Source organism: Lysinibacillus sp. C5.1 (assembly GCF_016350185.1).
GTDB lineage: Bacteria > Bacillota > Bacilli > Bacillales_A > Planococcaceae > Lysinibacillus > Lysinibacillus sphaericus.
In genome coordinates this window covers 762,228-819,898 of sequence record NZ_CP066226.1, presented here as the reverse complement: position 1 = coordinate 819,898, position 57,671 = coordinate 762,228, and the positions used below count along the sequence as shown (strand labels likewise).

At 36.5% G+C, this 57,671-nt stretch carries 54 protein-coding genes and 1 pseudogene (2 of these 55 cut by a window edge); 10 read left to right on the top strand and 45 right to left on the bottom strand.

The features are described from left to right. Together I5435_RS03735 and I5435_RS03730 are read right to left on the bottom strand one after the other, a co-directional pair. Window positions 1–122: the start of a CoA-acylating methylmalonate-semialdehyde dehydrogenase gene (locus tag I5435_RS03735; protein WP_229388675.1), read on the bottom strand. Its footprint begins 1,396 nt before the window's first position; only the first 122 of its 1,518 coding nucleotides appear in the window; its start codon is at window positions 120–122; its stop codon lies beyond the left edge, outside the window. Between the two features lie 15 nt (window positions 123–137). After that, a complete protein-coding gene (locus tag I5435_RS03730; RefSeq protein ID WP_337983276.1) occupies window positions 138–1,031 on the bottom strand; it encodes an NAD(P)-dependent oxidoreductase in 894 nt (297 codons plus the stop codon). Window positions 1,032–1,266: 235 nt separating this feature from the next. On the opposite strand from I5435_RS03730, the gene I5435_RS03725 reads away from it, so the two are divergent. Next, entirely contained in the window at window positions 1,267–1,872 is a 606-nt protein-coding gene (locus tag I5435_RS03725) for a TetR/AcrR family transcriptional regulator (RefSeq protein WP_024362250.1), read from the top strand. A gap of 804 nt (window positions 1,873–2,676) precedes the next feature. Here the strand turns inward: I5435_RS03725 and I5435_RS03720 are convergent. The 6 genes from I5435_RS03720 to I5435_RS03695 all read right to left on the bottom strand — a co-directional run bounded on the left by I5435_RS03720 (window position 2,677) and on the right by I5435_RS03695 (window position 11,437). Beyond that, window positions 2,677–4,689: an EAL domain-containing protein gene (locus I5435_RS03720; protein ID WP_024362252.1), complete on the bottom strand. Its 2,013-nt coding sequence runs from the start codon at window positions 4,687–4,689 to the stop codon at window positions 2,677–2,679. Between the two features lie 53 nt (window positions 4,690–4,742). Beyond that, window positions 4,743–6,899, bottom strand: coding sequence for an RNA degradosome polyphosphate kinase (locus I5435_RS03715; protein WP_024362253.1), 2,157 nt, complete (start codon window positions 6,897–6,899; stop codon window positions 4,743–4,745). Beyond that, on the bottom strand, window positions 6,865–8,442 hold the full coding sequence (locus I5435_RS03710) for a Ppx/GppA phosphatase family protein (RefSeq protein WP_337983275.1): 1,578 nt from the start codon (window positions 8,440–8,442) through the stop codon (window positions 6,865–6,867). The genes I5435_RS03715 and I5435_RS03710 overlap by 35 nt, the downstream gene beginning before the upstream one ends. Before the next feature lie 167 nt (window positions 8,443–8,609). Next, a complete protein-coding gene (locus I5435_RS03705) occupies window positions 8,610–9,512 on the bottom strand; it encodes a chemotaxis protein (protein WP_024362255.1) in 903 nt (300 codons plus the stop codon). A gap of 69 nt (window positions 9,513–9,581) precedes the next feature. After that, window positions 9,582–10,904, bottom strand: a complete 1,323-nt coding sequence (locus tag I5435_RS03700) for an MFS transporter (RefSeq protein WP_024362256.1) — start codon at window positions 10,902–10,904, stop codon at window positions 9,582–9,584. A 212-nt stretch (window positions 10,905–11,116) separates the two neighbouring features. Then, complete coding sequence (locus tag I5435_RS03695) at window positions 11,117–11,437, bottom strand: winged helix-turn-helix transcriptional regulator (RefSeq protein WP_024362257.1); 321 nt, start codon at window positions 11,435–11,437, stop codon at window positions 11,117–11,119. A 152-nt stretch (window positions 11,438–11,589) separates the two neighbouring features. On the opposite strand from I5435_RS03695, the gene I5435_RS03690 reads away from it, so the two are divergent. Then, the gene (locus I5435_RS03690; RefSeq protein ID WP_337983274.1) at window positions 11,590–11,982 is read left to right on the top strand and encodes a DoxX family protein; all 393 of its coding nucleotides are present in this window, start codon (window positions 11,590–11,592) and stop codon (window positions 11,980–11,982) included. A gap of 180 nt (window positions 11,983–12,162) precedes the next feature. On the opposite strand, the gene I5435_RS03685 is transcribed toward I5435_RS03690, so the two are convergent. The 3 genes from I5435_RS03685 to I5435_RS03675 form a co-directional block, all read right to left on the bottom strand. Then, on the bottom strand, window positions 12,163–13,029 hold the full coding sequence (locus I5435_RS03685; protein WP_024362259.1) for an NAD(P)-dependent oxidoreductase: 867 nt from the start codon (window positions 13,027–13,029) through the stop codon (window positions 12,163–12,165). 392 nt (window positions 13,030–13,421) lie between these two features. After that, complete coding sequence (locus I5435_RS03680) at window positions 13,422–13,613, bottom strand: aspartyl-phosphate phosphatase Spo0E family protein (protein WP_024362260.1); 192 nt, start codon at window positions 13,611–13,613, stop codon at window positions 13,422–13,424. Between the two features lie 93 nt (window positions 13,614–13,706). Continuing rightward, the gene (locus I5435_RS03675) at window positions 13,707–13,895 is read right to left on the bottom strand and encodes a hypothetical protein (protein ID WP_025218704.1); all 189 of its coding nucleotides are present in this window, start codon (window positions 13,893–13,895) and stop codon (window positions 13,707–13,709) included. Between the two features lie 125 nt (window positions 13,896–14,020). On the opposite strand from I5435_RS03675, the gene I5435_RS03670 reads away from it, so the two are divergent. The 3 genes from I5435_RS03670 to I5435_RS03660 all read left to right on the top strand — a co-directional run bounded on the left by I5435_RS03670 (window position 14,021) and on the right by I5435_RS03660 (window position 15,650). Beyond that, window positions 14,021–14,209 carry a YkvS family protein gene (locus I5435_RS03670; RefSeq protein ID WP_024362262.1) on the top strand — a complete coding sequence of 63 codons (189 nt, stop codon included), beginning with the start codon at window positions 14,021–14,023 and terminating at the stop codon, window positions 14,207–14,209. Between the two features lie 80 nt (window positions 14,210–14,289). After that, a complete protein-coding gene (locus tag I5435_RS03665) occupies window positions 14,290–14,907 on the top strand; it encodes a CPBP family intramembrane glutamic endopeptidase (RefSeq protein ID WP_337983273.1) in 618 nt (205 codons plus the stop codon). 62 nt (window positions 14,908–14,969) lie between these two features. Beyond that, window positions 14,970–15,650 (top strand): hypothetical protein, encoded by a 681-nt coding sequence (locus tag I5435_RS03660; protein WP_024362264.1) that lies wholly within the window; start codon window positions 14,970–14,972, stop codon window positions 15,648–15,650. Between the two features lie 210 nt (window positions 15,651–15,860). Here the strand turns inward: I5435_RS03660 and I5435_RS03655 are convergent, their stop codons facing one another. Both I5435_RS03655 and I5435_RS03650 read right to left on the bottom strand, forming a co-directional pair. After that, complete coding sequence (locus I5435_RS03655) at window positions 15,861–16,307, bottom strand: MarR family winged helix-turn-helix transcriptional regulator (protein ID WP_024362265.1); 447 nt, start codon at window positions 16,305–16,307, stop codon at window positions 15,861–15,863. A gap of 122 nt (window positions 16,308–16,429) precedes the next feature. Beyond that, entirely contained in the window at window positions 16,430–17,797 is a 1,368-nt protein-coding gene (locus I5435_RS03650; protein WP_231785633.1) for a PAS domain-containing sensor histidine kinase, read from the bottom strand. Window positions 17,798–18,107: 310 nt separating this feature from the next. Between I5435_RS03650 and I5435_RS03645 the strand changes: the two genes are divergently transcribed. After that, entirely contained in the window at window positions 18,108–19,847 is a 1,740-nt protein-coding gene (locus I5435_RS03645) for a B12-binding domain-containing radical SAM protein (RefSeq protein WP_025218701.1), read from the top strand. A gap of 518 nt (window positions 19,848–20,365) precedes the next feature. Here I5435_RS03645 and I5435_RS03640 read toward each other — a convergent pair. Continuing rightward, the gene (locus I5435_RS03640; RefSeq protein ID WP_158497863.1) at window positions 20,366–20,524 is read right to left on the bottom strand and encodes a hypothetical protein; all 159 of its coding nucleotides are present in this window, start codon (window positions 20,522–20,524) and stop codon (window positions 20,366–20,368) included. 260 nt (window positions 20,525–20,784) lie between these two features. Here I5435_RS03640 and I5435_RS03635 point away from each other — a divergent pair, with 260 nt between their 5' ends. Then, window positions 20,785–21,297 carry a DUF3231 family protein gene (locus tag I5435_RS03635; RefSeq protein ID WP_337983272.1) on the top strand — a complete coding sequence of 171 codons (513 nt, stop codon included), beginning with the start codon at window positions 20,785–20,787 and terminating at the stop codon, window positions 21,295–21,297. 140 nt (window positions 21,298–21,437) lie between these two features. On the opposite strand, the gene I5435_RS03630 is transcribed toward I5435_RS03635, so the two are convergent. The 17 genes and pseudogenes from I5435_RS03630 to I5435_RS03550 form a co-directional block, all read right to left on the bottom strand. After that, a complete protein-coding gene (locus tag I5435_RS03630) occupies window positions 21,438–21,605 on the bottom strand; it encodes a hypothetical protein (RefSeq protein ID WP_229388666.1) in 168 nt (55 codons plus the stop codon). Window positions 21,606–21,860: 255 nt separating this feature from the next. Then, window positions 21,861–22,439, bottom strand: coding sequence for a GNAT family N-acetyltransferase (locus tag I5435_RS03625; protein WP_231785630.1), 579 nt, complete (start codon window positions 22,437–22,439; stop codon window positions 21,861–21,863). A 266-nt stretch (window positions 22,440–22,705) separates the two neighbouring features. Further along, a pseudogene (locus tag I5435_RS03620) lies at window positions 22,706–23,572 on the bottom strand (IS3 family transposase); the annotation flags it as partial. Next, on the bottom strand, window positions 23,533–24,093 hold the full coding sequence (locus I5435_RS03615) for a helix-turn-helix domain-containing protein (RefSeq protein ID WP_337983218.1): 561 nt from the start codon (window positions 24,091–24,093) through the stop codon (window positions 23,533–23,535). The pseudogene I5435_RS03620 and the gene I5435_RS03615, both read right to left, overlap by 40 nt. A 216-nt stretch (window positions 24,094–24,309) precedes the next feature. Further along, the gene (locus I5435_RS03610; RefSeq protein ID WP_337983271.1) at window positions 24,310–24,903 is read right to left on the bottom strand and encodes a GNAT family N-acetyltransferase; all 594 of its coding nucleotides are present in this window, start codon (window positions 24,901–24,903) and stop codon (window positions 24,310–24,312) included. Between the two features lie 258 nt (window positions 24,904–25,161). Continuing rightward, on the bottom strand, window positions 25,162–25,446 hold the full coding sequence (locus tag I5435_RS03605; protein WP_337983270.1) for a CD3324 family protein: 285 nt from the start codon (window positions 25,444–25,446) through the stop codon (window positions 25,162–25,164). Window positions 25,447–25,670: 224 nt separating this feature from the next. Continuing rightward, window positions 25,671–26,720: a DUF4030 domain-containing protein gene (locus tag I5435_RS03600; RefSeq protein ID WP_337983269.1), complete on the bottom strand. Its 1,050-nt coding sequence runs from the start codon at window positions 26,718–26,720 to the stop codon at window positions 25,671–25,673. Then, the gene (locus tag I5435_RS03595; RefSeq protein ID WP_231785628.1) at window positions 26,704–27,222 is read right to left on the bottom strand and encodes an RNA polymerase sigma factor; all 519 of its coding nucleotides are present in this window, start codon (window positions 27,220–27,222) and stop codon (window positions 26,704–26,706) included. The genes I5435_RS03600 and I5435_RS03595 overlap by 17 nt, the downstream gene beginning before the upstream one ends. 392 nt (window positions 27,223–27,614) lie before the next feature. Beyond that, window positions 27,615–28,124: a hypothetical protein gene (locus tag I5435_RS03590; RefSeq protein ID WP_231785627.1), complete on the bottom strand. Its 510-nt coding sequence runs from the start codon at window positions 28,122–28,124 to the stop codon at window positions 27,615–27,617. Further along, window positions 28,121–28,387, bottom strand: coding sequence for a hypothetical protein (locus I5435_RS03585; RefSeq protein ID WP_231785626.1), 267 nt, complete (start codon window positions 28,385–28,387; stop codon window positions 28,121–28,123). Before I5435_RS03585 ends, I5435_RS03590 begins: the two co-directional genes overlap by 4 nt. 175 nt (window positions 28,388–28,562) lie before the next feature. Beyond that, window positions 28,563–28,718, bottom strand: coding sequence for a hypothetical protein (locus I5435_RS03580; protein WP_162832712.1), 156 nt, complete (start codon window positions 28,716–28,718; stop codon window positions 28,563–28,565). A 240-nt stretch (window positions 28,719–28,958) separates the two neighbouring features. Continuing rightward, on the bottom strand, window positions 28,959–30,314 hold the full coding sequence (locus I5435_RS03575) for a TrkH family potassium uptake protein (RefSeq protein ID WP_024362269.1): 1,356 nt from the start codon (window positions 30,312–30,314) through the stop codon (window positions 28,959–28,961). 256 nt (window positions 30,315–30,570) lie between these two features. Beyond that, window positions 30,571–31,335 (bottom strand): TerC family protein, encoded by a 765-nt coding sequence (locus I5435_RS03570; protein WP_337983268.1) that lies wholly within the window; start codon window positions 31,333–31,335, stop codon window positions 30,571–30,573. Between the two features lie 335 nt (window positions 31,336–31,670). After that, window positions 31,671–32,756, bottom strand: coding sequence for an SDR family oxidoreductase (locus I5435_RS03565; protein WP_337983267.1), 1,086 nt, complete (start codon window positions 32,754–32,756; stop codon window positions 31,671–31,673). 20 nt (window positions 32,757–32,776) lie between these two features. Then, window positions 32,777–35,830 carry an efflux RND transporter permease subunit gene (locus I5435_RS03560; RefSeq protein WP_024362272.1) on the bottom strand — a complete coding sequence of 1,018 codons (3,054 nt, stop codon included), beginning with the start codon at window positions 35,828–35,830 and terminating at the stop codon, window positions 32,777–32,779. Between the two features lie 358 nt (window positions 35,831–36,188). After that, window positions 36,189–37,766 carry a peptide chain release factor 3 gene (locus I5435_RS03555; protein WP_231785624.1) on the bottom strand — a complete coding sequence of 526 codons (1,578 nt, stop codon included), beginning with the start codon at window positions 37,764–37,766 and terminating at the stop codon, window positions 36,189–36,191. Window positions 37,767–37,946: 180 nt separating this feature from the next. Beyond that, a complete protein-coding gene (locus I5435_RS03550) occupies window positions 37,947–39,413 on the bottom strand; it encodes a UDP-N-acetylmuramoyl-L-alanyl-D-glutamate--2,6-diaminopimelate ligase (protein WP_337983266.1) in 1,467 nt (488 codons plus the stop codon). A 278-nt stretch (window positions 39,414–39,691) separates the two neighbouring features. Here I5435_RS03550 and I5435_RS03545 point away from each other — a divergent pair, with 278 nt between their 5' ends. Continuing rightward, window positions 39,692–41,269, top strand: a complete 1,578-nt coding sequence (locus tag I5435_RS03545; RefSeq protein WP_193768764.1) for a two-component system sensor histidine kinase NtrB — start codon at window positions 39,692–39,694, stop codon at window positions 41,267–41,269. Window positions 41,270–41,311: 42 nt separating this feature from the next. On the opposite strand, the gene I5435_RS03540 is transcribed toward I5435_RS03545, so the two are convergent. After that, window positions 41,312–42,700, bottom strand: coding sequence for an aldehyde dehydrogenase (locus I5435_RS03540; RefSeq protein ID WP_024362276.1), 1,389 nt, complete (start codon window positions 42,698–42,700; stop codon window positions 41,312–41,314). Window positions 42,701–42,922: 222 nt separating this feature from the next. On the opposite strand from I5435_RS03540, the gene I5435_RS03535 reads away from it, so the two are divergent. Next, window positions 42,923–43,087: a hypothetical protein gene (locus I5435_RS03535; protein WP_162832713.1), complete on the top strand. Its 165-nt coding sequence runs from the start codon at window positions 42,923–42,925 to the stop codon at window positions 43,085–43,087. Between the two features lie 62 nt (window positions 43,088–43,149). Here I5435_RS03535 and ssuE read toward each other — a convergent pair whose 3' ends face one another. The 6 genes from ssuE to I5435_RS03505 all read right to left on the bottom strand — a co-directional run bounded on the left by ssuE (window position 43,150) and on the right by I5435_RS03505 (window position 50,645). Beyond that, window positions 43,150–43,683 carry an NADPH-dependent FMN reductase gene (gene ssuE / locus I5435_RS03530; RefSeq protein WP_024362277.1) on the bottom strand — a complete coding sequence of 178 codons (534 nt, stop codon included), beginning with the start codon at window positions 43,681–43,683 and terminating at the stop codon, window positions 43,150–43,152. 268 nt (window positions 43,684–43,951) lie between these two features. Further along, window positions 43,952–45,289: a dihydrolipoyl dehydrogenase gene (gene lpdA, locus I5435_RS03525; protein ID WP_337983845.1), complete on the bottom strand. Its 1,338-nt coding sequence runs from the start codon at window positions 45,287–45,289 to the stop codon at window positions 43,952–43,954. Between the two features lie 165 nt (window positions 45,290–45,454). Next, a complete protein-coding gene (locus tag I5435_RS03520) occupies window positions 45,455–46,654 on the bottom strand; it encodes a polysaccharide deacetylase family protein (RefSeq protein WP_337983265.1) in 1,200 nt (399 codons plus the stop codon). 176 nt (window positions 46,655–46,830) lie between these two features. After that, the gene (locus I5435_RS03515) at window positions 46,831–48,897 is read right to left on the bottom strand and encodes a catalase (protein WP_024362280.1); all 2,067 of its coding nucleotides are present in this window, start codon (window positions 48,895–48,897) and stop codon (window positions 46,831–46,833) included. Between the two features lie 152 nt (window positions 48,898–49,049). Continuing rightward, entirely contained in the window at window positions 49,050–50,108 is a 1,059-nt protein-coding gene (locus tag I5435_RS03510; protein WP_337983264.1) for an acyl-CoA dehydrogenase family protein, read from the bottom strand. An 18-nt stretch (window positions 50,109–50,126) separates the two neighbouring features. Further along, on the bottom strand, window positions 50,127–50,645 hold the full coding sequence (locus I5435_RS03505; protein WP_024362569.1) for a DUF4242 domain-containing protein: 519 nt from the start codon (window positions 50,643–50,645) through the stop codon (window positions 50,127–50,129). Between the two features lie 125 nt (window positions 50,646–50,770). Between I5435_RS03505 and I5435_RS03500 the strand changes: the two genes are divergently transcribed. Further along, entirely contained in the window at window positions 50,771–51,211 is a 441-nt protein-coding gene (locus tag I5435_RS03500; protein ID WP_024362568.1) for a winged helix-turn-helix transcriptional regulator, read from the top strand. Between the two features lie 38 nt (window positions 51,212–51,249). Here I5435_RS03500 and I5435_RS03495 read toward each other — a convergent pair whose 3' ends face one another. From I5435_RS03495 to I5435_RS03465, 7 genes are all read right to left on the bottom strand, one after another. Further along, a complete protein-coding gene (locus tag I5435_RS03495; protein ID WP_029747220.1) occupies window positions 51,250–52,005 on the bottom strand; it encodes an ABC transporter permease in 756 nt (251 codons plus the stop codon). A gap of 13 nt (window positions 52,006–52,018) precedes the next feature. Further along, entirely contained in the window at window positions 52,019–52,972 is a 954-nt protein-coding gene (locus I5435_RS03490; protein WP_337983263.1) for an ABC transporter substrate-binding protein, read from the bottom strand. Between the two features lie 15 nt (window positions 52,973–52,987). Then, a complete protein-coding gene (locus I5435_RS03485; protein WP_024362565.1) occupies window positions 52,988–53,758 on the bottom strand; it encodes an ABC transporter ATP-binding protein in 771 nt (256 codons plus the stop codon). A 465-nt stretch (window positions 53,759–54,223) separates the two neighbouring features. Beyond that, entirely contained in the window at window positions 54,224–54,799 is a 576-nt protein-coding gene (locus I5435_RS03480; protein WP_337983262.1) for an RloB family protein, read from the bottom strand. Continuing rightward, window positions 54,796–56,073, bottom strand: coding sequence for an AAA family ATPase (locus I5435_RS03475; RefSeq protein ID WP_258842989.1), 1,278 nt, complete (start codon window positions 56,071–56,073; stop codon window positions 54,796–54,798). Before I5435_RS03475 ends, I5435_RS03480 begins: the two co-directional genes overlap by 4 nt. A 226-nt stretch (window positions 56,074–56,299) precedes the next feature. Beyond that, window positions 56,300–57,226 carry an NAD-dependent epimerase/dehydratase family protein gene (locus tag I5435_RS03470; protein WP_024362562.1) on the bottom strand — a complete coding sequence of 309 codons (927 nt, stop codon included), beginning with the start codon at window positions 57,224–57,226 and terminating at the stop codon, window positions 56,300–56,302. Window positions 57,227–57,542: 316 nt separating this feature from the next. Continuing rightward, a protein-coding gene (locus I5435_RS03465; RefSeq protein ID WP_024362561.1) for a YceI family protein crosses the window boundary here: on the bottom strand, window positions 57,543–57,671 show its end. 399 nt of this gene lie beyond the right edge of the window; 129 of the gene's 528 nt are visible here — the last part of the coding sequence; the start codon falls outside the window, past its right edge — the gene reads right to left on this strand; it ends in the stop codon at window positions 57,543–57,545.

Below are 57,671 nucleotides of genomic sequence, written 5' to 3'. Positions count from 1 at the left end.
ACTTTTGCAATAACATCACCTGTTGTAGGATTATAAACTGAACCGTAACGACCACTTTTTCCCTCAATCATTTCTCCACCAATAAAATGTGTTAATGTTTTTACTTGTTGTGCTGTTGTCATAACTGTTTTCCTCCTTTAATTTTGTTTCATCATGCACTTTTCTTTAAGACTTAAATAAGCAGCAGACATGTCGTTTTCACCAAAGCCTTCTGCTGATATATCATTGTACAGATTGACCAGTTGTTCACCAATTAGAAGGGGCACACCTGCTTCATCAGCCATATTTTTTGCCAATCGTAAATCTTTTAGTAATAGATTCGTAGAAAAGCCAGGTTCATAATTTTCATTTTTCATGTATTCTAAATAATTACGCTCATAAATCCGACTTTGACCATAACTATTACTTAATACTTCATAGAGCGTATCTGCTGCCACTCCCATACTTTCTCCAAGTACAATCGTTTCTGCAACAGCTTGCGTATAAAAGCCAATCATTAAATTGTTCAGTAATTTAATACGTGTCCCTACACTCGGAGATGTGCCAAGATGAAAAATATTTTTTCCTACTATTTCGAAAATTCCAACGCCACTTTGGTAATCCTTTTCTTCTCCACCTATCATAATTGTTAACGTGGCATTGATAGCACCAATAACACCTCCACTTACCGGAGCTCCTAAATAACGTAACCCTAATGATTGCGCCTTTTTATGTAACGAATCATTTAATTCAGGATTTACAGTGCTAAAGTCTATTAGTAAACTTCCTTGCTTAGCATGTTGCAAAATCCCATCTTCTGATGTGTAGACATGTTCAACAACTTGTGGAGTTGGCAAGCTGGTCATAATTACTTCGCTTTGCTTTACAACTGCTTGCGATGTTGCTAAACCAATACCACCTTCTGCAATGAATTGCTCCATTGCTTTCGCATTCGTGTCAAAGCCATACACTTTATAACCTGCACGAAGTAAATTAATGGACATCGGTAACCCCATATTGCCTAAGCCGATAAAACCTAACTTGTCTTTCATTTGAGCTCCCCCATTTCCCATGAATTACGTAAATAAGCTAACTGATCCACTAGCCAACTTTACGTTTTTATCGTAACATTAATAACGAGATACTCTTAATGACCGCGGTCACTGACTGTGGTCATTTAAATCATAAACAAACATAATATCACTCGTCAATCAAAAAATTTTCTATTTTCTGAATAAATATTGCAATTATTATTATAGGATATTTTAATTACGGAGGCAGATGGGCATGAATTCGTTAACTACTCGCCAAAAAAAGGCATTAGAAACTCGAGAAAAATTACTGAAAACTTCTTTAGATTTATTTAATAAACATGGATTTGAACATGTATCTGTTGAACAAATTACGAAAGCATGTAAAGTCTCCAAGGGCACTTTCTATACCCATTTCCCATCCAAATACGATGTTATTTTGGAAAAATTTGAGGAGCTTGATAGCTTTTACAGTACTGTCGAAAAAAATATTGATCAATCATTGTCAGCAAGTGAGAAAATTCTTTTGCTTTATAAGGAGCAAATGTTGTATTTAACAAACGTGGTTGGCAAAGATTTATTGAGAACAGTGTATACGGCTGCCATGACGAATCAAGTAGAACAAAATCATTATTTAATTAGTCCTCAGCGCAAAATCTTTCAAATTATTAACACTTATATTGAAGAGGGTATTCAACAAGGAGAGTTTGTTAACGATTTACAAGCGGTACAAATGCAACAAATTATACAGCGTTGCATGAGAGCCAATGTTTATGATTGGTTAATTCATAATGAGGAATTTGATTTAGTTGCACAGATGGCACATTTTACAGCAGTTGTTTTAAACGGATTAAAGAAATAAGTTAATTTGCTTAGAAAAGCAATAGCAATAGTAAAGGCATCAAGAAAAAGATTTTCTTGATGCCTTTTGTCTGTTTCACTCCGCTCCGCGGGTATTTCGCTCTGCTTCGCGGGTATTTCACTCTGCTTCGCGGATATTTCACTCCGTTTCGCGGGTATTTCGCTCTGCTCCGCGGGTATCACTCTGCTTCGCGGATATTTCGCTCTGCTTCGCGGGTATTTCACTCTGCTTCGCGGGTATTTCACTCCGTTTCGCGGGTATCTCTCTGCTCCCCGGGTATTTCACTCTGCTCCGCGGATATTTCACTTTGCTCCGCGGGTATCACTCTGCTCCGAGGGTATTTCGCTCTGCTTCGCGGGTATTTCGCTCTGCTCCCCGGGTATTTCACTTTGCTCCGCGGATATTTCGCTCTGCTTCGCGGGTATTTCACTTTGCTTCGCGGATATTTCGCTCTGCTTCGCGGGTATTTCGCTCTGCTTCGCGGGTATTTCACTCTGCTCCGCGGGTATTTCACTCTGCTCCGCGGGTATTTCACTCTGCTTCGCGGATATTTCACTCCGTTTCGCGGGTATTTCACTCTGCTCCGCGGATATTTCACTTTGCTCCGCGGGTATTTCACTTTGCTCCGCGGGTATCACTCTGCTACGCGGGTATTTCGCTCTGCTTCGCGGGTATTTCGCTCTGCTCCGCGGGTATTCCACTCCGTTTCGCGGGTATCACTCTGCTTCGCGGGTATTTCTCTCCACTCCGCTCAAGTATTTCTACCATGCAGATAAACGCTCCTCTTCGCGATAACTTGCTTTATTATCCTACAAAATATTGGGCCACAATCGTTTCAACAGGTAATGGTTTGTTATATAAGTACCCTTGTCCTTTTTGACAACGATGACGCTTTAAAAACGCTACTTGTGATGGCTCCTCTATTCCTTCTGCAATTACTTCAAGCCCTAAATTATGAGACATCGAAATGATGGCTTTAATAATTGCCTCATTTTTATCATCTTTTTCGATATCCGCAATAAACGATTGGTCAATTTTAATGATATCGATTGGATAACGTTTCAAATAGCTAAGTGAAGAATAGCCCGTACCAAAATCATCAACCGACACATAAACACCTAGCTGCTTTAACTCCGTTAAAATTGAAAATGTTTCATGCACATTCGTCATGGAGCTTTCGGTAATTTCCACTTCAATTAAATGTGGCGATACATTATATTTTTTCAACGTTGCTTTAATTTTACGAGCAAAGTTTTCTTTTCTAAATTGTTTGGGCGATATATTGATGGCAATCCTGACTGGACGATAGCCCTTGGCACGCCATTCCTTTTGATAGCGACAAACTTCATTAATAATCCAATCACCAATTTCTACAATTAAGCCTGTTGCTTCAGCAATCGGTATAAACTGTGCAGGGGATACAAAGCCAAATTTCCGATTATTCCATCGTAATAACGCCTCAAAGCTATTAATGCTATTATCGTTTAAATTCATCTGTGGTTGTAGATGAATACTTAGTTCATTAAATTCAATGGCCCGTCTTAAATGTGCCTCCATCAATGCCTCATTTGGAAAAACATTTGTCATATCTTCACGATAATAGCGGTAATGTGAACGTCCGTGCTCTTTAGCAGAGAATAAAGCTTGATCAGCCTTTCGTACGAGAGTCTCCAAATCCTTACCATCTGCTGGGCTTAAAGAAATACCAATGGAAACACTAATAAAATACTCCTGATCATCAATCATAAATGGCTGTTTTAACGAATCTAAAATGGCATTCGCCAATTGCTCTATTTTGTCTATAGTGGCATCTTTTAAAATAAAAATAAATTCATCACTATTATAGCGATAGAGCGAGCATTGCGCGTAACAAAATTCACGAAGCCTATGACAAAACATTCGCAAAAGTTCGTCACCCTTACTTTCACCAAGAGACTCATTAAATTTTTTAAAACGGTCAATATCGACTAAAAGAATGGTTGCTTGTTGATGTTCACTTTGCTTATCATTCAAATGTTGTAGCCAATGCTCTTTAATAGCTTTTCGATTCCAAATACCAGTCAATTCATCCGTTAAGGCTAAATAGTAAAAGGAATCATGATAACTCTTAAATAAGTTCGCGTCTCTAACGAAAAAATGTACCCCAATTATTTCACCATTAAAATATGTTGGATGTGTACGCAAATAAAATGGTTCATTACTTAGTAGGTTACCCTTAAATAAACATTTTGGCATATCCAATGTAGCGCCTTCAATCGTTTTAGCAAATAATAATTGGACTTCGTTTACATAGTTACACTCTAATAATGAAAAAATATCAAGTCCTATAAGGCTGTGATGTTCTCTCGACAATAAAGACGTAGCGGTAACATTTTGATGAACAATACGACCTTGTAAATCAGTCGTTAATATTGGACATACATGTTGTTCAACAAATTGCAAATATGGCTTCGTATCACGCTGTTCCTCACGTAAAATAACAGCTATTATAGATGGCTCTATTTGCTGTACACTTACGGCAAACGATTTTTGCATTTGCTCAGTCTCTGAATAAAGCGCAATCTTACGAGCAATGTTAAATTCCTGTTGTATTATCTTCCATAATTGTTGCCAACATTGCTTGTTAAAAAATTGCTTTGCTGTCGTTGCTTTCTCATCCTGCAACGCTATAGCTAATGGTAGTTTGTCGTTATAATAAACGATTTCAAAATCCCCATCATCAGCTTGTTTTAAGCATACTACTGCATCGAACGGATTAAGCAGTGCCAACTGTCGATAGTTTGTGAATTGCGCTACATTCTTTCTATATTTTTTCATTATATCCCTCTCTAGGTAGCGTGTTTACTCTAGTCGTCTAAGACGCTTATTATTTATTCCTCATCTAGCGTAGGCTTTAGAGCATCCTTTAAGAAAATTTCCTGACTATTAATAGGGTCTTCGCTGCGATCAAATTCTTTGTAATGATATTTCCCATTGGAATCTTGGATACGAGCCTTTGCTGTATCCTCAAGTTGTTTATTCATAATATCCATAATACGAGCTTTTGCTTCAATTGAATAGACAGGGAAAAGAATTTCAACGCGTTTAATCATATTCCGGGTCATCATATCTGCTGAGGATAAGTAAACCTTATTCTCACCATTATGATGGAACCAATAGATGCGTGAATGTTCAAGGAACCTGCCAACAATACTTGTAACGGTTATATTTTCGCTAATGCCTGGAATACCTGGGCGTATGCAGCAAATCCCCCGTATAATAAGCTCGACTTTTACACCAGCAATAGATGCTTCGTAAAGCTTCATCATTAAATCCTTATCCGTCAATGAATTCATTTTGGCACGAATAAATCCATTTCCGTATTTCTTATGACAGCTTATTTCCTCATCCATTAAACGAATAAATTCATCGCGAATATCAAATGGTGCAACGACTAAATGATTAAATGTAGGTTTTTCCGTATAGCCGCTTAAATAATTAAAAAAGTTCGTGGCATCAATTCCAAATTCCTTGTCTGATGTTATGATGCCCATATCTGTATAAATTTTTGCAGTTGCATCATTATAATTTCCTGTTCCAAGATGAACAAAACGTTCAATCTTGCCATTACGACGACTTACAACTAATGTTATTTTGGAATGCGTTTTTAAATTATTCATACCATAAATAACAAGACAGCCTGCTTGCTCTAGTTGTTTTGCCCAATGCACATTATTTTCTTCATCAAAACGTGCTTTTAACTCTACTAAAACAGTCACTTGTTTACCGTTTTCAGCTGCGAGTTTTAATGCTTGTATAATTGGAGAATTCCCACTAACTCGATATAGTGTTTGCTTGATTGCCAGTACATTCGGATTAACAGCAGCCTCTGAAATAAAGTCCACTATCGGTGCAAATGATTCATATGGATGATGGAAAAAAATGTCCTGTTGCAATGCTTTTTCAAAAATATTTTCATCTGACTGTAAATCTAAAGGTGGCTGTGGAATAAAGCTTTCATACTCTAAATGCTCCCGTCCAACAGCTATACCTTTTACAAATGAGAACATAAATGTTAAATCGAGCGGACCGTCAATATGAAAAACATCTGTCTCCTCGATTTCAAATTCTTCTAGTAAGTATGCAAGTACCTCATCATTCATTTCCCCTACACGTACTTCTAGGCGGCTGCCGACACCCCATTTACGTTTTTTAAGCTCTTTTTCAATTTCTACCAGTAAATCACGGGCACCTTCCTCATGAATCGTTAAATCTGCATTACGTGTTAGACGGAAAGCCTGTGCCGATTTCACACTGTAGCCATAGAAAAGCTTTTCGATATGAGCGACAATAACATCTTCAAGTAGAACAATCACTGTCTCACCCTCAGCAGAAGGCACTTTAATATAGCGATCCAAAACAGATGGTACTTGCACTATGGCAACCTTTTCACGGCTTTCTAAATCTGTTTCATCTTGTTCCAATAGGACAAGTATATTTAATGTTTTACCAAGCAAGGTTGGAAATGGTCGATAAGCATCTACTGCTACAGGTGTTAAAACTGGGAAAATGGTTTCAGCAAACATTTCATTGATAAACGCCTTTTGCGTACTATTTAAATCTTTCATGTCTGCAATATGTACATTGTGCTGTGGTAGTAAATCGTAGATTAAGTGACGATATACTTCTGTTTGTCTGCGCACTAAAGCTTGCGTACGTTCAGCAATTTTCGCTAATTGCTCTTTTGGTGTTAAGCCTGACTTATTCTCAGCCTTATGGAAGCCTGCACGCACTTGGTCCTGAAGTCCTGCCACACGCACCATGAAAAATTCATCTAAATTGGAGCTAAAAATCGCTAAAAACTTCAGGCGTTCTAGCAGAGGATTATTGATATCCTCTGCTTCTTCTAATACACGTTCATTAAACGCTAACCAGCTTAGTTCGCGGTTATTATAATATTGAGGTTTTGCTATTTCTTCTAGTAAACGGCTATGTGATTCTGAAAATTCTTCTTCATGTAATCGATTGTTTGTTACTTCTGTTGTCATCTTGGTTCCACCCTTCTTCAATGAAGTTTACTTTTATTGGTATCTTTAGAGCACTTTCTAGATGTTTCTTATGCCGATTTGCTTGATATTTTTCAGCAGCAGCATTTTTTTTGACGTATACGTTAAGCTGAACATAATTGTCTAAAGGTTGCATTTCAATCGCATGTACAATATTTCTTTTTGAAACATTTAATGCATAGACAAATTTTAACAACGTGCCGAATTCGCGCATTTTGCGATACTCTTCACGACTCATCCATTCGGTAAAAGGAGCCGCAAATCGTTCAAAATAATCTTTATTTTTATATGAAGCTAAAAGTGCTAATTTTAGACGCTCTTTATGATTCAAACCATCAATTGATTGATTGGCAATTAAATAAAACGTATGTTGACTAGCGGAGCTTAACTCAATATATTCCCCAATATTAAAAATCTTTGCTGCCTTTCTTAGTAACTGCAAATCATTTTCATCAAATTGTAAATAATTCAAATGGCAACACGCACGATAAAGTTGATCTGCTAAATGCATTAAATAATCAACTTCTCCCTCTGAACGTCCATATTGTCGAGCTAATTTTCTAGCGTTTCCCTCAAAGACATTATATTTGTCAAAAGCATCTTCATCTTCTTGTAAAATACGATGGATAATCAGCCCTTCCCGTAAACCTTTTTTCGTTAACTGGAAGACCTCACTACCTACAATATCCATAAGTACGCGGAACACTTCTAAGGCGGGTACAATAATATCAGCACGATCCGTTGATAACCCATCCAAATGTTTTAGTTCTTGAAAACTTAAATTTCCTAAAAACGCACCAAGCTGATCTAAATCTTCTTTAGATATTTCATAGCCATGCACACTCGCAATAGGATATTGCTGTCGTTGCTGATGAACTTGCGCGATATTTCTCGCACTGCCACCAATTGCAATAATCGGTAATCCCACTTGTTGAATCCAAGGTAGTGATTTGAACTGCTCCTTAACAAAAGCAACCAGTTCTTTCTTCTCACCACTATTCATAATGTCACCCTTTACGAAACGTTGCTTTAATGACACCGTTCCAAAAGGAAAACTAAATGATTCAACTAGTTCCTTATTTTTAAATAATGTTATTTCTGTACTTCCTCCCCCCATGTCAATCGTTACAGCAGACAGAGTACCGATTGAATGGGCTACAGCAACATAACCGAAATACGCCTCTTCCTCTTCAGACAAAAGCTCAATCTGTACGCCCGTTTTCTCCTTCATTAAAGCAATAATCTGGTCTCTATTCGTCGCTTGACGAATGGCGGCTGTTGCAGCTGCTTTCACATCGACAATTTCAAAATCATCAAGCATTGCTTTAAATGTTAACAACGTTTCTGTTAGTACTCGAATACCTTCTTCGGACATGGCTCCTGACGGTTGCAAATATGTTCGTAAACGCGCAACCGTTTTTATATTTCCAAGTTCTCGAAGACCTTCTTCATTATCATACTGATATAGTACCAATCGTATTGTATTCGAGCCAATATCAATAATGGCCGTTTTTAATTCATCCAAATAATTCACTTCCTTCACAGGACAATAGGTGGTGGTCTTTTTATTTTGTGTTAAAAGCATCCTCATTATACAAAAAAAGTCGGAACCAAAAAGGTATCCGACTTTCGTTTGTATTAATATTTCAGGATACCAATTATTAGTATTGTGAAGTTCCTTTTTCGCTAGCTTTATAAAATAAGTTGATCGACACGTAAAATTAGTTCGGCAATTTCAGGTTTACTAATTTGGTCCTCAGCACCTACTTGATCACCTTTATGGCGAAGATCATCAGTAATTAAACTAGAGAAAATAATGACCGGCAGCTTTTGTAAATCAGGATGCTCTTTAATTTTTCGTGTAAGATGGTGACCATCCATTTGTGGCATTTCAATATCTGTTACAACTAATTGAATGTGCTCTGTAACATTATTGCCACTTTTCGCTAATGAATCTAAATATTCATAAGCATCACGACCATTTTCAAAGAACTCTACATTCTCATAACCGGCTTCCTTCATCGTATCAAATAATAATTTACGTAATAATGGTGAATCTTCAGCAATTAAAATGCGTTTTTCAGAACGTTCACGTTTACCAAGCTTTTTCACGGACTCTACATTAATACCCGATTCAGGGTTAATATCAACCATGATTTTCTCAAAATCTAGCAATAAAATCATTTGCTCATTTTGCTTAATAACACCGATTACTTGTGAAGTCCCACCCTGATACATATCAGAAGGCTTTTCGATTTGATCCCATGAAATACGGTGAATTTGCGTCACATTATCGACATGGAAAACAACTCGTTGTTTATTAAACTCAGCAACAATATATTTTTGTTGCGGATTACGTTCTGTGCTTTGTATTCCTAGTACTCGTAGCATATCTACTACCGGTAATACCTCGCCTCTTAATTGAATAATTCCCTCTACATGCGGGTGCGCGTGTGGAATAAACGTTACTGGAATAGGTTGAATAATTTCTTTTACTTTAATAACATTAATACCAAATTTATTGTTAGCTACTTCAAATTCAACGATTTCTAGCTCATTTGTGCCACTTTCTAATAATATGCCCTTATGTTCCAAAGCAACCCCGCTCCTTTCTATTTCAACATCAATTTATAATTCAATTGTATCATAGGCGATACAATTCTCCTACTTGGTATTTCCATTTTTATCATTAACTTTTAGATGCACCAATAGACCAATTACTGTCATTAATATTAATGTTGATAATGCCACTCGACTTGCTAAAGTACCATAATCCTTCATCCATAATGTGACTGTTCCATAAACTGCGGGGCCTATTATTGACGAAACTTTCCCAGAAAAAGCAAATAACCCAAAGAACTGGCCTCTCTTGTTATCTGGGGATAGCGCAATAATATATGTTCTCGATGTCACCCACATAGAACCTAATGAAATACCGAACATACTACCTGCAATCCAAAACATCCATTGCTCGGTTGCAAAGACAGCAAATGTTAAAGCGATAATCATGATAAAAGCAACAATGGTAATCGCTCTCTTCGCTCCAATTGCTTTTGTAATATAGCCAAATGCCAGTGAACCAATAATTGTCGATACGGTGGATACTAAATAAAGGATGATAAATTGACCTGAAGTAAACCCGACAATGGTTGTGGCATATACCGCCATCATCGCAATGGTCGTGGCAATGGCATCATTTAAAAAGAAGTACGCAATCATAAAAGTAAAGATTGCCTTATACTGTTTCATATCCTTAAATGTACTAATAATTTCCTTATAGCCTTCAAAAAAATGAGTTGTCTTACGTTGCTCTTTTGGGATCGGTGTATCTTTATTAATGAAAAATAAAGGCAATGAAAATAATAAATACAAAATCGCCGTTGGTATAAAAGCGCGATGGAAATCACTGCTTCCTACATATAAATAAACAAGCAATCCAAAAAGTGTGCCTAAATAACCAATTGCTACACCATAACCGGAAATAAGAGGCATTTCTTCTTTTGTTCCTAAATCACTCATCATCGAATCATAGAATACGAGACTCGAATTAAAGAAAAACTTCGCTATCACAAAACTTGCAACAACTAAAAATAAGCTAAGAGGTACACCTGAGTAATTGATTGTCGTCTGTAAATTTGCAAAAATCCCCATCATAAAGGTAAATAGAATAGATATTGATGCAAACCAAACTATAAATCTCTTTTTATAGCCCGTTTGGTCAATCCAGACACCAAAAAGTGGTGAAAAGACTACTAAGAAAAAACTGGCTATGGCATTGGCATACGAAATAAATGTACTTGCTACCTGTTGCATTACCTCATTCGTACCTAATGCTTCATCCATATAAAATGGAAAAAATATTGTATTAATATTTGACGAAAATATCGTATTAGCAAAATCGTAAAATGCCCATGATAGTATTGGCAAAGATAAATATATGGCTAACTGATTTCGATGTTGTACGTCTATCGCTGTACCCTTCTTCATAAAACCCTCCCTCCAATCTCTATAATAATCAATTAATTTCTCTCTATAATAAAAAATACCTTTTTTAAAAGAAAATTAATATTATTTACAATATATCAGTAATTCTAGTGAAACATAACTGCCAAATGGCCATAAATTGGTTGACACCTTACCTCCATTTGTCCCTAAAAACAAAAAAGATATTCAAGCCCCTCGCTTGAATATCTTTTCTATCATTCCTCAGCAATCGTTACCCATTTACTAGACCATTCTTCAATAGCTTTTAGCACAGGGGTAATTGCATATCCTTTTTCTGTAAGTTCATATTCAATAACGACTGGAGTAGATGGAATTACAGTACGTAACACGATTTCCTCGGTTTCTAACTCCTTTAATCGCTCTGTTAACACACGACTGCTAATATTCAACTGATTTTTAATGGTGGAATATCGCTGTGGACCATCAAGTAGCTGATAAATAAGTAACGTATTCCAACGATGGTTCAATATCATAAGCGCTTTTTCAAATCGCGGACACATGTTTTTTTGATTCAAGTTACTATCCTCCTTTTTTACTAGGTTCTACTTAAGAGTATATCACTTTTTAAAAATCCTTTCGAAAAATACACTTAGTTACTTGACAAAAGTTATTTTTAAAAATAAACTAAGTTACGAAATGTAAGTTAAAGAAAAGGAGTTATTACATTATGCAAAATATTGGTTCAACTATTTTACGTGTCGTTCTCGGCATTATTTTTGCAGTTCATGGTTTCCAAAAATTCCAAGGCGGCATTAGCTATACGGCTGACTTCTTTGATAGTCTCGGTATTCCAGGCTTTATGGCGTATGTCGTTGCGATTATTGAATTAGTCGGTGGAGCTGCTATTATTTTAGGTTTCGCAACAAGAATCTTCGGTGCTTTATTGACCATTACAATGATTGTTGCTATCTTTACAGCAAAACTTAGCATTGGTTTTATCGGCGCTAATGGTTTGGCTGGCTATGAGTTTGACTTAGCTTTAGGTGCGATAGCACTTTACTTTGCCCTTACTGGAGCTTCTAGCTTCTCATTAGATTCTCAACTTTTTAATAAAGAGTAGAGAATTGTCTATGCTATGGATGTTTTTCAAAATGGTACGAGCGATTCAAAGACTTTTTGTGGCGGTTTCATTTAAGAAGGTGGTACCACGAAAAGTGGAGCCAAGCACTCAGACAAACAACATAGCAAAAAAAGTGTTAGATTGATGATTACTCAATCTAACACTTTTCCCTATTGCTGACTATTTATAATACGTTAGCAGAGCCTGCGTACCATTTTCACCATAACCTGCTTCGATCAGCTTTTCATACATTTCATATGCTAATGCTAGCCCTGGTAAAGAAATACCCATTTTCTTTGATTCATCTAAAGCGATTTTCATATCCTTCACGAAATGCTTAATATAAAAACCTGGCGCATAGTCTTCTTTAATCATACGTGGTGCTAAATTACTTAAAGACCAAGACCCTGCCGCACCAGAAGAGATGGATTGTAATACAGTAGATAAATCGAGTCCAGCTTTTAAGCCATAGGCAAGTGACTCACACACACCAATCATGCCAGATGCAATGACAATTTGATTGCACATTTTTGCATGCTGTCCGGCACCTGCTTCTCCCTGATACACGATATTTGCACCAAATTGTTGCAACACTGGAACAGCTCGATTAAAGGTCATTTGGTCACCACCTACCATAATAGACAAGGTACCGTTTTGCGCCCCAACATCTCCACCAGATACGGGAGCATCTAATGCTTCTATCCCTAACGTCTGTGCATGCGCATATATTTTCTTCGCTAAAGTTGGTTCAGATGTTGTCATATCAATGACAATATTACCTGCCTTGGCAGTTTGGAATAAGCCATTTTCACCGAAGTAAACTTCCTCGACATCTGCTGGATAACCAACCATCGTTAGCGCTATATCCTTCTCTTTAAAAGCCTCTGCAGGGGAGCTAGCCCAACTTGCTCCTAAAGCGATTAAGGGCTCTGCTTTTTCTTTTGTACGGGTATAAACCGTCACCTCATGGCCATTTTGCAGTAAGTGTTTAACAATACTAGCACCCATAACACCTGTGCCGATAAATGCAATACGCTCTTTTCCCATATGTAATTACTCCTTTACTTGAATCAATAGTACGCTAAAAGCTGACGCTTTTCTTAGACAAGCACCGAGTCGCGCCTTCCGCTCACAATAAATGTGCTCTCAAAATAAGACAATACGATTATTCCTTTTACACATTTCAAATTAGCTAAGGTATTGGGAATAGTAGTAAGTTTTATTTATGTGTACTTAGTGTAGTTGAATCAGTTCAATAATTCAAACTCTTCTTAATACTTGTACTAAAGTTTGTCTGTCTTGCATATATACCGAATAAGCAAAAAAAAGAGAGCAGGTGATGGGAATCACTGCTCTAAAGGGGGAAATGAGAATGTTGCTGTGTTCAATATAATTATTCCCCAGTACATTCACTTTTAATCATCTAATCTAAAAAAATTTTACTCTGAATACTGAAACAAATCATCCTGATCTTCTTCTTCTAATGTTGTCTGTCTATAATAAGTATTCATTAACTGATCTAGTCTGCGACTCAGTTGAATGGTTTTTGCATTCTGTAACCCGTTTTCCACACCAGAGCGAATCATCATCTCACGAGTTTGTTCCATTTGTTTCAAGAGTAGATTGACCATTCATACAACCCTCCAACATACAAATAATCATACCATTATTATACATTTATATTTCATTTCTTACAGCATTATGTTCCGACAATGTTCGACAAATTAGCTTCTAGGAATTTCCAAATAAGTGTAGATTATAATCCCATTTTGCTTTGCTTCACCTCTAAAATGTTTAAATAATGGGTGTTTTACTAATACTTCTCGAAAATCATAAAATTGTTCTTTATGAATTTCGATACTTTGGATTTCTCCATTTTGCAATTGTTCAAGCATTGTTTCATATTGTTCCATTTTTTCCAATCCTTTCTCTTACTTTATTTTGTGTAATAAATTATGAATTATTCAAAAAAGGCTTTACGTTTTCCTTTTTTTCATGCAAACTGTATATTATTAGTCGATGAAGGAGCTGACTGTCTGTGAAAATAGCTGAAGTTGGAAATATTATCGAGTTTAAAAATGGTTTGCAAGGCATTGTTGAAAAAGTAAATGAAAATTCGGTGATCGTTGATTTAACATATATGGAGAATTTTGATTCCCTTGAAATTGAAGAAAAAACGGTCGTCAACCATAAACGTTACAAAATCTTATACGCAAGTGAAGCTTAATATTCTGAATAGTCCCTTTTTGTCTTTATAGATGATAAGGGACTATTTTTTTGGTAAAATTAAAGTATGGAGGTCGAATTATGCTTACAAATTCGAAACAAACAATAATACTTCTCCTTTCTTTATTATTCGTTTATGGCATGCTTGCTTTTACATTTGCTAATCCTGCTGTATTTTGGTACTTGTATGCATTTACCCTGCTCGTATGTATAGCTATCGCTATTCTATCAGGTACAATCGAAGATCAATTGCCTACGTGGAAATTTCTGATTTTCGGCATCGGATACGGTACAATCGCATATGGCATTATACGTTTTGGTTATTGGCTCGCACCATTTATAAATGATCGGCTAGTAGAATCCGTACAAAAGTTTTTAACAGTTTACGGTCCACAAAATATATGGCACTATATTTTCCTTGTTTTCATTGTAGCCATTGGTGAAGAACTATTTTGGCGTGGCTACGTACAACAACAATTAAAACGTTTTATGCGCCCTGTTTTAGCAGTTATTGTAACAGCAATTTTATGTGCCATTTCGATTGCATTTAGCGGTTTTAAGCTTGGTATCATCGCAGCTCTTGTAACAAGCCTGATTTGGGGCTTTATCTATGAATGGCGCAAGAGTATGCCTTTAGTTATTGTAGCCCATGTTGTTTTTGTTTTATTATTGTTTTTAGTGTTACCTTTAACATCATAACAAAAAAAATTGGAAACATTTTATCTTTTATTAGCGTTTAATATAGAAAGGGAGGGCTTTTCATGCAAAAAAAATTAATTACAATGCTTGCATTATTACTAACAGCTGTTTTAGTAGTGGGGTGCAATACCTCTGATAAGACAGAACAATCAGATGCTGCACAAAACGAACCAGCAAACACAGCGACTGAGGAAAAACCAACTGATAGTGAACCTGCAGGCGACGACGCGCAAGAAACGCCTACATCAGATGATGCACAAACAGAAGTACAATCTAAACCACAACAAGAAGTAAAATACGTACAAAAAGGTGTCGACAAAAAGGAAAATGCAACTGAATCTAAAAGTGTAACTCAGAGCTATAAAATCCAACAGCTACCTGGATTTACTCTTTCTCAAGAAGAACCTGGAAAAGACATGCTAGTCTCAAATGCTGATGACGAAGTATTTATGCGTATTGAAACAACTACTACTGCTGAAACAAACTATGATGCGGCGAAAACAGCTATGCAGGACTATATGAATGCAGTTGGAGGAACAGTTGCATTATCTGCTGAAGAACTTTCCGTATTTAAAGATGTCCAAAATATTGAAGGCTATGTTGTAGACTTTGATACTGAAAAAGTAATTGGCGTAGTATTTGAAAAAGATGGACTTATTATAAAGTTAACAATTCATGATAATGATGAACAAGATTTAACAGCCGCTATGCTAGCAATGGCAGCAACTATTTCTAAAAATTAATTTAATACACATCCCAAGAGGTCTTAGAAGTCTTTCTAAGACCTCTCTTTTATTTACCAATAAAAACTAAGGTTTGCTTGTAAAGACGTCTAAAAAGCTTCTCAACGGGTAAAAACAGCTATTATATACAAACTATTCCCCTAAACAATGTTTCCATTCTTTTAACACGCAAAAAAAAGTCGCCTCAAAATCTATTTGAGACAACTCTTTTTAATAAGACAAATCTTTAATGGATAGCCCTAATTTTTTTAATAAGCCAATCGCTACATCCTTTTCCTCGACGGATAATGCACTCATCAATTCATGTAAATGTTGTTCGTGCTTTGGAAATAACTCGCCCATAAACGCCTCACCTTCAGCTGTAATTTCCGCATAGGTAACGCGACGATCTGATGGACAGGAAACCCGTAAAAGATAACCTCTTTTTTCAAGCTTATCAATTACATACGTAATAGACCCACTGGCAAGTAATATTTTATTACCGATTTGCTGCAATGGTTGTCTCCCTTTATGATACAGGAGCTCTAAAACTGCAAATTCAGTAGGATTCAAGCCATTTTCTTGAAAAAAATGGTTTGTCATCTCATTAATTGCTTTATGGGCACGGGATAATACAATATATAATTTTAAAGTTTGCTTTAAATCTTCTGACGTCATAGCCTAGTCCTCACAATTCGCTCTTTATCAATTTCATTATAGCGACTTTTGAAAAGCATTGTCAAAAGCATTCAATAACAGCACACTATGCTAAATAAAATTAGCAAGTTTTTCTCTCTATTTTAGGTAACTAAATAAGCAGAATCCTTCACAGAAACATCTAAAGTATCCAACTGATTGAATGTGTACACTGGAAACTGCATATGGAAGCATGTCCCTTTTTGTACTTCACTTTGAACACCAATTACACCTTCATGCTCTTCGATTACCTTTTTCACGAAAGCAAGGCCCAGTCCTGTCCCTGTTGATTTCGTCGTGTAAAAAGGTTGGAATAGATTTTGGATTGTATTATTATCCATTCCACTGCCTTCATCTTTTATCATTAATTCGACAATCGTACAGTCTGTCACATTCATTTCTACCGTAATTGTGCCGCCTTTATTCATTGCTTCCATAGCGTTTTTAATAAGATTTATAAATACTTGCTTTAAACGATTTTCATTGCCGCCGATATATACTTCTGTCACTGACGGTATATATTGAATCATAATTTTTTTCATTAATGCATCCGGCAACATAAATTCGATTACCTGTCTTACAATATGATCTAAGTTGATTAACTCTACCTTCATACTTGTTGGCTTAGACAATACTAATAGTTCCGATAAAATTTGCTCCATACGCTGTAACTCACTATCTATGACAGATAAATACATACGTGACTCTTCATCTGCATTCAACTTTAATAGTTCTGTAAACCCTTTTAAAGAAGTAAGTGGATTACGAATCTCATGTGCGATACTAGCTGCCATTTGACCTACCACATTTAGTGCTTCCTGATGCTCTACTTTATGTTGCAGTTGCTTCTTCTCAGTTTCATCATTAATGACAGTGACGATAATATTATTATACTCATCGAAAACACTTGAGATTTCGTAGTAGCAAGTTCTACTTACTTGCGTCTCGTCCACAACATGAATATTGGCATGTTTGTCACCCATCAATTTCGAAAGATAGGTTGTAATTTGTCCATTCTTCATTGTAAATGAATCAAATATATGTTGATGTGCTTTATGGAGTAGTTGTGATTTTTCTATTTTTAGATACATTTCGGCATATTTATTTAAACCAAGAATAATCCCACTTGCATCACTCACAATAACAGCATAAGGTAAATGATCATATGCACTGAAGGATTGAGATTGTTCCTGCTCCTTGCTAACATACAATTTAAGCGCTCTGTCATTATTGATCGTTGATAGTTGTGCGACAATTTCTTCAGTGTTCGGATCATAGAAACATTTAAAGACCATCTTTTCAAATTCATTGTTGTTTGTTTGAATATTAAATATTTCTTCAGATCTTAACTCACATTGTAGTTCTTTGACAAACTTAGCCCATTTTATATTTGAGGACTCGTCCATTGTAATATAGCCAATATACGTTAAATTAAGATTAAAAAGTTTAATAGCTGCCTCATTACAATTCAAAATTTTTCCTGCTTTATTGAGAATAAGTGTTGGTGACGAAGTACTTTTCATAAGATTTCCAAAACATTGATTTATATCATTTTGCTTCAACTTTCTCACCGAACCTTTCAAAAGAGTAAAAAACCTCTCATTCGAATTTTGAGCCTTTACTATACTTTATGACTGTACGATTCTATTATTACAAAATTTAGTAAATTTAAGTATTTAAAATTATTTCACGAACCGTTCACAAAATAAATAGGTAAAAAGGATTATATTGTTTGTCAGCTACTTGACTGTTACAATTAGAAAGTGAAAGGAAGATTAATGCATGAATACTATTTTAACTACATTAAACGCAAAGTATATCCACACTAATTTGGCATTGCGTTATTTAAAATGTGCTGCTTTACCTGAATACAATCCAACCATTGCAGAATACACAATTAAAGACCCCGCTTTTAATATTGTATCAGATTTATTTCAAAAAAACCCTGATATTGTAGGATTTAGTTGCTATATTTGGAATATTGAAGAAACTATTCACGTTATTAAAATGTTAAAAACAGTTTGTCCTAATGTTAAAATTTTGCTCGGTGGGCCTGAAGTATCTTACGATGTCCATCATTGGTTAAGAAGAGTTGAAGAGATTGATTTTATTGTTATGGGCGAAGGAGAAACATCCTTTAAACAGCTACTACGCCATTTGCATGGCGAAATTCCATTAGAAGATGTTCCTGGAATTTGTTACTTAGAAGACGGAAAAGTTCGAATTCATGCGCAAGCACCTAAAATTGACTTACGTGAATTACCAAGTCCATTCCGTTTTGAAGAGGATCTTCCACATCTAGGAAAGCGAATTCAATATATTGAGACGAGCAGAGGCTGTCCTTTTAGCTGTCAATTTTGCTTATCTTCTATTGAAGTAGGCGTGCGCTATTTCAATAGAGAAAGTATAAAGGAAGATATTCGATATCTTATGAATAATGGTGCCCGCACTATTAAATTTGTCGATCGTACATTCAATATTAGCCGTAGCTACGCAATGGAAATGTTCCAATTTTTAATCGATGAACATAAGCCAGGTGTTGTTTTCCAGTTTGAAATTACTGCTGATATAATGCGTCCTGAGGTCATTCAATTTTTAAATGACAACGCACCTAAAGGGCTTTTCCGCTTTGAAATAGGTGTCCAATCTACCAATGATTTAACAAACACGCTTGTACAACGCCGTCAAAACTTTGAAAAACTTAAACGAACAGTAACAATGGTCAAAGATGGCGGTAAGATTGATCAACATTTAGATTTAATTGCCGGTTTGCCAGAAGAAGACTATGCTAGCTTCCGTCAAACCTTTAATGATGTTTTCGCAATGCGACCAGAGGAATTACAACTTGGCTTCTTAAAGCTATTGCGCGGCACTGGTCTTCGTTTGGAGGCTGAAAAATTCGGTTACACCTATGTAGATTTAGCTCCATATGAAATCTTTTCGAATAATGCTTTAACCTTTGATGATATCGTTCGTATTAAACATGCAGAAGATGTTCTCGAAAAATATTGGAACGATCATCGTATGGATTACACCATTGAATACCTAGTTACAGAAGTATTCGAGACACCATTTGATTTCTTCCAAAACTTCGGCACTTATTGGGAAACAAAAGGCTGGTCCCGTATCGGACATCAGTTAGAAGATCTATTCCGTCGTTTACTGGAATTTTTAGAAACAGTGGAAGGTGCTAATTTACAAATTATTCAAAGCTTAATGCAACTAGATTATTTAAAAGCACAACAATTCCAGCCACGTAAATTATGGTGGAATGAGCGGCCAACAGAAGTACAACAAAAAGCACTATACACAGCTCTACGGGAAAATCCGATAATTGCTGGTGAAGAATTTGCTAAGTTTAATTTAACAGAGAAAGAATTATTCAAGCATACACTTATTATCCCGCATTACTTGGACTATCAAAATTTCTCGAATGGCAAAATTGTACAAAAAAATGGTTATCTTTTAACTTACTTCCGTCACGGACAAGCACCTTATTTTGCAACAATCCCTACTGTTTAATAAAAAAACGCTATTCTCTAAAGTGAATAGCGTTTTTTCTATTAGTAACTTATAAAATTGCATTTTCCAGCTCACAACATTCTTTTTTTTACTAAATAAATAATATATTACAGTTTACTAAAACTAATTAATGGTGTTAGTACAGCTTTCTTAATGAAACCTTCAAAAAGTAGGTCTTTAAACCTTAATTAAATAAAATAAAACTTAGAAATAATACCTATTTAGAAAATTTAAAATTAGGAAACACTTTAATAAATTTTCTAAATTTTTGGACATTTTTTCGTCACAATTACCATTTAAGTGTAAATTACTTAATTTGACTTTGAAAGAAGCAACAAAAGCTATTAGAAATAACCTAAAACACTTTTCCAAACGACCAACGTCTATGCTGTCTTTCAGTTATATATTAAATACTAAATACAATATAATAGAAGAAAGTCAACTTTAAGAAATCTTTTAGCATAAAACTCTAAAAAGTCCAAGCTTGCTTGCTTATAGAATTCATAGCTTTTTAAGTATTATAAAGTACGCTTCACTACTGAAATTAGCAATCCTAAAGCTTCACTATCTGTCATTCTGCTTACTCGATCACTATGGTCTACTTTCGTTATGCCACGTTTATGTGTCTCTTTTAAGAGTTCCTTTAAATCCTGCTTTGCTGTGCTTGTAAGTGTCATGTTTATTTCTCCTTTTATCCCTTTTTCATTACTGGGTTCATTGTTGCTTCTATGCATTTCAAAATATTCTAATGCCCCTCAGTTCTAATACGTTGTAGACAATTTCTTTTTGACCACTCCTAAAGTGTTTTACCCATTACGTGTCCTATTCAAACTGTAGTTTTACAATGACAGTTTCGTTTGTTTCTTATGAATTAATTTTTATCATTTCACGCATACTACCTCTGTTTCAAAAAACAATGAAAAGAGGATATTCAACTATGGGAATACTTAGTGGCAATCCAAAAGATGAGCCGTTACATTATGGTGAGGTTTTTAGCGTTTGGACGAATTTAGCGGCTGATTACGGCTTAATTGCTGGCTATCAAACATTTTACAATCACACAGGAGATGAAGATCTTCGCAAAATTATTGAAGATATTATCCAAGTATTACGAGACGAAGTAAAACAGTTAGAAAAAATATTGAAAACAAACGGCGTTGGGTTACCCCCTGCTCCACCTGAGCGACCTGTTGCAAGATTAGAGGATATCCCTCCTGGTGCGAGAGTAAATGACCCTGAAATTAGTGCAGCGTTATCAGCGGATTTAGCTGCTGGCTTAGTTGCTTGCAGTCAAGCAATGGGCATGTCAACTAGAGAAGACATTGCCTTGATGTACGGACAATTCCATATGAGTAAAGCCCAACTAGGTGCTAAACTGTTACGTTTAAACAAAAATAAAGGATGGCTTGTTCCACCGCCACTACATGTTAACTATCCAGAAAAAGATTAAAATTTTTAATCTGCATTAGCCATTTGGGGATGGGACAAAAGAGAAAAAGTGTTAGATTGACACCAATCAATCTAACACTTTTTGCTTTGTTATGCTCCTTGAATGGACACTGATCGTGACCACTGTAAGCCTCTTTTTCATTATTTTTGTTTCTTATTTTTTTCTTGTTGGTCTTTTGCTTTATTCGCATTGTTCACTTGTTCACTTGTGCGTTCATTTTCTTCTCGTACATCTAAATCGTCAGGACTTAAATCTGTCGCAAACTCTTCTTGCTTTAAATCCTTTATATCCTTTTTACCCTTTGTCACTGATATCACCTCCGCTTTATAAAGTATCCAAGTTGCCAACATTTATACTATTGGCTTGTTCCTAAAAGATTAATGCCAAACAAAAAAGAAGTGAATCAACCATTCACCCCTTTCCAAATGCTTCTATATGAAAACTGCTAGATGTTACCCAATAATACTCGTTTTTTAGTCGGTATTTCTATGTGTTTTTCCAGGAAAGCGCCCGATTGTTGAATAGTATTATTGATAAATATGTCATTCATAACTTAGAAATGATTAAAATGATTTTTCAAAACAAACACATTGGTGAATACGTTTATTATTTGTAAATTGGTCAATATCTTTCCCAACGTAATGAGTAAAAGCATTAACTAAGTATAGATTGGGCATATTACTTTGAATTCGATGATTCATTTCATTTCCTTCAAAATAAACGTGATAATAGGAATCAACGATATTAAAATTCATTTTTTTATACCAGTTCTGAACCCATAAATCATCTCTTGTCCAAGCCTCAAAACGATTTAAATTCACTCTTCTAGCTTTAGTTTCAGCAGCATAGAGTAATTGTTGTCCTATTCCGCGTCGGGAGAAATCCGGATGAACAGCGATATGCCAAATCATCCCTCCTAACCCTTCTCCTCTGGAGCAAACTGTTCGTTCTTCTATTTCATATTCTACATCAATAAGCCCAACGATTTGACCGTCCAACTCTGCGACTAGCTCGATTGCTGGATTTTCATAACATTCTTTCTTATTTAGTACATTATCAAAATAGGCAGTCTGTAAAAACGCAAGTGTTCGGCATCTTACCCAACCAGTCTCGTCATTAACCTTATAGTCTCTAATAATCACTTTTTTCCCTCCGGATTTTAGGGACCACGTAGTTTATAGGGGATTTATACGCTCTTCCCTTAAAATAGATTCACCCCGTTAAATATGTTCGCGATTTTCATAATGTACCGCCTCCTTCTAATTATAATTATTTAAATTTTATCAAATTTTCCCAAAATATACACTGACAAAATGACAGTTTTCATACACTATAAAATAGCCCCCAGAAAAGAAATAGCGCAATTCTTGCTACAGAAGGTAGTGACCCCTTAAAGTTAGAGTTTTTATTATGCAGCTAATTGGCTGGCATGTTTTCGGTAATTTACCGGACTCATGCCGGCCAGTTTTTGTTTAATACGAACATTATTATAATAATTGATATACTCTTTTATTTTCTTTTGTAATGCTTCATAAGAGATTAATTGTTCTCCATAATACATTTCCTGTTTTAGTAAGCTAAAGAAGTTCTCCATGGCCGCATTGTCTGCGCACGTTGCTTTACGAGACATGCTTTGAAAAATCCTGTTCTGCCTCAATGTTTTCACCCATGTATTGTGTTGATAGTGCCATCCTTGATCGGAATGAATGGTTGTCCGATATTCAGCACGCTTTTGAATAATTGGAAGCGCTTGTTTAAGTGAATCTAACACAAAATCTAGGCTCGGCCGTTTTGACATACTTAACCCAATAATCTCACCATTATATAAATCCATGATCGGACTTAAATATAATTTTTCATCATCTGTACATTTAAATTCAGTTACATCAGTCACCAATTTTTGAAGGGCATATGACGTTCTGAATCTACGATTCAAAAGGTTTTTAGCGACTTTCCCAACTGTTCCTTTGTATGATTTATAGCGTGATTTACGCACGAATTTCACACATTTCAACCCTAGGTTTTTCATAATTCGTTGTACCTTTTTATGATTTATTGTATGTCCTTGCACTCTTAATTCCGCATGAATTCGCCGGTAGCCATATCGACCTTCATGTTTTTCGAAAGTCTCTAAAATCAAGACTTTCCACTCTACGTCTGGATCCTTTTGCCCCATCAGTTTGATATGATAATGATACGTCGCTTCTGGAATATCCACTTGTTTTAAAATATCTTTTAATCGAAATCCTTCTTGTTTAAGTTCGAAGGCGATGGCAGCTTGTGCTTTTCGAGGAAGGCATCTGGATTCTCTCGAAAAGCCTTCAACTTTTTTAAATACGCCACCTCTAAACGAAGCAGTTCATTTTCGCGTTCTAGCTGCTCTTCACGTGACATTGTTTTTTCTTGGTTATTCGCTGTTGATTTTTGTTTCTTAGACATAGACGGGCTCCCCTTTAATTTTTTTTGCAGGCCCTCTATCCCTCCTTTTAAAAAACGATGATACCAACTAGCAACTAAAGTTGGATCATTCAAGTTAAAGTGAATCGCAGTATCTTGATAGGAAGCACCTGTTCGTTTCATAAAGTTTAATACATCTAATTTAAATTGAACAGAATAAAACTGCTTCGTTTTCTTAACGGATAAGCCACTTTGCCCAAACTCTTTAAAAGCACGGACCCATCTCCTTAATGGAGAATCACCTATACCATACTTCTTCGCTATCGCTCTATATCCTAGAGAGCCACTTAAATATTCTTGAACCACCATCAATTTGAATTCTTCATTATATTTAGTCATAAAAAATCACCTCAAAAGTTAGTTTTTCACTCTAACTTTTGGGGTGCAGTACCGAATTGCGCCCGATTGTTGAGTACCTTATTGAAGATAAGCCCCCTTTAGTTTAAGTACATTTATGCACATTTAAATGTTTTACTAAGAACATTCCGTCCACTTATTACAGGAACGTTGCTCGGTTAGTAAGTAAACGTCTACATTATTGTTGAAACACTCCCACTAGTTGAATATTTCAATAGCCTTAGTGATTTTTTTCCCTTTCCAATCCTCTTTGTTAAGAGTGTAATGATAATGAATTTGGTCTTCAATTTCAATTTCTCCATTAAAACGAAATCCACATTTTTGAATAACTTTATTTGAGCCTAAATTGTGAGGTAGAACAACTGTATTAAGTAGCTCTACATCTGTATTCTCAAACAAATATTTTATCAATCCTTTTACTGCTGTTGTTGTGTATCCACGACAACTGTATTGCTTTGAAATTGCATAAACAACTTCTCGGTTTGGTTCACTTAGCTCTTCTTTAATACCTGTATTGCAGAAACCAATAAATTCTCCAGTTTCCTTCAATATAATTCCCAACTTCAAATAATTAGCACCACTAATATTAGGTACAGCTAACAAAAACTTTTTATTGTCTGGAATTTCATAATTCGTGACCCAGTTTGTTCGTTGTTCTTTTGTTGAACGCCAATCTGGCAGAAAATTATAAACTTCAGGTTGTGAAGTAAGCTCATAAATAGCATCAGCATCTTCAATTCTAAATTCTCTCAGTAATATGTCACCACAATCTGTTGTAAATAAATTGTTCATATCTATCCCCCTATTCCTTTGCTAATATTCATTTTGCACAAAAAACAATTCCTTAAGTAATAATGTCTGCCCATACTTCCACTTCAGTTCATTAATCTAGATAAACTACGTCTGGGTCTCAAAAATCAATTAGCTGGTTCCCCTTACCTTTTATAAGAGTTGTTTAGATTATATCTGACTTACATTACTTGATAAAACCTCAAACTTATTTCATAAAAGAAAATAAGCCAATGCGGCATAAAACTACATTGGCTTATTTTAAAAATTTGTTCTTTTTCTTTTTTCTTTTAATACAATTCTTTGAATACTTTTTGATGACAAATAATATTTTTCACACAAAGAAGCTATATTCAACCCCGATAGATAATCATTATATATATTAGTATTTCTTAAATCCAATTCTCCTCTGGTAGCTGTACTGGACCCCCAACTCTTTTTACTATCTTTTCTTCGTGGGATATAAATATATTCACCATCAACATATTTCTGTATTAACTCCACCAACTCAGTTGGAAGTATATGCTTTGCTTTTTTATAGCTCATTTTTGCACTCCTAATTTTAGTATTTCTTTTAGGAAGAGCAAAGGCTACTTTCAATTATTTTATTATGCAATAGCCTTTGCTATGCAAAAATAGTATTCCTTCTCATACACTCATTCCTCCTTGGAATTTTAGATTTTAATACAATTCCGCTTTACATTTAATACATATTATACCATATTTATTTTTGCCAAAGACCTCCAATTATTAAAGTGCTTGGTTTTTATTTAGTTTGTTATTTTAATAAACGATTGTTCGTCATTCTTCAATAGAAATTGAATCGTATATTTGTCATCTTGTATTACCTCTTTTGTATCCGGTAAAGCTAAGTAATCTTGGACAGCCAATTCAATTTTTTCTATTATTTCTTCCGAAGGTGCCTGTTCAAAATCCGTTTTGATTGAAACATAGGAGTGTCCTTTCCTCACCTTATAGGATAGCCCAGTCACTTGATAAGTCGATTTCCCAGCCATTGCATTATATATATCAGATGAAATACAACCCCAACGGTTATCTTGTTGACGATGTTTTAAATTAAAAGTACTTACTTCAATATCCTTAATTTTCAAATCCTGTGCTTCAATTTCTTTTTCGATATCCTCAACAATTTCATTGGACTCTTCGATATGGTCAGGCATATCAATTGAAACAATATTGGAAAACCATGTTTCTTGTAACCCAGCTAATTCATAATCTGCTTCCTTGGCATATCCATAGGCTGAGAATACTTCTTTCACTATCTCGCGTACTTTTTCGTATGTGTCATCCTCTTTAGTCTTCGGAGGAATTTGTGCTTCAGTTCCTTCAGAAATTTTTAATTCATATTGGTCATAACCATTTTCATATAGATAATTTGTTATCTTTGTTTCAAGATCTTCTGTTGCCTGTTTTAATGTAGAGTATTTCAATATAAGCGATATTTCTATCGTATATGGCGATGGCGTAATTCCCACTGAATTAAAAGAGTATCCTTCCCTTTTGACTAATTCTGCAAGTTGAGATATTAAATCAGGATTAGACTGTCCATCTGAATAACTTGATGTAATAGAAATTGGTAATATCCTCTCCGCTATCCTTGCCATTGTCGGCGAAAAGATTGGCGAAGCAAGCATAAGAATCATACAAACTGCTACAGCAATCCAAACGTACTGATTTGTATGATGTTTTTTTCTTTTATGTACATTCTGCAAAATCTTACGTTTAAGTTGATCTTTGGATTTTTCCGTTAGCTTTAATTCTTCTCTCATTTCACTAAATTGTTCATCTAAAGATTTCACTGGTAAAACCTCCTTTAATCAAATCATTTTTTAGTTCAGCTAAAGCTCTTTTTAACTTCATTTTCACTTTACTTTCGGACCAGTTTAAAATAAGAGCTGTTTCTGCCGTTGAAAATTCTTTTAACTTCCTCAAGATGATGACATGCCTGTATGTAGACTTTAATTGTTGAATTACTCTGTATAATTGTTCCGTTTGAAAGTTCATCGCTACGATTTGATCAGGTGTTGGCTTGTAATCTTTCTCTTCCATTGTTAAACCCAAAAAATGCTGCAACGGATGTTTTTTTCGGAAATAGTCCTTGGTCACATTATGTGCTATCGTAAATAGCCATGTTTTCTCAGAGGATTTTTGTTCAAATTGCTGTTGATGTCTATAGGCTTTTATAAAGGTTTCCTGTGCTAAATCCTCTGCTTGTTGATAGTCCCTCACGATTAATAGTATATAGGTTAAAACCGATTCACCGTATAGTTCGATCCATTCGTTCAATTTCTCTTGTTCCAAAGCTGCTCCCTCCTTTTCTATTTACTTAGACGCAAATTTAAATGAACTCGTCACGTTTTAAATAATAAAACTTAAATAATTTAAATTAGATATGCTACCGTCTTAGGCAATCGAGTAGGAGGGGGGGATTAACTCCCGACCTCTCACACCACCGGGTTTTTATTCAGATAACACACACTGTATACTCTTGAAAAGTACTATCGTAGCCCTGTTTATATATTTGCATAAAAAGCTGTATAAACAATATTCAAAGAAAAATCCAAGAAATGTTGCTTTAACAGCATTTCTTGGATTTCGGTCTCTCTCCAAACTTTCATTTGGGAACGTTATTTTGAATTAAATTTTATAATCAGTTTATAATTTCCTATTATTTGTAAATACCTATTAGAATCTTATGCAAGGATTAAATTCTTAATCGTTACATTTAATCGCGTCGCAGTATTCATGATTGTAGACCTAAGTGTTTGTATTTCATTTAGGGTAGATATTGTTGCTAGTATTGTAACTTCCGTTTTTACACGATGAACACTATCTATTTTTATATTTTGTGCTATCAGCTGATTTTGAAAAGTCGTTAATTTATCATTATGTCTTTTTCCGATAAAGAATATGATTTTTATCTTATATTTTCTAACGGCAATCAAATACTGATTCAATGCCCATATAAACCTATTTGTTTCAGCATCAAATCGGCTAGGGTCTCCAAACATTTTCGCTTGGCCACAGTGCTGGCAAATAGCTACGTAACGAACATGACGTATACCTATACCTGGCTGTTCAACATTTACATATACTTCATAAGGAATAAATACATCATAGGTACAAAAACTACAAATTATCGGCTCATCAAAAATCGTAATCCAACTTTTTTCTGGGCGTAAAGATTCATCTGTTCCAGTCATTCTTTTATCACTTCTATGTACTCAATAATAGATACATGTTTTTGCAACGTTTGGTCAAATCGATTTTTTTCTTGAAACATTCGAATATCCCCACATGATGTACAAGTAAATGATTGCAATGTCAGCTGCTCTTTTTCATCTTCATCTAAAATCACTCTTTCCATATAAACCTCACGATGCTGAAATTCATTGTGCTGACAAAATAAACAAATTAGTTGTTTATCACGAATTGTTATTTGATATGTCCCTCTTCTTCTAACCATCTAATCACCCCTAATTAAAAGTAAGCACAAAACATAAGATTAAAGAATTTTTATTAACTTCATTTACTTTTGAAAGGACAGAAACATAACGTAGTTTACGTCTGTCGAAGTTAATTATTTAGTAGTTCAATGACTATTGAAGTTACTTTTAAATTAGAGCCACAGTTTTTTATGTCTATTCTTTACAAAAATCTACAAATTTTTTTGCCTGTATTAAGGACATATCTGTTTGTTCTCTCACAAACTTCACCGCTTTAATTTCACCGACCGACTTTATTTTCTCTTTTACTAAGGCAATCAGTTCCTCATTATAGATTTTAGTATAATCCATTTTTCCGACCTCCTCTAATCGTTAATACCTTATACGACTACTTTAACCTTTTAGTTTCAAATGTATATTAAGACAACAAAAAGACTTTTTAAAAATAAGGAAAATCAATTGTAAGGTTTCGAACGAAATGCACTCAAAAAATTCGAAGATTACCTCGAAAATTGACCATCAGGGGACAAAAAGGGGGCAAATCAAAAATCTGCCCCCACTAAACCTCTATATATCAATACTTTAAGATGTTTACCCAATAATTACTCGTTCCTTTGGATAGTGGTATTTAGATTTTTTCCCTCTACCTCCACCACCTACTGAATACAAGAATGATATTAAGCCCACTCGCCCTATAAACATTAAGATAATAATGATGATTTTACCAACTACTGATAAGTCTGACGTAATCCCTAGAGACATACCACATGTTCCGAACGCAGATGTTATTTCAAAAATAATTTGTATAAGTGTCGCGTGCGGTTCCGTAATCAGTAATATAATTGTGGCGATTAACACCATGAAACAAGCCAATAGGATAACGACAAATGAGCGGAAGACATCTATTAAATGGATTTCCCTTCCAAAAATTTGAATATCCTCTTTTCCGCGTGCAAACATTATTAAAAATAATATGGCAATAGCGAAAGTGGTCGTTCTTATCCCGCCACCTACAGAGCTTGGGGATGAACCAATAAACATTAAAAAACTCATGAAAATATCGGTTGCTTCACTAAAGGATGTTACATCATATGTTGTAAGTCCCGCTGAACGCGTAGATATGGAATGGAACATAGCTGAAAAGATTGCCTCATGCCAAACCATCCCTTTAAAGGAGTGAAATGACTCAAGTAGTAAAATAACGAGAGCTCCAACTATAAATAAAATTGCATAAGTAGTCGTCGTTATTTTGGTAAAAAGACTAAAGCGGAAATTGGCATGTCGATTAAGCAAAAATGATTTTACTTCAATCAGCACTGGGAAGCCAATTGCTCCAAGTACAATTAATACCATTGTTATGAGCTGCACAAAATAATCATTATGGAATGGCAATAAACTCATCCCAGTAATATCAAAGCCACCATTCGTAGTGGCAGAAACAGCAGCAAAAACACCATGTATAAGAGCTTCTTCAAATGTATCAAAATAATTCATAAAATGAGCCGTTAAAATAATAGCCCCTGCCAATTCAATGCCAATTAAGATTTTCAATATTTCTCGTATTAACTGGACAACACCCGATAGATTATATTGATTATGATCAATCATAATCAACTGCCGTTCGCGCATACCGATTTTTTTGCCGACAAGCAACCAAACAAAGGTACCTAGCGACATAATACCGATAGCCCCGAGCTGTAAAATCACAAGTACCATAACCAGTCCAAATGTTGTATAGGTCTCGGAAATATTGAAAGTTGTTAAACCAGTCACACTAACAGCACTGACTGCCGTAAATAAACTATCTAAAAAGGACACTTCCACACCCGCTCGATGGACACCAGGGAGTCGTAACAATAGGAAGGAAATTGCTATTGCTATGAAATAATAAGACACAAGTGCCTGAAACGGTGTGATTTGTCTATTCGATGATTTTTTCCAAGGCACCCCATCAACTCCTTCCACTTATGATGCCAAACTTGATAGATATTAGTATAGAAAAAATCGGTGAAAAAAGAAAGGGGTTGTAAATCGTATCAAATACGAAGTAATAGAAAGTGTTTTTGATATAAAGCAAAAATCCGCATAGACTTTCACAAAAAGCAAGCGCACTGACCCTGCTAATGTAGCGAGCGATGTGGCTCGTGCGTTGCCCGCAGAAAGAATGCGGATTAAATCGTTCCATTATAAAATTGTCCGGCGATTATTTTGCTTGTTTTTTATTACGAACACCTACTAAATAACCGACAAATGCAATCGCAATTAATACAACCCAGAAAGTTAATTCCCAGCCTGTTGAATGTGGGAATTCTTTAGGTAAAATACCCACTTTTTCATGAGCTAACGTTAATACAACAAGTTTTACCCCTACCCAGCCAACAATTAAAAACGCTGCTGTTTCAAGTGAAGGATAGTCGTTTAAAATTTTTACAAACCATTGCGCTGCAAAACGCATCATAATAACACCGATAAAGCCACCTAACAACATAATAATGAATTGTCCGCCATTAATGCCGCCAATATCAAAATTACCTAAGTGTGGAAGCGTTACGGCAATTGCAACCGCAGCAAGCATTGAATCGATTGCAAATGCTATATCTGCAAGTTCCACTTTTAAAACAGTCATCCAGAAGCCTGATCCTTTTTTTACAGTAGCATCATCATTTTCTTCTTCCTCATCTTTGCCTTTTCGCAAATCATAAATATTTTTGGCTGACATAAACAATAAGTAAGCTGCCCCAATAGCTTGAATTTGCCAGTAATTAACTAATACTGTAATAACAAAGAGCGCAGAGAATCGGAATATTAGTGCACCAAATAATCCGTAAAAAAGTGCCTTCTTTTGTAGGTCATGCGGTAAGTGTTTCACCATAACAGCCATTACTACTGCATTATCTGCTGCTAGTAATCCTTCTAATACAACTAGTACGATTAATACCCAGCCGTATTGTAATAATATTGCTTCCATTCTCTGTTCCTCCTTTAAACTCTGTATACCCAAAATAGCGAGTATTTACTAGTCAAATGAAAAAGAAAAGACCCCTGCCTAAAAAGAAGGCAAAGGTCTTGCTAAGCAAATTTAATTGGTTACTTCTTACAAACCAGCTATCGGTTATTGCACTTTTTGCAAAGTAACACCATTTGCTATCACATCCGATGGCATTATGCCACGTCATGACGAATGTGAAACCAGATGCATCGCTCGCATCTGCTAGCTACTCCCCTTTAACAAAATGTCTAAGGACATTTCTTTTGTTCATTTATTATATCACTATCATTTAATACTGACAAAGAAATCCATTATTATTTAATTTGAATATGATAGTTTTCATCTTCTTTATGTGCTAGATAAAAATCCACCATCTTTGGCATCGTTTGTATAAAATCAGGGCATGCTATATTCCCTTTTTGTAATATAGCAATTGCTTCTGTTGTATCAAAGGTTGCATGCCATGTTAAGTAATCTAAAGTTTCTTGCTCGACCCCTAACTTTTTGCGAATAAACGGCACTTGTAACGATTTTTTGGCTAGTGCTAAAGGAAAACGTCCTTTTGGATAATGATTTGTCAATAATTTCACCATTGTACGGTATACCTCTTGTACAGGATGAGGATTTGGGTCTGTTAAATGTAATGTTTTCCCTTCAGCACTTTTCTCATCCACTAAAAAAGTGGAGGCATTGATAATATAATCGACGGGCACAACATTAATAGCTGAGCTAGACATTCCTATATAAGGTATAATCGGCAACCATTTTAATTTATCAACCATATTCAAAAAGAAATAGGGCCCATCAAATTTAATTGTTTCCCCTGTCACGGAATGCCCTCGCACAATCCCTGGTCGGATAATCGTGATAGGTACCTCTGACTTTAAATCTTCCACACGATGCTCTGCTTCATATTTCGTTTCCTCATAGTAGTTTTTAAATGCCTTCGGGCGAATCAATTCATTTTCGCGTAATACGCCTTCTCGTGTTCCAGCAACATACGCAGTACTAAAATACATATAACGCTTAAGATGGGGCAATGTTCGAACAAAATCATTGACCATCGCAGTTCCATGTACATTGACCTTCCAAGCAATATCTCGCGGAACGGCTAAATCATAAATCGCTGCTAGATGCCAAAACACTTCAATTTGAGGCACGATTTCCTGTATTAATTGATTGGCTAATCCTAAATTGGGTAGAGTGATGTCTCCCTCAACAATCTGTATTTCACATTGAGGATAGTCTACTTCAATCTTGCTTTTTTCAATCATCGCTTTTGGATATTGCCCCGCTAAAACAATGGCGATAACCTTTTGTGTTTTATTTTTTTGAAATAATTCTCGAATTAATTGACTTGAAATAAACCCTGGAAACCCCGTAAAAAAATGAACACCCATCTCCCATTTCCTCCCCGTATCTAAGGCAATTTTCTAGTTTCTTTATCCATTAAGCTATACACAGCTGGCACAATATATAATGTCAGCAAAGTCGATGTAATCAGACCACCTATTACAGCGATACCCATCGGCTGATTCATCTCAGTACCTTCGCCAATACCAAGCGCTAGTGGTAGCAATCCTAATATCGTTGTTAATGCTGTCATTAAAATCGGGCGAAGTCGGTCTTGTGTAGCAAGTAAAATGGCATCATACGCCTGCATGCCCTGCTGCTTTTGCTGATTAATATAATCGACAAGCACAATACCATTATTCACAACAATGCCAACAAGTACTAAAATGCCGATAACAGATGTCACACCAAGCAGTGTTTTCGTCGCAAACATTGCCATCGCAACACCTATAATCATAAGTGGTACCGTAAACATAATAACGAAAGGATATTTAAACGACTCAAACTGCGCCGCCATCACAATGTAGACTAGCACTATGGCGAGAGCAACTGCTAAAAGCATGTCATCAATTGCACTATCATATAACTCTCGATCCCCACTAAACACAACTTGCGTTTCAGCAGGCAAATTCGCTTTTTCAAGTGCGTGATCGACCTTTTTAGAAATGCCCCCTAATGACTCCTTGGCTTTATAATCAACGAAAAATGCTACTGCTGCAGCTTGATCGGAACGTCTAATGGATACTGGTCCTTCTTGTATAGATACGTTAGCAATTTCATCAAGCTTAACAAATAGTCCTGCTGGTGAACGTAGCTTCATTGCCTTTAAAGCGTCCATACTTTCGTTAAACGCCTGTCCAAAACCGGTATACACCGATAACACCGTTCCACCATCATCAATCATCTGCGTCGTCAACTGCCCTTTTGTCATTTGATTGACCGTTTGGGCTATTTGAGCCGGTACAAAACCATAATCCTTCGCTTTTTCGCGATCCACCTCTATCTGAATCTCTTGTATCGTTTCGTCTAAATCAGTCAAAACATTTGTGACTGCATCTATACGACTTAGTTCGTGCTGTACTTTCTCAACTGATGCATATAAACGTTGTTCATTTGAATCTGTTAGTCGGAATGTCAATGTATTTGGAGCTGAACCAGATGATGTAGAAACATTAAATGTAATTTCTGCTTGCTCCCCTAACTCATTATTTAGTTCCCTTTCCACTTCTTCTACAAACTCAAAAATGGAGCGCTTGCGATCTGCAAGTGGTACTAGCTTGACGTAAATTTCTGCTTGATTTGCACTTGTTTGTCCACGAGATTGAGACTGTTGAGTACCCCCGATTAGGCTAACATAAACATCGACATCTTGTTCTTCTTTTAAACGACTTTCAATGGCTGCGACTACCTTTTCTGTTTTTGTTATAGCAGCCCCTTGGTCAAGATTTACACTAATAGAAGCAAAACCTTCATCTGTTGCAGGTAGAAATTCTGTCCCTATTTTCGATAATCCAAAGAGCGATAAGCCAAAGAGCACGATTGCCGATAAAATGACCAACAAGCGATGCTGCAATACCCAAACTATAGACGCATTGTAGCGCTTATAAAACGAAGATGTCTTGCGAATTTCATTGATATTATGATCTTTCATTTTTAACAAACGACTTGCCAGCATAGGTACAACGGTTAATGCCACTGACAATGAGGCAATTAAACTAAAGGAAATGGTAAGTGCAAATTCCGTAAATATTTGCCCAATTAAGCCTTCAATAAACATGACTGGAATAAACACAGCAATCGTTGTTAATGTAGATGCTGTTATAGCTAGTGCTACTTCCTTTGTTCCTTGTTTTGCTGCTTCGATCGGTTCCTTGCCAAGCCCTAAATGCCGTTCAATATTCTCTATTACAACGATGGCATTGTCGACAAGCATCCCAATACCTAATGCTAATGCACCTAAGGTCATGATGTTGAGCGTAAAATCAGCAAAATACATTAGCACAAATGTGACAATGACCGAGTACGGAATGGCAATCCCAATAATAATTGGACTTTTCACACCACGTAAAAAGACAAATAACACAAGCATAGCGAATAAGCCACCTAGCAGTAATGAAGAACCGATATTACTTATTGCTAAATCTACATAATTGCCTTGATCGACTAGTATGTCTGCTGTTACACCTTTGTATTGCTCCTTCGCTAGTAAATCATTTAAAGCTTGTTGAAAGGCTTTAGATACTTCAGCAGTATTAGCACCAGATTCTTGCAAAACGGACATTAGCACAGCCGGATGATTATTAGCACGCGTTTCTGTTATTGCTTTTTGCTCTGTGCGCTCGACCGTCGCTACATCTCCCACCGTTAATGTTTGACCATCTATTGGATTGACGGATACGATTAAATCTGCAATATCTTGTGGTGTAGTTAACGTACTAATAATCCTAGTCGTCAACATTTTGTCATCTGCAGTTAAAACTGGCTCTCCAGGAAGTGAGACATTATTCGATTGAATTATTTGGATAATATCTGCTTGGGTTAAGCCCTTTGCTATTAGTTTTGATTCATCCAATGTTACTTGTACTTCTTCTACCAATTTGCCAGAAACATTGACACTTGCAACCCCTTCTGTACGACGAAGCTCTTTTTCCAGTGATTCTGCTAATACTCGTACATCCACTTGGTCATTTTCTGCGCGTAAAGAAAGTTGAATAATTGGAAACTGTGACGGGTCAAATTTCAAAAAATTTGGCTTTTGTGCATCGTTTGGTAAAGGTGTCATATCTATACGTTGCAAAATATCCAATTGAACATCCTCAATATTCGTCGTCCAATTAAACTCTAGCACAATTAAATTTGAACCTTCCTGCGAAGTAGATTGTAGTTTTTTTATGCCTGGCAAGGTGGCCAATGCCGCCTCTAAAGGTTTTGTTACCTTTTCATTTACTTCCGTTGAACTCGCCCCAGGATATGACGTCACCACGACACCAATAGGGGGATTTAATTCAGGAATTAACGTGATCGGGATTTTTAACAACGATACGCCACCTAAAATAATAACGAGTAGCATTGTAACAAGCGTAAAAACAGGTCTTTTAATTGAAAAGTTGCTAATGTTCATGTGTTTATACTCCTTTTCTTTCTCTTCTTTCCTATGATAGCCGAAAAGGGAGTTTTTTTATAAAGTTTTACATTATATTGAAACAATTTCATTTTTGTCATTGCAACATTGCGCTACAGGTGGCGCTTTCCGCGGGCAAGCACCGAGCCGCTTCCTTCGCTATGCTCAGTCCAGGGTCTCGGTTTGCTTGCTTTTCTCGCAGGAGTCGCCACCTTTCGCTCCATTGAATTAGTTATTTCGCCACAACCAATGTCAAGGCAGCACCTATTATTTCTTTATATTGTATATATTCTACACCAATCTCTTATTTTCCTTGTAAAAAAACACGAATCGATCATCTGTCGATTCGTGTTTCTTTTTATAGCAGGCTATATAATTTGATGTTTTCGTTTTTATCTGCGAACCAGCGCATTGCAAACTCATTTTCGAATAGGAAAACAAGATTGTCAAAGCGGTCTTTTACAAGCATTGAACGACTTGAAGACATTGACTCTTTAACATCTTCTTCATTTTCAATCCAACGTGCCATTTTCGAACCAATTGGCTCCATTCTCACTTCAACATTGTATTCATTTTTCATGCGGTGTTCAAATACTTCAAATTGTAATTGACCAACTGCACCTAGAATCACTTCTTCTGTATGAAGTGTTTTGTAATATTGAATGGCTCCTTCTTGCACTAATTGCAATATCCCTTTATGGAATTGCTTAGATTTCATGACGTTTTTCGCTGTCACACGAACAAACAACTCAGGCGTGAACTGCGGCAATTTTTCAAATTGGAATGTTTTCTTACCGCCGACGACTGTATCACCAATTTGATATGTCCCTGTATCATATAAACCAATAATATCTCCAGCTACCGCTACATCCACTGTTTCACGGTCGTCAGCAAGAAACTGTGTAGACTGTGTCACTTTAAAAGATTTACCTGTACGAGATAATGTCATATTCATACCACGCTCAAATTTACCCGATACGATACGTACAAAGGCAATACGGTCACGGTGTGCAGGATTCATATTCGCTTGAATTTTAAAAATAAAGCCTGAAAACTCTGGATGCTCCACTGGATCAATATACTGCTCATCTTCTGTAATACGAGGTTGAGGAGTTGGAGCAAATTGTAAATAAGTTTCAAGGAATGTCTGCACCCCAAAGTTTGTTAAAGCCGAACCAAAGAACACGGGTGTTAATTCGCCACGACGGATTTTTTCCTCTGAATAAGCATTTCCTGCTTCATTAAGAAGCATAATGTCATCCATCGCTTGTGAGTAATAAGACGTTACTTTCATCGGATGGTCAATTGCTAATTCGCCATTTTCATCGATTGGTAAGAAACGCTCCTGCTCTTCTGTACGGAATTGCTCAATACGTTTGTTATAACGGTCATAAATACCAAGGAACTCTTTCCCCATACCAATTGGCCAGTTCATAGGGTACGCATGAATACCAAGTACCTCTTCAAGCTCTTCAATTAGCTCTAATGGCTCTTTCCCTTGACGGTCCAGTTTGTTAATAAATGTAAATATAGGAATGCCACGCATTTTACAAACTTTAAATAGTTTTAACGTCTGCGCCTCAATACCTTTAGCGGCATCTACAACCATGACAGCACTATCTACTGCCATTAATGTACGATACGTATCTTCTGAGAAATCTTGGTGCCCTGGTGTGTCCAAAATATTGATGCGGGAACCACTATAGTCAAACTGCATAACAGAAGATGTTACCGAGATTCCACGTTGCTTTTCGATTTCCATCCAGTCTGATGTGGCAAATTTCCCTGTTTTCTTACCTTTTACCGTACCAGCGTCACGAATTGCTCCGCCAAAAAGTAAAAGCTTTTCCGTTATCGTCGTTTTCCCAGCATCCGGGTGACTGATAATGGCGAACGTACGTCGTGCTAATATATCTTTTTCTAAATTTGAAGTCATCTCTTCATTCTCCTTTTTTCATACCTACTAATAATAAAAGAAGTCTTGCCTTTCGTACAACCTTTTTACATGAATTCCCCAAAAAGAAAACCTTTTAGTCACAGCTAAAAGGTTTTCCATAAATGAGTCGTATAAAAATAAGCATAATGTTGTCGCACTGAGCTAAGTTTCATTGTAAATTTATACAAATTTCAATTGTCCAGCCTTAATCGCAATTTCAGCATCACTATGTGGATATTTCGTATTTTCGATAATTTGATAATCTTCATGGCCTTTACCAGCAAAAATAATCATATCCCCAGGTTCAGCTACTTCTATTGCATGTCGCACTGCTTCTGCTCTGTCTCCGATACATGCATAATTTTTATGCAACATTCCTTTTGCAAGATCACCTGTTATACTATCGTAATCCTCATAACGTGGATCATCTGTCGTTAAAATCACATAATCTGCTGCTGAAGCCTTTTCAGCCATTGCAGGGCGTTTTGATTTATCGCGATTACCACCTGTACCAACTAAGAAAATAAGCTTACCTTTTTTATAAGTTGTAGCTGCTGCAATAGCCTTTTCAATCGCATCCGGTGTGTGTGCATAATCGACAAAAATTTGTACAGGTAAATCAGAGCATACTTTTTCCATACGTCCTTTAACTGGCGGTAGTTGCTCTATTTGTTCAATAATCGTATCCATTGAATAGCCTCTGCCATAAAAAGCAACCATCGCAGCAAGAACATTGTAAATATTGAACTCACCTAATAAATGCATTTTAACAGGGAATATCCCTTCAGGCATAATGACATCAAATGAAGTCATGTAATCATGATATTCACAGTTCACGGCACGAAAATCTGCTGTCTCATTGTTTAATCCGTATGTCCATACTGGGAATGGCGTCATTGCAGCATAGCGTTCTGACCAAGCATCATCAGCATTGAGCACCACGAATTTATTTTTTTCTAAATCTTGTCCAAGTTGAGAGAATAATAAGCCTTTTGCATTCCCATATTCCTCCATCGTACCATGGAAATCAAGATGATCATGTGTAAGATTTGTAAAAATAGCAACATCATAATCGACACCTGCCAAACGGCCCAGTGCTAATCCATGTGATGATACCTCCATTGTCATTAAACGACAGCCTTCCATTTTCGCACGAAAAATCATTTGTTGTGTCGATAATGCATCGCTCGTAGTATTTGCAGATTCATATAAAATACCATTTAAATTAAAGCCTATAGTACCTGATAGTGCAGATTTCTCGCCCATGCCGTGCATAATATTTTGAATAATACCTGTTACAGATGTTTTACCATTTGTACCTGTTACACCAATCATTGTCATATCCTTTGAAGGATAGTCAAAAAACTTAGCAGCCAACAAACCGACTGCACGATCTGTATCCTTCACAATAACTTGTGCAATTGCGTCTGCTAATGGTAGTTCACGTTCCGTAACAACAATTGTTGCACCACCCTCAACAGCTTTTTGTGCATAATTATGGCCATCTACTGTGTAACCTTTAATACAAACAAACATGCTGTTCGGCTGCACACTTCGAGAATCAATCACAATATCCGTCACTTGGTCTGGTAACACGCCAATTATTTTTTTCAAAGGTAATGCACTTAACAATTCCTCTGCATACATTTCATAGTCCTCCAATCAATCTCAACACTCATTCATTATTTCTTGTTTTTTCGACAAAAAATAACAATATGAATACCCCCACTAATCTAATGAATTTATTTTACTACTTATTCGCCTAGAAATGAAATGCCTCCTGTAACGTTTTTTAAATGAAAACGCTATCATTCATAAAATCAAGCTGAATTTTCCCTATCTTATCAAAAATCGGCATTTATCGACAACAATGAATCATGTATTATGAGAATATCCTAAAAATTGAGGTGCTAAATTTGCAACAAATGGAATTATTACGTATGCGTAATGAAATTGTCTTGCTATTTTATGTGACAGCGATTTTTGCCTATGGCGTGCTCATTATGCTAAATATTTATAGTAGCCTCGAGGTACTAATTGGTATAATGCTCCTTTTGCTTTTACCGTTATTAGCCGGAAAAGTTTTTAACATTAAACCAGTAGCTATGCAGTGGGTAATCATTATATCAGGGAATATGGCTATTCTATATCCTAATATCATTAGTTTTTCCTTACCTAATTTTATTTCCTTTATTTTCTTTATATTATTAATGACGATTTATCAATCGATAAAACTAAATACCCTTATTAGTATTATTTCTTTACTGGAAATTATAGCACTATCTTTTTATCACCGTATTTCTACTGATTCCATTGGGCATTTTCAGTATATTGAAACCTTTGTTTTCGTTATAGTGTTACTTACAATTATCGGCTGGATTCAATCGCGACATTTACAACACTTTTGGTATCGACTCAATGAAATAAACTCTCAAAAAAAACAAGAGTTGCTGTCTCAAGAAGCCTATTTGCATTTATTTTTTCAGCATGCAAATGATTGCATCGCGGTTTTTAGTTTAGATAATCGTATTATCGATGTAAACCCTGCCTTTGAAGAAGTATACGGTTGGACAAGAGCCGAATGTGTTGGCAAAACCATCCCACTCGTTCCTCCAGAAAATGTTTTAGAGGCGGAACAACGCTATGCAAGTTTATTAGAAGGAAAAAGCTTTAAGCTGATAGAAACACAGGATATGCGAAAAGATGGTACGGTTTTTGATGTAGAAATTTCACTTTCACCTATTTATGATCGTACAAACAAAATGATTGCGGTCTCTGCTATTTCACGTGATATATCTTATAAAAAGGTCAATGAACAACTTTTACTACAATCCGAAAAGCTAAAACTGGCAGGTGAGATTGCTGCTGGCGTGGCACATGAAATCCGCAATCCAATGGCCGTTATCTCTGGTTTTGTGCAAATGATGAGTACGGAAAAAGACTCCACTTGTTACGCGTATACGGAAATCATTCAATCTGAAATCGAGCGGATTAACTTAATTATTGGTGAATTTTTAGTGTTGTCAAAACCTCATGTCGAACAATTAAAAGTTGTATCAATTGATGAAGTCATCAATAACATTAGCCAATTGTTTCACCTTGAATTTCAAAAACATAACATCACTTTTTCAATGCATATCGTTAGTGATAATAATCGAATACTGGCTAATGAAAATCAGCTGAAACAAGTATTCATCAATATTATTAAAAATGCCATTGAAGCGATTGAGGCACATACAGCAAATGGAGAAATTATTATTTACATTGCCAAAGATGCTGAAGGGTTGAATATGGTGACGATTACAGATAATGGAGTTGGGATGTCAGAGGCATTGATTAAACGTGTATATGAGCCCTTTTATACTACCAAATCCACAGGGACTGGGCTTGGTATGCTCATTACAAACAAGATTATTCAAGAACATGGTGGAACCATTGCAATTGAAAGCAAAATTAACTGTGGAACAACGATTAAAATAAAACTGCCACAAGCAGAAAACTAAAAAGTAGGAGGTGTCTAAAGTCGATAGACACCTCCTACTTTTTTACTTCATGATCGTACGAATAAGCTTAACCTTTTGTTTATATGGCGGAAAAAGAACATTCGTTTCGAGCTTTGATGATTTTTTTAATATTGATTTTGGATGTGTAAAATTTTCAAAACTTGCCTTGCCATGATATGCATTCACCCCCGAAGGACCAACTCCTCCAAATGGCAAATGCTGATTTCCTACATGAGTTACCGTATCATTTATACAGCCTCCTCCAAATGGCAATTCTTCTAAAAAGTATTGAATCGCTTTTTCATGTTCCGAGAAAAAATATGCCGCTAAAGGCTTAGGAAGTTGACGAATTTGATGAATAGCAAGACGCAAATCATCATATACCATAACAGGTAAAATCGGTCCAAAAAGCTCATCTTGCATTGAGGGACTTGACCACTTTACATATTCAATAATGGTTGGCTCAATATATAAGTCATCACGGTCTGTTCGACCACCATATGTAATTGTGTCTCGTTCCTCTACTAAAATTTGTTGAAGTCGATCAAATTGTCTTAAATTCACAATGCGACCGTAATCAGGGCTTTTGAGTGCATTTTTTCCATAGAAAGAACGAATCGTATCCTTGAACAACTTCATAAATCGGTCATAAACGTCTTTATGGACAAGTAAATAGTCTGGCGCTACACAGGTTTGACCAGTATTTGTGAATTTCCCCCATGCTATACGTTTAGCAGCCACTTCCAAATTAGCCGTTTGGTCAACAATTGCTGGGCTTTTGCCCCCAAGTTCAAGCGCAATCGGCGTTAATCGTTCAGCTGCGGCTTTTGCCACTACTTTACCGACAGCTACACTGCCAGTAAAGAATATATAGTCAAATGAAGCGTGAATCAGTGCATTCACTTCGTCTTTCTCTCCTTCTACAACACGAATATAGGAAGGCTCGAATGTTTCTTCAATTATTTTCTTTACAATATTGGCGGTATGCACAGACGTTTCCGATGGTTTTACAATAGCCGTATTGCCGCCAATAATTGCGCCAATGAGCGGCTCTATAACTAGCTGAAATGGGTAATTAAAAGGCCCGATAATTAATGTGACGCCATACGGCTCTCGAACAATAAAACTTTTTCCCATTTGAAGTTGAATCGGTGTTTTAACTGTTTCAGGCTTCATCCATTCTTCCAGATTTTTCACCATATAAGAAATACTTTCAAGGACAATACCTATTTCTGTTGCATATGCCTCAAACTCGCTTTTTCTTAAGTCTAAATACAACGCATTCAAAATTTCCTTTTCATACTTTAAAATAGATTTTTTTAGTTTCAATAATTGTTGTTTGCGAAACTTTACATCTTTTGTAGCGCGAGAAAAATAAAATTGGCGCTGCTCTGTAATCATATTTTCAACATCTTGTGGCGTAAAATTCATAAAAAAACACCCCTTTTTTTAAAATGCGATACATAGTTCTGTCTTTTTTGAAACAAACTATCTTTGACTATACGATACAACATTTAAGGTCAAAAATCCTCTTTCTGAAATAGGTGGTGCTGTAAAAAAACAGAAATAGTAACTAAGGATGCCATGTTTTATTTTGAGAATCTCGGGAAATATACAATTACATATTAAACATCGAAACGGGGGCGTAGATAAATGACAACGACAACAGGAACTTGGTGGGAATCCATTTTTTCAGGAGCATTATCGCACGGTATATGTGAAGAGAAATTATTGTTATTACAAGATGAGGCTTTTTTATATCTTTCTACAACACCGGCGGATAAAGACTCGTTATTGGAAGAACCGGAAATAAATTAATAACACAAGGGCATAGCAAAACGTGTTAGATTGATGGCAGTCAATCTAACACGTTTTTATTGTTAATTAATCGCAACAATGTTTTGTAATTTATTAAGTTCAGCTTCTAGTCGATTATTTGCATCATCTTCAATGGCAAAGTTCCCATTCTCTAGACGAATAATTTGTTTGTCGACAATATATACGGAATGGGCAATATTAATAGCACCTAATACTGCCAAGATAGGTTTAAGAGCATATTCTAACGCTAGTAAATGGCCAATAGAGCCTCCCACTGCTATTGGTAAAACTGTTTTCCCAACCAATGCTTTTTGTGGCAATAAATCTAAATAGGTTTTTAAGATGCCTGTATAAGATGCTTTATAAATCGGTGTTAAAATGACTACAATATCTGCCTCCTCAACCTTTTTATTTTCTGCTATAATGTCATCGTTTGCGTAGTTTGCTGTTATTAACGCATCCGCTGGCAGCTCATGTACATAATTTGTGTGTAGTGCTACACTGTGCGCGGTAAAAAAACGTTCAACCTTTTCTTGAATGGCCGTTACACGTGAATTCCTTGTATTGCTACCATTTATAATCACTACATTTGTCATATAGGACACTCCCTTTATCGTGTTTGTAATCAATTAAATCAAAGCTCCGCAATGGACATTGCACTAAAACAAAGAGGCTTCTATTTACAGTCAACAGGAAAATTGTTGTGTAAATGGAAGCCTCTAGATATCTAGTCAGCATAATTTAATACCGAGTAATCTTATAAATTTAATTTAACATAATATTTTATAAAGTCAATAAACTTTATCGGAATTTAGAAAATAATAAAGAGTTGCCACAACTAACATGTGGCAACTCTTTATTATTTTATTGATGTATCGCTTTGCCAAATACAGCTTTTGCGGCATCACCAATATGCTCCGATACTGTTGGATGAGGAAATATCATGTCTGCCAATACTTTTACTGTACCTCCAGCATTTTTCGTCGCTAAAATGGCGTTGAGCATTTCAGTCGCACCATCAGCTACCACACACGCTCCTAAAATATGTCCATCCTCTTTCGTTGCAATAAGCTTAACAAAACCTTCTTCATTGCCCTCCATCAACGCTTTTGAGTTCGTGTTAATCGGCAGTTTTGTCACTGTATACGCTTGTTCAACTTGATCTTCTAGCAAGCCGAATGTCGCAATTTCAGGATGTGTATAGACGCAACGAGGAATTAGTGCTTGGTCAATCAACGTGCGTTTTGCCCCTAAAATATGGTCTACAACATAGATACCCTCTGCACTAGCAGCATGAGCTAGCTGGTAGCCTCCGACTAAGTCACCTATGGCATAAATATGTGGTTGACTCGTTTCATAATGTTTATTTACAGCAATTAATCGACCATCAAAACCAAGTCCAAGCTGCTGGGCAATTTCCGTATTTGGGCGACGCCCCGTGGCAAATAATAAGTGCTCGTATGTATAAATGCCTTTAGATGTATGAATTTCATTTCCATTAAAATGCTCAAATTGGAAATCGGTAATAAGTTCAATACCGAGTTTTTTCATCTTTTCTCGAATTATTGGTCGAGCATCAGGTTCTTCTGTCTGTAAAATATCTTCACTATGATTCAACATTCTTACTTTCGTCCCGAGTGGTGCCAAGCTAAATGCCATTTCCACTGCAATAACACCACCACCGATAATCGTTAGCTGTTGTGGAAGTTCTTCTATATCGAAAAAAGTATCCGTTGTATAATAAGTTGCGCTTTCTAACCCTTTAAATGGTGGCACAAATGGCTTACTACCAGTTGCTAAAATAATGTCCTTTGCTAAAAAGGTCTCTTGATTAACCGTTACCGTTAAATCGGCAGCAACCGTCGCCTCACCACGATAAAATGTAATGTGATTGCTCACGATAAAGTGTTCAATATTTTCTAAAAGCTCTTGGATAACAGCATTTTTACGCTGCATTAATCGTGGGAAATTCACATTCAAAGCTGGCGTTTCAATGCCCCAATCATTGCCTCGTTGTATCTCCTGCACGAGCTTACTATGTTCTAACATAATTTTCGAAGGAATACAGCCAACATTATAGCAAGCTCCTCCCACTTTATTACGCTCTACTAAAGCTACTTTCATCCCACTTTTAGCTGCATGGATGGCTGCAACGTATCCCCCTGGACCTGCACCAATAATTGCAATATCAAATTGTTTCACTTTTTTCACCTCATTTACCACCTTAACATTTACAAAATTTGAATGCAATGACATATAAGGCCACGTGTGTTACCCGCGAAATATGGTGCAATACCCGCGATTCAAGACGGTTTATCCGCGAAATACTGTACTTTACCCGCGATGCAAGGCGAGTTACCCGCGATTCTATTTATTAAAATTAATCCAGAAAACTTCTTTACTTCCGTCTTGCTTTATAAGAATTGTTTTAACAGAATATCCCCCAGCTTCGTAATTTGTAATATTTTCTTCTGTTGACATTGCTCGTGCATTTGTGCTTGCTGCCACTCTGTAACTGCCAAAGTTGCGCTGAAGTTGACGTTCTCCATTTACCATTTTATAAAGCTCAAAACGCGCTTCTTTAGCATGGAGCTTGCCTTTATTCATATCACTTTTCAACCAAGCTTTTAGCATAACTTTATTTGCTGCAACTTTTGCCTCTACTTGAATATCTCGGTGATAATATTGTTGTTCTGCCTGTGATAAATATTTTTGTAAAATATTTTTTAATTCATTTGCCGATACACGATTGCTAGAGTCAATTCGTTTAATATGGACGGTTCCTTGACCAAATAGATTATAACCACCTTGTGTAGAATAATCGATTGTATAACCCGCTTCTTTTACAGCTTGCTCTGCAATTCGATCATACACACCATATGGGTAAGCAAAGGATTTTGGTGCTTTCCCTGTATATTTTTCGATTAATTGATGCGCCTTTGTAACATCCTCTTGAATGTATCGTCGACGCTCGTCATTTGTAAGGGGCTCTCCATTTTTCTTTTGATTAAGTATCATGGCCTCATGTTTTGCTGTGTCATTTTTACCACGCCAATGTAAGTCATATGTATGGTTGCCGATATGAATAATGCCAGAGTCGGACATTTCCTTAATTTGCTGCCAATTCGCCATTGGTACATTTTTTCTGAAGCCTACTTCTACGTCATTGGCAATCACAAATAATGTTGCTTGCATACCCATTTCTTTTAAAATAGGATACGCTATCTTATAAACGCTTTCATAGCCATCGTCTATCGTTAAAAATACAGATTTCTCTGGAATACGACCGTGGCCTTGTAAATAAGCGATAAGCTGATCCTCCGTAATTGTTGTATAGCCGTTATCCTTTAGCATCTTCAGTTGCTCACGAAAGAGCTTTTCTGTAATATTAATATTTGCTATTTCCTTATAATCCCCAAACGAATGATAGTTAATGACCGTAACACCTTTAGCATTACTAGATTCGTAAAATTTTGTCGCCTTTGCTGCAAAAGCCTCATCTGATGTAGCTATGAAGAAGCAGACAAGCACAACAAAAAATATTATTATTTTCCTTATGTACTTCATAATATTGGTCCCTCTCTCAAAATATAGTCCATACAAGTATATACGATATAATGAAAGACTGAAAGAGACTAGGACAAAAGAGAAAAAGTGTTAGATTGACTTCAATCAATCTAACACTTTTTTGCTATGCTGTTGTGGCTCGTTACGAGTAGTGCGTTCCCTAAAATGACTTCAACTCAATAAATATTACGTTGCCAAAAACGTTGCTGGGCAATAGCATCGACAAATTTTTTAGCAAACCCTGCATTTCCAGTTGCTAACACAATACCTGGTCCAACGTTTGCATTCGACATATTAAAAAATGTCGTGCCTGTTGCAGCAATTCCAATTGGTTTGTAATGTCGGTATGCCTCATTAATATAATTGACGATATAGGTGTTAAACTTTGCTTGATTATCTGCTCGAACACCCACAACATACAGGGAGTCAAAAAGTACTGCATCTGTCGTAATAAACGTTTCACTTGCCATTAACTGCACACCATTATTTGCAGTTACGACACCAAGTCTATCCGATATTATGCTATAACGAACCCCTTGCCTTGTTAAATATTTCAGCACTTCCCCAACCTCATTAGCATCAAAGCCATCACCAATCAATACACCAACTTTAAGTGTTTGAGGCAGTTTTACTGTATTTGCCTGACTCAAAGCGGGTGATGATGCCGTAACCTTGGATTGCTCGCCTGTTGGTCGATTGACGCCAACATTATCCGCAATCGTTATTGCCATCGCTTTATCAACATGGACAAACATATCCACAACTTGCTGCCGCACCGATTTACTTTTGACCTTGCCTACCTCGAAACTAAAAGCATCGATGATATGCTGTTTTTCAGGTGGCGACATGCTATTCCAAAATAGTCGTGCTTGTGAGAAATGATCGTCGAAGGATTTACTACGCGCTCTTGTAATTCGTCCCTCAACCTTTTGTTCATAATGCACAAATCCTCCTTCTTTTGCTGTAGAGGTTGAAGGCGTATTGCCTGCGAGCGAATTTTTATGATAACTAACCTTGCCCATATTAATCGTCTGGCGACTGAAGCCATTGCGTTGATTATTATGAATCGGGCAAACGGGTCTATTAATCGGAATCTCAGCAAAGTTCGGTCCACCTAAACGAAGAAGCTGTGTATCAATATATGAAAACAAACGCCCTTGTAGCAGTGGGTCATTCGTAAAATCAATTCCTGGTACTACATTTCCTGGGTGAAAAGCTACTTGCTCTGTTTCCGCAAAAACATTGTCCACATTGCGGTTTAAAGTCATTTTGCCAATTCTTTTTACAGGTACTAGCTCTTCAGGCCATAATTTCGTTGCATCCAAAATATCGAAATCGAACCTAAACTCTTCCTCCGGTTCAATCATCTGGACGCCAAGCTCGAACTCTGGGTAATCTCCAATTTCAATTGATTCCCATAAATCTCGTCGTTGAAAATCGGAATCTTTACCACCAATAATTTGTGCTTCGTCCCAAACAAGTGAATGTACACCTAATACAGGTTTCCAATGAAATTTCACAAATCTTGACCGACCTTTATCATTTACAAAACGGAACGTATGCACACCAAAGCCTTCCATCATCCGAAAACTTCTAGGAATTGCTCGATCAGACATAACCCACATAATCATATGGGCAATTTCTTGATTATTAGCGACAAAATCCCAAAACGTATCATGAGCAGATGCTGCTTGAGGCATATCATTATGAGGTTCAGGTTTTACGGCATGAATTAAATCAGGAAACTTAATCGCATCCTGAATAAAAAACACAGGAATATTATTGCCGACTAAATCATAATTGCCTTCCTCAGTATAAAATTTCGTTGCAAATCCTCGCACATCACGCGCAGTATCCATTGAGCCTAAACTCCCTACTACTGTTGAAAAGCGAACAAATACGGGTATCTTTTTTCCAGGCTCTTGTAAAAATTTTGCTCTTGTATACTCTTTCATCGACTCATATAGCTCAAACTCTCCGTGCGCTGCAAAGCCTCTCGCATGCACGACTCTTTCGGGAATCCGCTCGTGGTCAAAATGCGTCATTTTTTCCCGAAAATGAAAATCCTCCATAATGGTCGGCCCACGCACACCGGCTTTTAACGAGTCTTCATCATTGGATACTTTTAATCCCTGATTAGTCGTCATCTTCGTTCCATCATTATTGACACGAAATGCATCTAGTTGTTGATCCTTCACATTTTCGGTTAAATCCTTATTTTGATTTGAATTGGACTTATCCACGCAATCCCCTTTCCTACTATTACTAATTACGCTCTATATTCACTGTATGTTTTTCTGACATAAACATGCTTCGAAATTGATGATAGGTGAAATGCACTAAGCGCAAAGAAAAACCTTGGCTAGCTATAATGCTAGTCAAGGTTGATACATGTCTATTTCGCTACCTTTGCTATCTGCGTCATCTTTTCAAGCTGTCTAACGGTTGGCGTTAAATTCGCTAAGAAATATGCTTCGCGCAGCTTGCGTGATGGTGTACTTCCAGCAATATAGCCCGCAGAACCATTATGTAGCATGTTAGCTTGAACTGCTGCTAATGTTTGATATACGCCTTGCAAACGAATCTGACAAATCGCTTGTAACGTAACGTCGCCCGATTGTATTAATGCTTGCAGTAATGCTTGTAAATGTTGTAGTTTCTCTTTTAGTTCATCGGCTTGCACCTGCAAATATTCATTGCAGCCATTTTGCTTGGCCTTGACCTTTTCTATGCCTTCAATCGCTGCCGCTACTACTCCAAAGCCAAGTGGAATTTGATACAGTACAAATGTTGGGCGAATACTATCCACGAATATGCTTGCTTCTTGTGCTACTACATAGTCATCCCCAACAAAGACGTTATCAAATTTACATGTATACGTAGCACTACCATTTACGCCTAAGAAGTGATTTTTTTCCTTTAATGTAATACGCTCATGGTCCGTATTTACAAAAACCATCACTTCTTGCTCACCGTTATAAGCAATTGCACCAAACCAATGATTGGCTCCTAAGTTTGAAACAGCAGGTAAAATACCATTTACGACATAGCCTCCATCGATGCGTTGTGCTGTTAAATGTAGTTTTTCTAGACCAGCATAATACTTCATTGGATTCGATAAACCCGTTGCACCAAGCACTTCTCCACGTTCAAGTAATGGTAAAATCTTTGCGCGTAATAGTTCATTGTCTGTTTTACGTAAATAAGTTAAAGCTGCAAGGTGGCACCATAGGCAAAATGCAGTTGTCATACAAACTTTCGCCGTCTCTTGTACAATCGTTAGCTCATCTAGTAGTACTGTTTGCTCGTCCTTTTGTGTTGAAGCAAAAAATCCTGCTTTGCCGAGTGCCATTAAAAAATCCTCCGCATAATAAGCTTCTTCATCAATTTTTTTTACAAACGGTTTTAATTTTTCTTCAATCAACGCTTGTAAGACTACTTCATCTACTGCCATGGTTTCCACTCCTATCCTCTACTTATCCGCTAATTCAGTTAACGATGTGATTGGTGTTTGCACTGCCTCACGGGCACGTTTTACAGCGGCTTCATCCGGTGCATCATAGAAGCACAAGCATTTCGTCATATCTTCGCATACATATGTGCGAGAAAAATGTACTTCTGGTACTTCTTCATAATGCACTGAATTTTTCTTTTTACGCGCCAAATATTGATCCATTGTAATTTCTGCTGGTATTTCCCATTCAACTAAATAGTTCACGACTTCTTGATTTGTTTTAACCTCATCAAGCTCTTTTCCAACTAGACGAACTTCTTTGACTAAATCTATTTGAATGTTTTGCGCAGTTAGTGCGCTTGTCGCTTGCGCTTCTTTATTCGCTTCCAAGATAAAGTATGCACGGCTAAAATCCTTCGCCACTTGTACTTCAATTACCGTTACCTCTTGTGCTTGCCCTACACGCTCTACTAGTGCTGCAAATTGCTCTTTGTTTGATACTTCACTTACTGTTGATTCTACCAAAAATAAACTCATAGTAAATACCTCCGAATAGTTTGTTTTTTCTTTATGTGAGTTATTTTATTATACTTACTTAATAAAAACAACTGAATTTACTAAAAATTATAATTTGTGCTACACTACTGCTTGGAGGGAACACTATGAAAACACGTTATGATTTACCATGCAATATTGCACAAACTTTAAACATTATCGGTGATCGTTGGACATTGCTCATTTTACATGAGCTATTGATCGGTCAAACAAACTTTAATGACATTAAGTTAAATTTGCCAGGCCTTTCTGCAAATTTATTGTCCGCTCGTTTAAAATCTTTAGAAGAAGCAGGTCTTGTCGCTTCTACACTCTATTCAGCCCACCCACCACGCTACGCCTATTCTTTAACGGAATCAGGAAAGGCATTGGAATCCGTTTTTAACGCGATGATTTTATGGGGCAGTGAGCATTTGGATCCTTGCTATAAAGAAATTGTTGATGCCCAATCAGGTGAGCGAGTAGAAATTGGGTACTATTCCAAAACAACGGGAAAACGAATTGACACTATTCAAATACGTGCTATTCAAAACGGAGCTAACCAATGATTCATTGGACTAGCTCTTTTTCTACCCTTTACAGAGATCTAAGCACTTTGCCCACCCCAAATTTTCGCAACCCAACGTTCAAAATAACGAATCGATTTATCGAGTAGTAAGCCGAGTATACCAATCACAATAATCGCTGCCATTACTAAATCAAGACTAAGTGAATTTCGTGCATCCACTATTAAAAAACCTAGCCCGGATTGCGCTCCAACCATTTCCCCAGCAACTAAAAAAATCCACGCACTTCCTAATGCCATATGCAGACCATTTGCAATCATAGGAAATGCCGCCGGAAATACAATTTTTCGCAATAAATTAAAATGGGACATTTCGAAATTGGCTGCAATCCGTAAGTAAGTTGCATCAACTTTTTTCACTGCTGCCACCGTGGATAATAGCACCGGGAAAAATGCAGCAATAAAAATAATAACGATGGCGGGCATATTACCAATGCCGAACCATAGCACGATAAAAGGTGACCAAGCAATGGGTGAAACAGGGCGTAGTACTTGCACAATTGGATCAAGCACAGCCCAAATTCTCCCCAACCTTCCGACAACTAAGCCGATAATAACAGCCACCACAACAGCTAATAAATAGCCACTAAAAAAACGCAACAAACTAATTTGGATATGTTCGAATATTGACCCATCTTTGATGGTCACTAGAAGTGCATTCAAAACAGCCAATGGTGGAGGAAATAATGCGGCATCATGCCCCCCCATAATCGAGACGAGCTGCCAAACTGCTATCAATAATATAAATCCAAGTAAAATAGGTCCTATTTTTTTCATACGTATGCACCTACTATTCTTCCAATAATGTTGTATCAACAAATTCCTCATAGCTTGGTGGGTTTTCGGATAACCCCATCTCAATTAATGAATCTCTTAAAATGGCATACGCATCCGCTTCAATTTTCAAGTTATGATACGAAATCCAATTTAACGATAAATCTAAAACATCCTTGTCAACTTTAATATATTTAGCCACTACCTCATGTGCATGGTCTCCTCCCTCATTCATCAGCTCTCCAGCCTCGGCATAATCCTTGACGAATTGTTGGGCAATATCTTTATTTTCTTCGATAAATGCTTGGCGAAGTACTAATCCGCAATCGATTGAATTTGGCCATAATTCCTCCGATTGAAATAATACCTTGCCTTTTTCAAGCGCCACAGAAATCGCACCAAATGGCTCTGCTACTACATATCCTGCTATACGACCTTCTGCAAGCGCAGCTGGCATTTCTGCAGGCGGTAGTTCTACCACATTGACATCCTTATACTTTAATCCCGCTTGCTGTAACATGCGGTACAACAAAATATTATGTGTAGAGTATTTATTAGGAATTGCAAAACTTTGTCCTTTTAAATCCTCGACTTTTTTGATTGTTGGTGCTGTCACGATAACATTGCCATCTCGATGCCCTAAAGCAACTGCCTTTAAGTCAATCCCCTGTTCCTTGGCCTTCATTGCTAACTGAATCAGCACTGATGCGCCTTCAATTTTACCGGTATTTAAAGCATCCATTAGCTCTGGCCATGACCCAAATTTAACGAGCTCAATGGCATATCCTTTGTAGGTTTTATCTGTTTGCATATATAGCGGTGCTGCATGGGTAATTGGTAAATAGCCAATTTTCACAACTTTTTTATTGCTCTCTGCTTGCGATGCTGTACTTTTGTCATCCGTCCCACATGCCGCAAGCGTTAACATTAGCATGAACACGAATAGCAAGATGCCTAATTTCTTCTTCATTTTTTATCCTCCATTTTAAATGTTATATTCAATCGTATCTTGCGGGTGGGTAAACTGGAATTCATTGAAAATAATCTCACGGAAATACTGAAATTCTGAATCTGAACGATCTCGTGGTTTAGCACTTCGTATATACAGCTCACGATGAATGCGACCAGGATTTGGACTCATAATAAAAATGCGATCCGCCAAGTAAATGGCTTCGTCTATATCGTGGGTTACCAGTAAGATGGTTGTCTGCTCCTTTTTTTGGATGGCAAGAAGCTCGTCCTGTAAGTAATAGCGTGTAAAAGTATCGAGTGCAGCAAATGGTTCATCCATTAAAATAACCTCTGGGCGAATTGCGAGTGCACGTGCTATCGCGACCCGCTGTTGCATACCTCCTGATAATTCACTCGGTAAAGCCGTTAGTCGATTTTCTAAGCCGACAAGCTTCAAATAGTACTGTGCCCGTTGCTGTCGTTCAACTTTAGATAACGCTTCTCCTTCTAATGCGAGTTCCACATTTTTTTGTACCGAGCGCCAAGGGAGTAACCCGTAATTTTGCATAAGCATCATACAGCGTTTGCTCGCCTTTGTTACAACCTGACTTTCTAGCAATACTTGTCCCGTAGTTGGCTGTTCAAATCCACCTACTAAATTCAATAACGTACTCTTGCCACAACCACTTTTTCCTAAGATGGCTATAACCTCTCCCTTTTGTATATCCAATGAAATTTGATGGAGCACTGTCTGCTCAGCAAATGCTTTACTTACCTGTTGAATAGAAATTAACGGTGCTGTCATAATGCTATTGTCACCCCATTTTAATCTTTATAATTTTACTAGGTTTAATATGTTTTAAGTTATTTTATTATACTCAGTTTAAAATTTCAACCTAATTTCAAGAAAAATATTTGAATTCCGACAATTTGCCATCTCACTCTATCAGCTCAATAAAAAAACGAGGCTAAACAAAAGAAAAAAGTGTTAGATTGACTGCAATCTAACACTTTTTCGCTATGTTGTTGATGTCCGCTACGGGCGGTTTGTTGTGTTTGACGTCTTAGGAGTCGTCTCCCTCCGCTACCCTCAACTAGTTTTCACTTCTAATGGTTCTTTTTTGCAAATACAAGAATAACAAATTCTCCTCCATAGAAAAATTTACGAGCACCTTACCTCTGTTTCTTAAATTTTCTAGTTATGTCTTAGCCTCGTCATCATCATCCTATAGAAGATCGCTTCGATTCTATAACAAAAGGGAAACCTCTTTTAAAATATGTATTGAATCATGTCATGTATATTGCAATAAGGATTTTCACGATTTTCTGTATTGCGAAATGACATCATTTTTGAACAATTTTGAATTGCTACCTCATGTCGAAGTGCAATTGGAGCAATAATTGACTCGTCCGCCTTATGACGGAAATAATGTGTTACTCCAAGATGCTCTTCCATTTTGTTATTTAAAACCGCACGAGGATATTTTTCTGAAACATCCACTACTTCGAAATGCAACAATAACCATAATTCAAATGCTTCATTCGTATAAGCAATATGGATATCTTTTTCTTCACAGAATACATTGACTTCCTCTAACTGTTTCTCAGTTAAATCATCCTTATCGAAAACAACCCATACTTCATCAAAGTATTGATAGCTGGAATCACGAAAAGCATGTTGTGCTAACTTAATGGCAGAACGCTTAACGTTTTTTATCTTTACACTCACCATTTTAGAGCGTTTTAAAATACGTAATTGCTCAAAATAAATACGCTCCGTTTCTCCCTCACAATAAATTAAAATCGTTTTACGGACTGTCCGATTCCCATGCTGGCGTACTCTCACTGCTCAGATACCTCCACTTCATGTAGATATTGAGTTGATAAGTATTCATTAATAACTGGTGTTGCTCCGAACTCACCCTTTAAATAGCGCTTCGCATATGAAATATCCGCTCGTTTTTTCTGCAAATCAGCAAAATCAAATAAGGAGTATAATTCAGATTCATTTTTAAAGCTTTTATTGACAAACCAGATTTGGTCCGTACGTAATGGTTCATCAAGTAAATTAATTTCATGGCTTGTTACAACAAATTGATTATTGGTATTGCGCTCACTGTTCATAATGGTCATTAAAAATTCACAAATGGATACATGAAAAGCTGTGTCAAATTCATCTATAAAAATCGTCTTCCCTTTATTGTATGCATCTACTATGACACATGCTAAATGCAGCAATCTAATAGTGCCTTTAGAATCCATTGTCCAATTGATTGACTCTGTGCCTATCGGCGCTCCATCTTCATTAAACGATAAATAATGTAAATCGATATCCACCTCATGAATAATATCTTGTGTATCGCTATCATAGCCTATTGTATTTTTTTCTCTGCGTTCAACACGGCGTGCTGTCACATCTTGAATAGAAAAGTCAGCAATTTTCAATATTTTCATGACTTCTCTCTTAAAATCGTCCTCTTCCAGTTTGCGAATAAGCGGGTGGCTGGCTAAATGTTGTGCCTCATCTAAAAACAAAATTTTATGTAAAAACCAATCAAAAATTTTTTTAGCATCTGCGTTATTAAAGACATTTAACACTGATAAAAACGCGGTATTATTCCGTGTATAGTTAGTCAGTTCAACTGCTGTACTTTGTGCAGTTTCATACACGTATTCTGTACCGTCCCATTGTCTAACAAAAAGCTCCTCATTTATCGCTTTCGTAGTTTTTGTAAGTCGCTCATAAAGAACTTGCTCGGCGTTATATTGCACCTCATAATCATAAAGTGAGCCTTCTAGAAATAACGAAATCACGAATTCTGTCGGCTTATCATGTTGTCCCCCAAGCTTAAATGGCTGGTAAGGTAATCGCAGTTGCTTGACATTATTCAAGTTTTCAAAGTTAAACAACAATGAGCGTAAAATTTTTAGCGTAGCAAATAAATTCGATTTGCCACTGCCATTCGATCCAAATATAAAGGCACTTTTCACAAGTCTTAATGAATCCATCGTCATCGTGTGTGTATCCTTTAATTTTCGAATTCGGCTCCCAGCCACCATTGAAAATAATGTCTCGTCTTTGTAACTTAAGCAATTTTTCACTCTAAAATCTACTAGCATACTCTAGCCCCCGTTCCCATTCCACCACATTTCTTTAAACAATAATTATACTATAGTCAGAATAAAAAGGCTGTTCCCAATGTTAAGCCAAGCACCGAAAAATATCAGAATTGTTTGTCTTTGTTTGAGTGACTTGTTTGAGTGACTGGCACGTAACAAAAAGCCTGTGCTCGAAATTTCGAACACAGACCCAATATAGTTATAGGATATACTTGTGTCATCCACTTTAGATTTCAACAATTTTTTCATTTTGTAGAGCTTGTATTGTCAGTTCGATGCCTTCTGCAAATGAATGTTTGGGCTTCCAACCAATCGCCTTCGTCAGTTTTTCATTATTTAAAAATGAATGTTCTATATCTCCTTCTCTTGCAGGAGCATACTGTATCTCTAATGGGTGATTTAAATGTTGTAGTAATAATATAACTTGATGGAGTGACCATGCTTCATTGGTAGAAACATTATAGATACCTTGCAGTCTAGCTTCTACTCCAGCATAAATAGCATCTGCTATATCATCAACATAGATGAAATCTCGCGTCTGTTCTCCATCCCCATAAATCGTAAAGGGCCTACCTTCTAAACTACTTTTTAACATACTAGGGATAACCGCAGCTTCTCCTTGCATACGCTGTCTAGGTCCAAAGACATTGGCAAAACGGTAAATTAATGTTGGTAAACGATAATCACGTTGCCACTTTTCACAATACGTTTCCCCAATACTTTTATTTAAGCCATACATTGAAATAGGCTCACTCACATCTGTTTCCTCTAGCGGAGGATAATGACTATTACCATACACCGCCGCAGAAGAGGCAAAGACAAAATGTTTCACCTTGTATTTTGACGAAAAGAAGAGCATCTGGCTAAGCCCTACAATGTTCGTTAAAATATCCTTCATTGGCTCCTGTATCGAAAGTTGAACACTCGTTTGCGCTGCACAGTGAATCACCACATCAAATGCAACTTCCTTAAAGAAGTGCTCGCAAACTTCATCCTCAACATTTAATAAGTACGATTTATGCTCAAAATCAATGTTTCGTAGATGTCCCGTACTCAAATTATCAATTATATAAATATTGGCGCCTTCCTCAAAAAATCGTCTTGCCACAGCACTGCCAATAAAACCATAGCCACCTGTCACTAATACATTCATCCCATCGCCCCCAAAAACAATATGATGTTTTATATGCATTAATTGCTAAAAATATGCAAGTAACATATTACTGGTTTATTTTAACAGACTATCAATAACAATACATATTCCTTCTACAGAGGTTGTTTGTCCTAATAGACAAACTGCTAGACTCATTCTACTTTTTCGTAAAAATTCATAACAATAACCAACACCTGAAATAAAAAAATCCGCTCAGACTTTCAAGCATGCCATGAGCGCCAAACGGAAGCGTTTAGCTCCGTTACTCATCACTTGCCAATAAAAGTCGAGCAGATGTTTAGTTAAGAGATTTAGTTTAAGCTGGGTTCACTTCAAGTTCAACTGAAATTTTAATATCCTTGCCTACAAGGACACCTCCTGTTTCCAAAGCAGCATTCCAAGTTAAACCGAAATCTTCACGGTTAATTGTTGTTTCTGCCTCGAA

Bases quoted from the DNA above. Each gene is read 5' to 3' on its own strand.
- I5435_RS03605 (WP_337983270.1), bottom strand. From the start codon at position 25,446: ATGAGCTATAAAAAAGCAAAGCATATACTTCCAACTGAGTTGGTGGAG.
- I5435_RS03570 (WP_337983268.1), bottom strand. From the start codon at position 31,335: ATGGAAGCAATATTATTACAATACGGCTGGGTATTAATCGTACTAGTT.
- I5435_RS03560 (WP_024362272.1), bottom strand. From the start codon at position 35,830: ATGAACATTAGCAACTTTTCAATTAAAAGACCTGTTTTTACGCTTGTT.
- I5435_RS03655 (WP_024362265.1), bottom strand. From the start codon at position 16,307: ATGACGTCAGAAGATTTAAAGCAAACTTTAAAATTATATATTGTATTA.
- I5435_RS03565 (WP_337983267.1), bottom strand. From the start codon at position 32,756: ATGGGTGTTCATTTTTTTACGGGGTTTCCAGGGTTTATTTCAAGTCAA.
- I5435_RS03680 (WP_024362260.1), bottom strand. From the start codon at position 13,613: ATGGTCAATCTACTCTTGAAACAAATGGAACAAACTCGTGAGATGATG.
- I5435_RS03475 (WP_258842989.1), bottom strand. From the start codon at position 56,073: ATGCTAGTAGATTTTAGAGTGAAAAATTGCTTAAGTTACAAAGACGAG.
- I5435_RS03715 (WP_024362253.1), bottom strand. From the start codon at position 6,899: ATGACAACAGAAGTAACAAACAATCGATTACATGAAGAAGAATTTTCA.
- I5435_RS03510 (WP_337983264.1), bottom strand. From the start codon at position 50,108: ATGGCAGTAGATGAAGTAGTCTTACAAGCGTTGATTGAAGAAAAATTA.
- I5435_RS03505 (WP_024362569.1), bottom strand. From the start codon at position 50,645: ATGAGTTTATTTTTGGTAGAATCAACAGTAAGTGAAGTATCAAACAAA.
- I5435_RS03640 (WP_158497863.1), bottom strand. From the start codon at position 20,524: ATGACACTTACAAGCACAGCAAAGCAGGATTTAAAGGAACTCTTAAAA.
- I5435_RS03495 (WP_029747220.1), bottom strand. From the start codon at position 52,005: ATGAAAAAAATAGGACCTATTTTACTTGGATTTATATTATTGATAGCA.
- I5435_RS03690 (WP_337983274.1), top strand. From the start codon at position 11,590: ATGCAAAATATTGGTTCAACTATTTTACGTGTCGTTCTCGGCATTATT.
- I5435_RS03645 (WP_025218701.1), top strand. From the start codon at position 18,108: ATGAATACTATTTTAACTACATTAAACGCAAAGTATATCCACACTAAT.
- I5435_RS03545 (WP_193768764.1), top strand. From the start codon at position 39,692: ATGGAATTATTACGTATGCGTAATGAAATTGTCTTGCTATTTTATGTG.
- I5435_RS03665 (WP_337983273.1), top strand. From the start codon at position 14,290: ATGCTTACAAATTCGAAACAAACAATAATACTTCTCCTTTCTTTATTA.
- ssuE (WP_024362277.1), bottom strand. From the start codon at position 43,683: ATGACAAATGTAGTGATTATAAATGGTAGCAATACAAGGAATTCACGT.
- I5435_RS03540 (WP_024362276.1), bottom strand. From the start codon at position 42,700: ATGAATTTTACGCCACAAGATGTTGAAAATATGATTACAGAGCAGCGC.
- I5435_RS03730 (WP_337983276.1), bottom strand. From the start codon at position 1,031: ATGAAAGACAAGTTAGGTTTTATCGGCTTAGGCAATATGGGGTTACCG.
- I5435_RS03635 (WP_337983272.1), top strand. From the start codon at position 20,785: ATGGGAATACTTAGTGGCAATCCAAAAGATGAGCCGTTACATTATGGT.
- I5435_RS03685 (WP_024362259.1), bottom strand. From the start codon at position 13,029: ATGGGAAAAGAGCGTATTGCATTTATCGGCACAGGTGTTATGGGTGCT.
- I5435_RS03585 (WP_231785626.1), bottom strand. From the start codon at position 28,387: ATGGTTAGAAGAAGAGGGACATATCAAATAACAATTCGTGATAAACAA.
- I5435_RS03700 (WP_024362256.1), bottom strand. From the start codon at position 10,904: ATGAAGAAGGGTACAGCGATAGACGTACAACATCGAAATCAGTTAGCC.
- I5435_RS03535 (WP_162832713.1), top strand. From the start codon at position 42,923: ATGACAACGACAACAGGAACTTGGTGGGAATCCATTTTTTCAGGAGCA.
- I5435_RS03675 (WP_025218704.1), bottom strand. From the start codon at position 13,895: ATGGAACAATATGAAACAATGCTTGAACAATTGCAAAATGGAGAAATC.
- I5435_RS03720 (WP_024362252.1), bottom strand. From the start codon at position 4,689: ATGAAAAAATATAGAAAGAATGTAGCGCAATTCACAAACTATCGACAG.
- I5435_RS03550 (WP_337983266.1), bottom strand. From the start codon at position 39,413: ATGTATGCAGAGGAATTGTTAAGTGCATTACCTTTGAAAAAAATAATT.
- I5435_RS03660 (WP_024362264.1), top strand. From the start codon at position 14,970: ATGCAAAAAAAATTAATTACAATGCTTGCATTATTACTAACAGCTGTT.
- I5435_RS03490 (WP_337983263.1), bottom strand. From the start codon at position 52,972: ATGAAGAAGAAATTAGGCATCTTGCTATTCGTGTTCATGCTAATGTTA.
- I5435_RS03610 (WP_337983271.1), bottom strand. From the start codon at position 24,903: ATGAACAATTTATTTACAACAGATTGTGGTGACATATTACTGAGAGAA.
- I5435_RS03485 (WP_024362565.1), bottom strand. From the start codon at position 53,758: ATGACAGCACCGTTAATTTCTATTCAACAGGTAAGTAAAGCATTTGCT.
- I5435_RS03520 (WP_337983265.1), bottom strand. From the start codon at position 46,654: ATGAAGTACATAAGGAAAATAATAATATTTTTTGTTGTGCTTGTCTGC.
- I5435_RS03615 (WP_337983218.1), bottom strand. From the start codon at position 24,093: ATGACTAAATATAATGAAGAATTCAAATTGATGGTGGTTCAAGAATAT.
- I5435_RS03470 (WP_024362562.1), bottom strand. From the start codon at position 57,226: ATGAATGTATTAGTGACAGGTGGCTATGGTTTTATTGGCAGTGCTGTG.
- I5435_RS03590 (WP_231785627.1), bottom strand. From the start codon at position 28,124: ATGACTGGAACAGATGAATCTTTACGCCCAGAAAAAAGTTGGATTACG.
- I5435_RS03500 (WP_024362568.1), top strand. From the start codon at position 50,771: ATGAAAACACGTTATGATTTACCATGCAATATTGCACAAACTTTAAAC.
- I5435_RS03725 (WP_024362250.1), top strand. From the start codon at position 1,267: ATGAATTCGTTAACTACTCGCCAAAAAAAGGCATTAGAAACTCGAGAA.
- I5435_RS03555 (WP_231785624.1), bottom strand. From the start codon at position 37,766: ATGACTTCAAATTTAGAAAAAGATATATTAGCACGACGTACGTTCGCC.
- I5435_RS03580 (WP_162832712.1), bottom strand. From the start codon at position 28,718: ATGGATTATACTAAAATCTATAATGAGGAACTGATTGCCTTAGTAAAA.